The following is a 57014-nucleotide window of genomic DNA, read 5'->3' on the forward strand; positions in this document are numbered from 1 at the left end:
GGCGAGACGTCTGAGGAACGAGTCAGCACGCTCGATGCGTACCTGTGGTCGTGCTGGCGGGTCAGCCCTCCGACGGCGCCTGCGGGGCCGACGAGCCGCCCTCGACCGGGCGGCCGCCGCGGGTACGACGACGGTTGCGGTTGCGGCGGCGACGCTGCTCGCCGTCGCCCTGCTCGCCCGCACCGGACGCCGGGGCCTCGGCGCGCTCGCCGGCGCCGTCGGCCGAGCCCTGGCCGGAGCGCGAGCCCTGGCCGGAGCGCGAGCCGCCTCGGCCGCCGCGCGAGCCGCCGTCCCGGCGACCGCCGTCACGACCGCCGTCACGACCGCCACGGTGGCCGTCGCGCTGGCCGGACGAGCTGGTGCGCTTGCCCGTCTCGCCGAGGTCCTCGAGCTCCTCGGCCTCGAGGCCGCCCAGCTGCTGCTTGCTCTTGGGCAGCCGGCCCTTGGTGCCCTCGGGGATGCTCAGGTCGGAGAAGAGGTGCGGCGAGCTCGAGTACGTCTCGACCGGCTCCGGGAACCCGAGGTTCAGCGTGCGGTCGATGAGCTGCCAGCGGGGCACGTCGTCCCAGTCGACGAACGTCACCGCGGTGCCCTGCTTGCCCGCGCGACCGGTGCGGCCGATGCGGTGCAGGTAGGTGCGCTCGTCCTCGGGGCACTGGTAGTTGACGACGTGCGTGACGTCGTCGACGTCGATGCCGCGCGCCGCGACGTCCGTCGCGACGAGGACGTCGATGTGGCCGTGCCGGAACGCGCGCAGCGCCTGCTCGCGGGCGCCCTGGCCCAGGTCGCCGTGGATGGCGCCGGCCGCGAAGCCGCGGTCGCGCAGCTCGTCGGAGACCTTCGCCGCCGTGCGCTTGGTCCGGGCGAAGACGATGGTGCGCCCGCGGCCCTCGGCCTGCAGCAGGCGGGCCAGCACCTCGACCTTGTCCAGCGCGTGGGCGCGGTAGACCACCTGGCGGGTGTTCTTCACCGTCGCGCCGTCGTCGTCCGGCTCGGCCGCGCGGATGTGCGTGGGCTGCGACATGTAGCGGCGAGCCATCGAGACGACCGGACCGGGCATCGTCGCGCTGAACAGCATCGTGTGTCGCACCGCGGGAGTGCGGGCGAGGATCTTCTCGACGTCGGGCAGGAAGCCCAGGTCGAGCATCTCGTCGGCCTCGTCCAGCACGACCGTGGCCGCACGGGTGAGGTTGAGGTGGCCCTGGTTGAGCAGGTCGACCATGCGGCCCGGCGTGCCGACGACGACCTCGACGCCGTTGTTCAGCATCTCGATCTGCGGCTCGTACGCGCGACCGCCGTAGATCTGCGCGATGCGCACGGAGCGCTTCTTCGAGGCGGTGGCGAGGTCGTTGGCGACCTGGACCGCGAGCTCGCGGGTCGGCGCCACGACGATCGCCTGCGGCTTGCCGGGGGCGGGCAGCTCGTCGTAGCCGGGCTCGCCGGGCGCGACGACGCGGTGCAGCAGCGGGACGCCGAAGCCGAGCGTCTTGCCCGTGCCGGTCTTGGCCTGGCCGATGATGTCGTGCCCCTGGAGCGCCACCGGCAGCGTCATCGCCTGGATGGGGAAGGGGTGGGTGATGCCGGACTCGCGCAGGGCCTCGACGATCTCGGGGCGCACGCCGAAGTCGGCGAAGGAGACGTCCTGCGCCTGGATGGCTGCGGGGGTGGAGTAGTCGGGCTCGCCGGTGGCGGGAGCCGTGGGGGCCGCGGTGGCGGCGGGTTCGGTCGTGGTCACGGGTACCTTCGTCTGCTCGTCGGCGCGCGCGAACCGAGGGGCTCCCGAACGGGCCGGGTCCGTCGACGGGCCGCACCGTTCAGGTCACACTCGTCGGGTCGCAAGGAGCGCCGAGGTGGTCGGCAGCCGATCGCGGAAGAACGTCGCTCAGGCTCGGCGGGGATCCCGCCGGGCCGCTGCGGTCGAGTCAGTGGATTGAGACCCATGGCGTGACGACCGGGCAACCGAAGTACACGTCCATGGTACGCGACGGGCGCCCGGTCGGGGTGTGACGTCGACGGTCGCCTCTATCCTGAGGCGCGTGAGCCAGCAGCAGAGCACCCCGGACCCGGCCCTGACGACGCTCGTGGGGCTCGCGGCCTACACGGAGCTGGCGGCGTTCGGCCTGCTCTCGGCCCGGTCGGTGGACGCGCCCGACCTCGCCGTCCGCCAGACCCTGGCGACGGCGGCGGGGGAGTCGCTCGGCCGCCAGGAGCGGCTGCTCGCCCTCACCGCCGCACCCGGGGCCGACGGCGCGGCCGCGGCGATGGCGCCCTTCGACGGGGTGCTCGCCGACTTCGACGCGCGCACGCCCCCGTCCGGCTGGGCGGAGGGGCTGCTCAAGAGCGTCGTGGGGCTCGGCGTCGCGCAGGACCTGTGCCGCGAGCTCGCCGCCGGGCTGCCCGGCGGTGCGGGGGACTTCGTGGCCGCCGTGGGCGAGCCTCGCACCGACGACCCCGCGACCGCCGCGCTGGCGGGGGCCGCCGCGGCGGACGGCGTGCTCGCCGCCCGCCTGGCGCTGTGGGGGCGGCGCGTCGTGGGCGAGGCGCTGGGCCTCGTGCCCGTGCTGCTCGCGGCGCACCCGCCGCTGGCCGCGCTGGCCGCCCGCGCGCGGGAGGCCGTCGACGACGGCGGCGCGTCCACGCAGGCGTGGCTCGTCTCGCGGCTCACCGCCGAGCACACGCGCCGGATGGACCGCCTGGGCCTCGCCGCCTGACGGGCGTCAGAGGGCGCCGAAGCCCACCCTGGCCTGCTCGGTGGCGCCCACCTCGACGTACCCGATCGTGGCGGTCGGCACGAGGATGGTGCGCCCCCGCGAGTCGGTGAGCTCGAGCAGCCCCCCGTCGGTGATGGCGCCGCGCACCGCGGCGGTCACCTCCTCCGCCGTCTGGTCGGTCTCGACGACCAGCTCGCGGGCCAGGTTCTGCACACCGATCGTGATCTCCACGTTGTCTCCTTCGCGAGCCGCGCCGGTCGTGCCGGCGCGCGTCTGTCGGCCGTCTCCCGGCCGTCGGTCGATCCCGGTTCCCCGGACGTCTGCACGATCCTAGCCACGCCCGCGCGCGGGGAAGGGCCCGCGACGCGTTTGTCAGCGGAGGGTGAAACCGGCGCGTCGCGCGCCGGGGACCGGGGCCGTCGCTGGGGCTGTCGGTGGGGCTGTCGGTGGGGCATGGTCGAATCGGTCCCGTGACGTCAGCACCCCTCACCGCCGTGCGCCTCGTGGTGCCGGAGCCTGCCGGCGTCGCGAGCGACGACGTCGTGCTCGACGCGACGCAGGAGGCCGCGGTCGCGGCCGCCCTCGGGGGCGACGTCACGCTCGTGGTCGGCGCCCCGGGCACGGGGCGCACGACGGTCGCGACGACGGTGGCGGTGCGGGCCATGCGCGGCCCGGGGGACGCGCCGGGCGTCGACCCGTCGCGCGTGCTGGTGCTCGCGGCGTCGCGCCGGTCGGCCGCGAGGCTGCGGGACGAGGTGACCGCGCGCGCGGGGCGCACCGTGGGGGCCCCGATGGTGCGCACGCCCGCGTCCGCGGCGTTCGCGGTGCTGCGGGCGCGGGCAGCCGCGCACGGCGACGCGGCGCCCACGCTGGTCTCCGGGCCGGAGCAGGACCTGGTGCTGGCGGAGCTGCTCGAGGGGCACCTGTCGGGAGAGGGCACCGACCTCGTGCTCCCGCCGGGGCTGCCGGAGGAGTCGCTCGGACTGCGCGGGCTGCGCCAGGAGCTGCGCGACCTCCTGATGCGTGCGGCGGAGCGCGGGCTGGGGCCCGTGGACCTCGACGAGCTCGGCCGCCGGCACGACCGGCCCGAGTGGGTGCTCGCCGCGCAGCTCTACGAGGAGTACCTGGACGTCACGACGCTGCGCCTCGGCACCCCGGACGCGGGTGCCCGGTACGACCCGGCCGGCGTGATCGACGAGGCGGCGCACGCCCTCGCGGGCTGGGACGACGAGCTGCCGGACGTGCCGAGGCCGTCGTGGGACCTCGTCGTCGTGGACGACTACCAGGAGGCCACGGTCGCCACGGCACGGCTGCTGCACGTGCTGCACGACGCGGGCGCGCGGCTCGTGCTGCTGGCCGACCCGGACTCCGCGGTGCAGGGCTTCCGCGGCGCGTCCCCCGGACTGGTCGGGCGCGCTGCGGCCCCCGCGCGCGCCGGCGTCGTGGGGGCGTTCGACGCGCGCACCGTCGTGCTGGGCACGGCCTGGCGGCAGCCGGAGGGGCTGCGCGCGGTGACGCGGGCCGTGACGTCGCGCATCGCGACCGTCTCCGGCGCGCTGCACCGCGGCGCCGGTCCGCGGCCGGGCGTCCGCCCGGTGGAGGACGGCGAGGACGCAGAGAACGGAGCCACCGGTCACGGCTCCGACGCCGCGCCGTCGTCGGACGGGACGTCGTCGGACAGGACGGCGGGGGAGGAACCCGCTGGCGCGGAACCGTCGGGCGTGCAGGTCGCGGTGCTCGCCGGGCCGGCACAGGAGGCCGCGTTCGTGGCGCGCGAGCTGCGCGCCGAGCACCTGCTGCACGGCACGCCGTGGGAGCGGATGGCGGTCGTGGCGCGCAGCGGTGACCGGCTGGCCTCGCTGCGCCGCGACCTGGTCGCCGCGTCGGTGCCCGTGGCGCTGCTCGGCTCGGACCTCCCGCTGCGCGACGAGCCCGCCGCGGCACCCCTCCTGGCGGCGCTGCGCGTGTGCGCGGCCGGCGGCGGCGTCGACCGGCTGATCGCGGACGAGCTCGGGGAACCCGGGCCCGGCGCGGGCTCCGCCCTCGACGCCGAGACGGCGGCGCTGCTGCTCACCTCGCCGGTGGGCGGTCTCGACGCCGTGGCGCTGCGGCGCCTGCGCCGCGCCCTGCGGGCGGAGGAGCTGTCGGGCGGGGGCGGGCGGTCGTCGGACGCGCTGCTGGTGGAGGTGCTGGCCGACCCGGCGCGCGCGGAGACCCTGCCGACGCCGGTGCGGCGCGGCCCCGTCGCCGTCGCGCGCGTGCTGGCCGCGGGGAGGGCCGCGGCCGCCGAGCCGGGCGCCACCGCGCAGACCGTGCTGTGGGCGGTGTGGGCGGCCACCGGGCTCGCCGACCGGTGGCGGGACGCGGCGCTCGCGGGCGGACCCGCCGGGGCGCGCGCCGACCGCGACCTCGACGCCGTCCTCGCGCTGTTCCGTGCGGCCGAGACGTACGTGGACCGCATGCCCGGCGCCCCCGTCGCGGCGTTCGTGGACTACCTCGCGTCGCAGGACCTGCCCGCCGACTCGCTCGCGGCGTCCGCGGTGGGCGCGCACGCGGTCGAGGCGCTCACCCCGGCCGGTGCGGCAGGACGCGAGTGGGACGTGGTCGTCGTGGTGGGCGTGCAGGACGGCGTGTGGCCCGACCTGCGGCTGCGTGACTCGCTGCTGGGGTCGCAGGCGCTGGTGGAGCTGCTCGCCGGGCGCTCGGACGACGCGCACGGCATGGGCCCGGAGGCTCGGCGCCAGGTGCTGGCGGACGAGCTCCGGGCGTTCGCGGTCGCCACGTCGCGGGCACGGCGCCGGCTGGTCGTGACGGCCGTGGAGGACGCCGAGGACGCGCCGTCCGTGTTCCTCGACCTCGTGGAACCGCCCGACGGCGACCGTGCGGGGGCCGAGGGGCCGGACCCGCGGCGGGTGACCGTCGGCCCGCCGCTCGACCTGCGCGGCGTGGTCGCCGAGGTGCGCGCGACCCTCGTCAGGGCGGCCGGGCACGGGGACGACGACGGCCCGGTCGGCGTCGCCGCCGCCCTGCTCGCCGACCTGGCCGACGCGGGGATCGCGGAGGCCGACCCGCGCACCTGGTACGGCGTGGCCGCGACGTCCAGCGACGTGCCGCTGTGGGGGCCCCACGACGTGGTGACGGTCTCGCCGTCCAAGGTGGAGACGGTGAGCACGTGCGCCCTGAAGTGGGCGTTCGAGTCGGCGGGCGCCACGGCACCCGACGCCACGCACCAGACGCTCGGCACGCTGGTCCACGCGATCGCGGAGGACCTGCCGAAGGCGTCGCTGTCCGAGCTGCGCGCCGAGCTCGACCGCCGCTGGCCCGAGCTCGCGCTCCCCGACGGCTGGCCGTCGCGCCAGCTGCGCCGCCGCGCCGAGCAGATGATCGAGCGCCTCGCCGCCTACTACACGGAGGCGGGCGACCCGTTGCTGGTGGAGCCGGCGTTCGAGCTGACCGTGGGCCGTGCGCGCCTGCGCGGCAAGATCGACCGCGTCGAGGACGCGGGCGACGAGGGCGTGACCGTGGCCGACCTCAAGACCGGCCGCAGCGCGCCCGCCCGCGCGAAGGCCACCGAGCACCCGCAGCTCGGCGCGTACCAGCTCGCGGTGTCCGAGGGCGCGCTCGACCTCCCGCCGGGCACGCCCAGCGCGGGCGCTCGGCTCGTGTACGTCGGGACGCCGACCGTGGCGCCGACGCTGCGCGACCAGCCCGCGCTGCAGGTCGGCGAGGACGGGTCGAGCTGGGCGCGGGCGCTGGTGGAGAGCGCCGCCGACACGATGGCGGCGGGCCGCTTCACGGCGCACGAGAACGACCTGTGCCCCATGTGCCCCGTGCGCCGGTCGTGCCCCGTGCAGCCCGAGGGAAGGAACGTGATCGAGTGACCGGCGACGGCACCACCGGCACCGACGGCGCTGCCACGCCGGAGCCCGGGGACGACCGTCCCCACGGCGGCCGCGACGACCTCGCCGCCGCGTTCGCGGACGAGACGTGGGCCGCGCTCGGCGAGCCCGGCCGCGAGGCCGACCTCGGGTTCCCCGAGCTCGCCGGCGTCGGCCCGGCCTCGCCGGACGCGGTCCTGTTCGACGACGCGGCGCTCTTCGGCGACTCCGCGCTGGTGGGCGGCCCGGCGGCCGACGGCGGCCCCGGCGCGACGGCGCGCCCCGCGCCCGCGGAGCCGCGGCTGTCCGCCCGCGACATCGCCGAGCTGCTCGGGCGGCCGTCGCCCACGGACGAGCAGGTCGCCGTCATCGAGGCGCCGCTCGAGCCCGTGCTCGTGGTGGCCGGGGCCGGGTCGGGCAAGACGGAGACGATGGCGGCACGCGTGGTGTGGCTGATCGCCAACGAGCTGGTCGCCCCCGAGGAGGTGCTCGGGCTGACCTTCACGCGCAAGGCGGCGGCCGAGCTCACCCAGCGCGTGCAGTCCCGCCTCGCGCAGCTCGCCCGGGCGCAGGGGCGCGCGACGTCGGGCCTGGACCTGCTCGCCCGGCCCACGGTCGCGACCTACAACGCGTACGCGGCCGCGCTGGTCGCCGACCACGGGCTGCGGCTCGGCATCGAACCCGGCTCCCGGCTGCTGGGCGAGGCGAACCAGTGGCAGCTCGCGGCGCAGGTCGTCGAGTCGTGGGCCGACGACCTCGGCACCGACAAGGCGGTGAGCACGGTCGTCGGCGCGGTGCTGGCGCTGTCGGGCGAGCTCGGCGAGCACCTGCTCCCCGTGGACGAGGCGCGCGACGCGCTGGCCGACGTCGTCGCCCGCCTCGACGCGCTGCCGCTCGGCCCCCGGCAGAAGAAGCGGACCAAGGAGGTCCAGGGGCTGATCGACTCGGTCGCGGAGCGGGCCCGCCTGCTCGACCTCGTCGCGGAGTACCGCCGCCGCAAGCGGGTCGCGGACTCGCTGGACTTCGGCGACCAGATCGCGTTCGCCGCCGAGCTCGCCAGGTCGGTCCCGGCGGTCGGCGCGACGGAGCGCTCCCGCTTCCCCGTGGTGCTGCTCGACGAGTACCAGGACACGTCGTACGCGCAGGTGGAGCTGCTCGCCGGGCTGTTCGGCGGCGGGCACGCCGTGACCGCGGTGGGCGACCCGCACCAGTCGATCTACGGCTGGCGGGGCGCTTCGGCGTCGGGGCTGGCCCGCTTCGGCGAGCGGTTCCGGACGCGCGCCGGCGCGCCGGCGGCCGTGCGCTACCTCAGCACGTCGTGGCGCAACGACGCGGCCGTGCTGGCGGCCGCGAACGTCGCCGCGGCCCCGCTGCGCGAGCGCGCACGGCACACCGGCACCGGCGTGGACGTGCCGCCGCTCGACCTGCGCCCCGGCGCGGGCACGGGCGTCGTGCGCGCGCACGTCGCCGCGACGAGCGAGGAGGAGGCGGAGGCGGCCGCGGAGTTCGTCGCGGCGCGCTGGCACCGCGCGACCCGCCGGGACGGCTCCGACCGGGTGACGGCCGCCGTGCTGTGCCGGGCGCGGTCGCAGTTCGCCGCCGTCGAGGTGGCGCTGCGGCGCCGCGGGCTGCCGGTGGAGGTCGTGGGCCTGGGCGGGCTGCTGTCCACGCCGGAGGTGGTGGACGTGGTCGCGCTGCTCGAGGCGGTGCACGACCCCTCGCGCGGCGACTCGCTGCTGCGGCTGCTCACGGGTCCCCGGGTCAACCTCGGTGCCTCCGACCTGCACGCCCTCGGCTCGTGGGCGTCGGACGTGGCCCGCGCCGACGGCGTCCGACCGGGCGACCGTGCGGCCGCGCCGGGCGAGGGCCCGGAGGAGGACGGCGACGCCCCCGTCGTCGTCGAGGGCGACGTCGTGGACCACCGCTCGATCGTCGACGCGCTGGACGACCTGCCGGCCCCGGGCCGCCCCGCCCGCGACGGTCGCGTGCTGTCCGCCGCGGGCCACGGCCGGCTGACGGCGCTGGCCCGGCTGCTGCGCGAGCTGCGGGGCCTCACGTACCTCTCGCTGCCGGAGCTCGTGGTGGTGGCCGAGCGCGCGCTCGGCCTCGACGTCGAGGTCGCCACGGCGCAGGTGCTCGCGGACACGCTCACCCCGGCCACCGGCCCCGGAGGCGGTGCTGCCGCCGGCGTGAGCCTGCGCGGCCGGGAGCACCTCGACGCGTTCCGCGACGTCGCCGCGAGCTTCGCGCAGTCGGCCGACGTCGCGACGCTGGGCGCGTTCCTCGCGTGGCTCGGCGTCGCGGGCGACCAGGAGCGCGGCCTCGACATGCCCGTCCGCGAGCCCGACCCCGACGCCGTGCAGGTCATCACCGCGCACGCCGCGAAGGGGCTGGAGTGGGACGTGGTGGCGGTGCCCGGGCTGGTCGACGGCGTGTTCCCCAGCCAGGCGGAGTCGGCGCAGGGGCGGCTGGACAGCGGGTGGCTCACCGACGTCTCCGCGCTGCCGTACCACCTGCGCGGCGACGCGCCCGACCTGCCCGAGTTCACCTGGGCGGAGGCCGCCGACACCAAGGACCTCGCCGCCCGGCGCGACCGGTTCCGCGCGGACAGCGGCGCGCACCGCCTCGCCGAGGAGCGCCGCCTGGCCTACGTCGCGTTCACGCGCGCCCGCCGGGAGCTGTTCCTCACGGCGCACTGGTGGGGCACGGGCAGCACGCCGCGCCGCGTCTCGCCCTTCCTCGCGGAGCTCGTGGAGGGCGGGGTGGTCGACGCGGGCGGCTGGGCCGAGCAGCCCGACCCGGCGGCGGGCAACCCCCGTGACGACGTCGAGCACGCCGCGCCGTGGCCCCCGCCCGAGCAGTCCGCGGGGGCCGGACGCGCGGACGACCCCGAGCCCGGGACCGACACCGGGCCGGGCGAGGCCCCGACGCCGCGCGACGTCCTGCGGGCGTCGGCAGCCCGGGTCGAGGCGGCGCGCGCCGACCGTGCGCGCAGGGACCCCGCGAGGCCGGAGGGCGGCGCCGCGACCGGTGTGCTGCGCGACGCGGCGGGCCGCGACCTGGTGCTGCTGGCCCGCACGCTGCTCACGGAGCGGGGGGAGCGGGGGTCGCGCGAGGTGGAGCTGCCGGCGCACGTGTCGGCGTCGGGCCTGGTCCGGCTCGCCGGCGACCGCGCCGGGTTCGCGCTCCAGCTGCGCCGTCCGGTGCCGCAGGAGCCCACCGTGCACGCCCGCCGCGGCACGCACTTCCACGAGTGGGTGGAGCGGTTCTTCACGTCGTCGTCGCTGGTCGACGTCGACGACCTGCCCGGCGCCGAGGACGGCGAGATCGCGCCCGACGTCGACCTGGAGACGTTGCGGCAGCGCTTCACGGAGTCCGCGTGGGCGTCCCGCACCCCGCTCGCGGTCGAGGTCGACGTCGAGACGCCGGTGGGCGGCGTCATGCTGCGCAGCCGGATCGACGCCGTGTTCCCCGACGACGACGCCCCGCCCCCCGCCGAGGGCGAGGCGCCGGCGGTCGTCGTCGTGGACTGGAAGACCGGGCACGAGCCGCGCGACGCGGGCGCCCGCTCCGCCCGCGAGGTGCAGCTCGCCGTCTACCGGCTCGCGTGGTCCCGGTACACCGGGCTGCCGCTCGACAAGGTGTCCGCCGCGTTCGTCTACGTCGCGAGCGGTACCACCGTGCGCCCGCGCCGACTGCTGGACGAGGCCGAGCTGGAGGCGCTGGTGCGGGGCGAGCCGCACCAGCGGTAGGCCTCACCAGCGGTAGTCGAGGAACTTCCCGTCGAGGGTCACCACCACGCGGTCGCCGTCCGGGTGGGCGCGGCGGGCGATGTCGACCTGGAAGTTGATCGCCGACATGATGCCGTCGCCGAACTCCTCGTGGATGAGCTCCTTGAGCGCCGGCCCGTACACGGCCAGCGCCTCGGTGAACCGGTAGATGGTCGGGTCGGTGAGCACCGCCTCGTCGCGCACCCGGTACGGCTGCAGCCGCATGGCCTCGGCGACGTCCTCGCCCAGGCCGAGCAGCGTGCAGGCCGCGGACGCCTGCTCCGCGCTCATCGGGTGGTTGCCGAGCAGCGCGGCCGTCGTCCAGACGACCGGTGCGCCGACCTTGTCGGCGATCTCCTGCCAGGTGAGGCCGGAGCGGAGGCGGGCGGTGACGACCTGCTCGGCCGCGGCGGCCTTGGTCATGATCGGGTCCACGGGTGTCCTTCGGTCGGAGGGAGGTCTGGCGTCGACGTGGTGCGGCGGGTCAGCCGACCGGCGCGGCCACGCGGTCCTCGGCGACGGGCTCGGCCGGCGCGGGACGACGGCGCTCGGGCCGGGTGCGGTAGTGCGTGAGGTAGAGCGGCAGGCCGACGAAGGTCAGGCCGCCGACGAGGTTGCCGAGCACGGTCGGGATCTCGTTCCACACGAGGTAGTCCATGACGGTGAAGTCACCGCCGAGCAGCAGGCCGGACGGGAACAGGAACATGTTCACGACGGAGTGCTCGAAGCCCATGTAGAAGAACAGGAACACCGGCATCCACATCACGACGGCCTTGCTGATCGTGTCCTTCGACATGAGGAAGGCGACGACGCCGGTGGAGACCATCCAGTTGCACAGCACGCCGCGGACGAACAGCGTGAGCATGCCGGCCGCACCGTGGTCGGCGTACCCGACGGTGCGCCCCTCGCCGATGTGCCCGAGGGCCTGCCCGATCTCGTTGGGCGGTGTGGAGAACCCGTAGGTGAAGGTGATCGCCATGAGCACGGCCACCGTGAACGCGCCGGCGAAGTTGCCGCAGAACACGAGGCCCCAGTTGCGCCACATGCCGGCCCAGGTGGCGCCGGGGCGGCGGGCGATGACCGCGAACGGCACCAGCGTGAAGACGCCGGTGAGCAGGTCGAAGCCCATCAGGTACAGCATGATGAAGCCGATCGGGAAGAAGGCCGCACCCAGCAGCGGGTTCCCGGTGTTCGTCGAGATGGTCACCGCCATCGCGGCGGCCAGCGCGAGGATGGCCCCGCCCATGAACGAGCGGATGAGGGTGTCCCGGGTGGACATGAACAGCTTCTTCTCGCCGGTGGCGATCATCTGCGAGACGAAGTCCTGCGGCATCACGTACGACATGGCGGACCCTTCGGCGGGAGTGGAGGCGCTGGTGTGCCGCCGAGTCTCGTCGTCGCAGGTTGTGGCCACGTCGCCACGACGTTGAGGTCGTGTTTCGGTACCTCCCGAAGCCGTGAGCCCGGGGTTTCGCCGACCTCGCAGGCCGGGTCGAAGGGCTGTGAGACCGGCGGCTGCGAGACCGCCCCCTCGCCCTGGTCAGGCGGGGGCGTCCTCGCGGGTGGCCTCGTCCAGGTCGGCCAGCATCGCCTCGGCGTCGGCGACGACGTCGTCGAGCCCGCGGCGGACGCCGTGCAGCAGCCAGCGGGCCAGCGCGAGCTCGCCCACGAGCAGCGCGCGGTCCACGAGGCGCGCGTCGTGCAGCTCGGTGCGGCGCAGCTGGTAGGCCTCCATGATCGAGTCCACCGCGTCCGGCGGGGCGGCGACGAGGAGCCAGGCGAGGTCGTCGGCCGGGTCGGCCACGCGGGCGTCGGACCAGCCGCTGATCGCGGTGACCCGTCCGCCCGTGACGAGCATCTGGTCGGTGGCGAGGTCCCCGTGCACGACGACGGGCTGGAAGCGCCACAGGGCGACGTCCTCCAGGGCGGCCTCCCAACGGCGCAGCAGGGTGGGCGGCACCTTGCCGGTCGCGGCCGCCTCGTCGAGCTCGACCAGGCGGCGCTCGCGGTACTCGGCCGCGGTGTACGACGGCAGGCCGCACGACTCGACCACGGACGCGGGCAGCTCGTGCACCGCGGCGAGGGTGCGGCCGAGGTCGGCGGCGAGGCCGGGCCCGGGGCGCAGGGCCTCGAGGTCGAGGGCCGTGCCGGTCACGTGCCGGTGCACGACGGCGCGCCCACCCTCGGGCAGCAGGGCGAAGCCGGCCACCTGCGGGACGGTGAAGGGCAGCACGCCGGCGTCCACGTACAGGTGCAGCGCGTCGAGAAGCTCGGTCTCGGCCTCGAGGGCGGCCCCGGCCATCGTGGTGCGGGGGGCGCGCACGAGCCAGTCGACGCCGTCGTCGGCGGTGACGACGGCGACGTCGTAGTCGCCCGGGAGCTCCTCGGGGCGGACCGAGCGGGCGTCGAGGCCCGGGACGGCGGCCGTCGCGAGGGCGGCGAGGGCGAGCGGACTGCGTGGCACCCGCCCACCGTAGACGGTGCCGGGTCCCGCCCGGGAGCACCGCCGCGCGCGTGTCCGCCGACGTCCCGCGCGCCGTCCCGCCCGGCGCGCGCCCGTCGTCAGGGCGGGCACCCGAGGGCCGCCGCCGCGGGTACGGTCGAGGCGTGACGGCCCCCTTCGCGATCCCCGACCTCTCCTACACGCACGCCACCCACGACCGGGCGGCCGAGCGCCGCGCCGACCCGGGGCTGCTCCCGCGCCTGCTGGCCGACCCCACGACCCGCGTCGTGCTGGTGCTGCGCGGCCGCGTCGCCGTCGACGCCGCGGGAGACCTGCTCCTGGTCGGTGCGGCGGAGGCGGACGGCCTCCCGGCCGAGCCCGAGCGGGCCGACCGCCCCGACGCGCACGTGCCCGGGCACCGGTGGCTGTTCCTCGGCGAGGAGGACGGTGCGGGGCTGCTCGCCCTCGTGCTGCCCGACGAGGCCGACGCCGACGCGGTCGGGATCGAGGGCGTCTCCCCGGCCGCGCCCGCGTCGCGGCTGGCGCGCGAGCACGCCTGGGCGGGGCTGCGCGAGGTGGGCGGACGTCGCGGCGACGCGCTCGCCGCGGAGGCCGTGGCCCTCGCCGCGTGGCACGCGTCGCACGAGCGCTGCCCGCGGTGCGGCGAGCCGACCGTCGTCGAGCAGGCGGGCTGGGTGCGGCGGTGCCCGGTGCAGGACGTCGAGGTGTACCCGCGCACCGACCCGGCGGTGATCATGGCGGTGGTCGACGACGAGGACCGGCTGCTGCTGGGGCACGCCGCGCACTGGCCGGAGGGCCGGTACTCCACGCTCGCCGGCTACGTCGAGCCGGGGGAGGGGCTGGAGCAGGCGGTGCGCCGCGAGGTCGCCGAGGAGACGTCGGTCGTGATCGGCGACGCGCCCGGCGACGTCGTCTACCGCGGCAGCCAGCCGTGGCCGTTCCCGGCGTCGCTCATGCTCGGCTTCCGCGCGCGCGCCGTGGCGACGGACGTCGAGGTGGACGGCGCCGAGGTGACAGCGGCGCGCTGGTTCACCCGCGACGAGCTCGCCGCGGGGGTCCGTGCCGGCGAGGTGGGCCTGCCGGGGCGGCCCTCGATCGCCCGTGCCCTCGTGGAGGAGTGGTACGGGGAGGAGCTGCCCGGCTGACCGGTCGGCCGACCGGTCCCGTCAGGCGGTCAGGCGTGCCTTCACGTCGAGCAGCGACGGGTTCGTCGCCGCGGTGCCGTCGGGGAAGACGACGGTCGGGACGGTCTGGTTGCCGCCGTTGACCTGCTCCACGAACGCGGCCGTCCCCGGCTGCTCCTCGATGTCGATCACCGTGTACCCGATGCCCTCGGAGTCGAGCTGGGTGCGCAGCCGCCGGCAGTACCCGCACCACGCGGTCGAGTACATGGTGACGGTGCCCGGGGCGGGGAGCTGCGGCGTGACGACGGTCATCGGGATCCTCCTGTGACGGTGGCTGGGGACGACGGGAGCGGGGTGTCGGCGACGGCTGCGAGAATCGCAGACGATGTCGACCACCACCAACTCCCCGAGCGCCCCGCTTCATCCCGACGCGATCCTCGACGCCCTCGACCCCGAGCAGCGGGACGTGGCGCTGGCCCTCACCGGGCCGGTGTGCGTGCTCGCCGGTGCGGGTACGGGCAAGACGCGGGCGATCACGCACCGCATCGCCTACGGCGTGCGCACCGGCACCTACAAGCCGACGTCGGTGCTCGCGGTGACGTTCACCGCCCGCGCGGCGGGGGAGATGCGCACCCGGCTGCGTGACCTGGGCGTGGTCGGCGTGCAGGCGCGCACGTTCCACGCGGCCGCGCTGCGCCAGCTCGGCTACTTCTGGCCGCGCGTCGTCGGCGGCGCACCGCCGCGGATCCTCGAGCACAAGGCCTCCGCCGTCGCGGAGGCCGCGCGCCGTGTCGGCGTCAGCGTCGACCGGGTCGCCGTGCGCGACCTGTCGTCCGAGGTCGAGTGGGCCAAGGTGTCGCTCGTCACGGCGGAGGACTACGTGAAGGCGGCCCTCGTCGACGACCGGCCCGCGCCCTCGGGCTACGACCACCAGACGGTCGCGCGCCTCATCACCGCGTACGAGGACGTCAAGACCGAGCGCGGCGTCATCGACTTCGAGGACGTCCTGCTCATGCTCGCCGACATGCTCAACTCCCACCGGCAGGTGGCCGACGAGGTCCGCTCGCAGTACCGCCACTTCGTCGTCGACGAGTACCAGGACGTCTCGCCGCTGCAGCAGTTCCTGCTCGACCAGTGGCTGGGCGACCGCAAGGAGCTGTGCGTCGTGGGCGACCCGTCGCAGACCATCTACTCCTTCACGGGCGCGACCCCGCACTACCTGCTCGACTTCACGCGGACCTACTCCGACGCCCAGGTGGTGCGGCTGGTCCGCGACTACCGGTCCACGCCGCAGGTCGTGCACCTCGCGAACCAGGTGCTGCGCCGCGGCCGGGTCCCCGGGGCGCTGGAGCTGGTGGCGCAGCGCCCCGCGGGCCCGCCCGCGAGCTTCACGGCGTACGACGACGACGACGCGGAGGCCTCGGGCATCGCCGCCCGGGCGGGTCGGCTGATCGCGTCGGGCGTGCGGCCCAGCGAGATCGCGGTGCTCTACCGCACCAACGCGCAGTCGGCGGCGTTCGAGTCGGCGCTCGCGGACGCCGGGATCAGCTATCTCGTCCGCGGGGGCGAGCGGTTCTTCCAGCGCAAGGAGGTGCGCGACGCGATCGTCCTGCTGCGCGGCGCGGCGCGGTCCGCCGACCCGGACCAGCCCATGCCCGAGCAGGTGCGCGACGTGCTCGTCACCGCCGGGTGGACCGAGCAGCCGCCTGCCGCCCGGGGCGCCGCCCGCGAGCGGTGGGAGGCGATGCAGGCGCTCGTCGGGCTGGCCGACGACGTCGCGGCCGCGGCGCCCGAGGACGCGCCGGCCACGATGGCGACCCTGGTCGGCGAGCTGGAGGAGCGGGCCTCGGCGCAGCACGCGCCCACGGTCGAGGGCGTCACGCTGGCCTCGCTGCACGCGGCGAAGGGTCTCGAGTGGGACGCCGTCTTCCTCGCGGGGGTGAGCGAGGGCCTCATGCCGATCTCGCTGGCGGAGACGGACGAGGCGGTCGCGGAGGAGCGCCGCCTCCTCTACGTGGGGATCACCCGCGCCCGCGAGCACCTGGAGCTGTCCTTCGCGCGGTCCCGCAACCCGGGCGGCCGGGCCACGCGCAAGCGCACCCGCTTCCTCGACGGGCTGTGGCCGGACGACCCCTCGGACCGGCGGGGCCGCGGACGTGCGGTGCGCGGCCAGGCGCGCCAGCAGCTCACCGGGGAGCACGACGTCGCCCTGTTCGACGCGCTGCGCGAGTGGCGGCTGTCGGTGGCCCGCGAGACGGACAAGCCGGCGTTCACGGTGCTGGGCGACGCCACGCTGGCCGCCATCGCGGAGCTCAAGCCGACGTCCGTGGCGCAGCTCGCGCGCGTGAACGGCGTCGGCCCGGCGAAGATCGACCGCTACGGGCAGACGATCCTCGCCATCGTGGCGGAGCAGGCCGGCTGAGCACGTACGGCAAAACCCGTATTTGTGAGCGGACCTGACGAAGACTCTTGTCGGGCCGACCGCCGGAGTGCCAGATTGTCGAGGTCCGTCCCCGACGAGAGGTGTCCTCCATGGTCCCGCCCGGGCGTTCCCGCCCCACCGCCCCAGCCGGTCGCCGCGCCCGCAGGGCGCCGGCCGCGGGCGCCGGCCTCGTCCTCGCCGTCCTGCTGGCGGCCTGCTCCGCCGGCGGCACCGGCCCCGGCGACGGCAACGGCCCGCGCAGCGGCGGACACGGTGAGCACGGCGGATCCCCCGGGGCCGCCGGGGCCGGCGGCCACGCCGCGCACGACCTGCCCGCGGGTTTCACCGAGGCCCTCGAGAGGGTCACGACCGACCGCGGCACGGAGATCCTCGAGGACGGGCTGATCACCAGGGCCGAGGTGCAGGACCTGCAGCAGGTCCAGGTGGACTGCCTCGTCGGCGAGGGGTTCGACGCGAGCCGCGGCGACGGCGGGCTGCAGGTCCGGGCGGTCCCGGACGGCCTCGACGACGCGGGTGTGGCAGCCGCGGTGGAGGGCTGCCTGGGCGACCTGGTGGTCATCGGGCCGCTGGAGGCGGCGGCGTCCTCGGGGCCCTGAACGGGTGCCCGAAAAAACTCGTCGAAGAAATCTCGAAAAAAGATGTGGCGGCCTGGGCGAGGCCGTCTATGCTCGGAGAGTCCCAGACGGAGTGGCGTCTGCCGAGAGGCGGAGGTCCGAGAGCAGTGAGGAGGTGGGTGCACAAGATGGACACGATGACTCAGATCGTGATGGCGACCGCGTCTGCTGGCGCGCCCGGGTACACGTCTGCCCGTGGCGAGCTCGACGCCGTCCGTCCGTTCCGCGCGCGTCAGCACGGAGCAGGCAACGCCGATCTCCACATCGCACCCGACTCCGCCTCCTGGAGACATCCGGTCTAGAACCGGATCCAGGCCGCGGAGTCCCCCCGGGACCCGCGGCCTTCGTCTTTCCGCTCAGGGAAGAAGACCTCACCAGGTCGTTCGAGCCGGACCTCTGACTCCAGAGGTCCACCCGCAGGTCCTGAACACCGACGTTCACATCAATACCCAGGACCTGACGGAGGAACTCGTGCGCCTCGCACAGCTGTTGGACGAGCGGCTGCTCGACACGATCCCCCAGGGCGGAAACGGCCCTTGGACCCCGCATCAACCCCTCACCCAGAGCCCGGCCGAGGTGGCCGAGCTCGACCGCCAGTTCGCGGCGCTGCTGCCGTGCCGTACCAACGACCCGGAGCTCTGGTTCGCCGAGCACACCACCCAGGTCGAGGAGGCCAAGGCGCTGTGCCGCGGCTGCCCGCTGCAGGCCGGCTGCCTCGCCGGTGCCCTCGAGCGGCAGGAGCCCTGGGGCGTCTGGGGTGGTGAGGTCTTCGTCGACGGCAAGGTCGTGGCCCGCAAGCGCGGTCGCGGCCGGCCCCGGAAGTCGGAGACCGTCGCAGCATGACCGCGCAGTGCGCCCGGGATGCCCGGCGTGCTGAACAGGCAGGACCCACGACAGGCCTCCGGCGAGACCCCGGAGAGCGCGCCCGCATCACGTGCGGCCGGCTCTTCGCCGTCTCGCCGGGGGCCTGTCCTCATGTCGGCAGCCGGGCCGGCAGCCGGGTCGGCAGCCGGACGCACCCGCACGCCGGGTGCGGCGCGACGTCCCGCACGCGCGGCACCGCCTCGGGCAGCGCGACCTCCAGACGCCGCCCCACGGTCGCGGGCGTCGCGCCGTCGAGCAGCGCGAGCACCTGCCCGGCCGCCAGCGCGGCGGCCGTCGCCGCGAGCATGGTCTCGTGGGCGACGTCGTCGGCCGGGCGGAGCGCGAGGTCCGCCGCGACGAACGGCCACCCCCGGTCCGCGTCGGCGGCGTGACGGTCGCAGCACCCCACGCACGGCGAACGGCCCGGCAGCACGAACGGTCCGACGACGACGTCGGCCTCCCGCACCACCACGGGGAGGTGGGGGACCCCGGCCCCGAGCAGCCGCTCGTAGCGCTCCGCGCGCGCGGCGTGCGCTTCCACCACCACGACGGCGTCCGGCAGGCGTGGCCCGCCCGTCTCCGCGACCGCCAGTGCGCTGCCGACCCGGAGCCGCGGGTGGGCGGACGCGAGCCGCGCGGCGGCGGACTGCTCCCGCGGACGGCCGACGTCGCCGGGTCCGTGGCCGCCGAGCCCGAGGTCGCCCACCTGGACGGGGTCGCGGTCGTCGAGCACGAGGGCGCCGACGCTTGCACCGGCGAGGAGGCCGGCCAGGGCCGTGCCGGTCCGGCCGAGGCCCCGCACCCCGACGACGCCGGCGTCGCGGCGGGCGAGCGTGGCCGCGCCGGCGCCGTCGGGGCGCAGGGCACCCAGCACGGTGGCGTCCGGCGTCCAGGGCGGCGCGGCATCGGCGACCGCGGCCGGCCGGTCCGTGGCGGTGCGGACGAGGAACCCGCCGTCGGCCAGCACGCGCTCGATCCGCTCCTGACGCTCGGGGCTCACGCCCCACTGCCGGGCGCCACGATCCAGGGAGCGGTGCCGCCGTGTCCCGGCGTCGCGCAGCCATCGCGCCTCGTGGTCGTCCAGGCCGGACAGGACGAGGCTCCAGCGGGGGTCCGTGCCGAGCTGGACCTCGCCGTCGCCGTGGTCGAGGACGGGGGTCGCCGGGCGCAGCGTGAGGAGGTGACCCGTCGCGGCGGTCAGGTCGTCGGCGTCTGCCATGCGGCCACCCTGGCACGCGGGTCAGGGACGGTCGGGGCGTCGTCCACAGGTCCCTCGGGCGGATTCCCGGGGCGCCCGGTTCGTGAGTTCTGACACACAAAGTTCACGATTCCCCGGTACCGTCGTGCCGTGGCCCACGACACGATGATGACGTCGGTGGAGGTCCGGCGCAGCCGTCGGCGGACCGCCACGGTCAGCGCGTACCGCGACGGGGAGCGTACCGTCGTGGCCATTCCCGCGCGCTTCTCGCGTGCCCAGGAGCGCGAGTGGGTGGCGAAGATGCTCGCGCGGCTCGAGGACAAGGAGCGGCGTCGGCGCCCGTCCGACGCCCAGCTCGTCGAGCGCGCCAAGGAGCTCTCCGAGCGGTACCTGGACGGTCGTGCCCACCCGACGAGCGTGGCCTGGTCCCCCCACCAGGGCCGGCGCTGGGGGTCGTGCACGCTGGTCGACGGCTCGATCCGGATCTCCACGCGCGTGCAGGGGATGCCCGAGTGGGTGCTCGACTACGTGCTGCTGCACGAGCTGGCGCACCTGCTGCACGCAGGGCACGGCCCCGCGTTCTGGCAGCTCCTCGAGGCCTACCCGCGCACGGACCGGGCGCGCGGGTTCCTCGAGGGCGTCTCGTTCGTCCAGGACGACGGCGGAGCGTCGCCCGGCCCGGCCGACGACAAGCCCGCCGGCTGAGCCGGCCGGTGTCGGCGGCGCGGGCCGAGGCGACGGGCCGGGTCAGGACGAGGGCGTGTCCCCGTCGCCGGTGCCGTCGTCCTTCCCCGAGCGGTCCGCCGCGTCCAGGATCTGCGCCAGCGCGGCGTCGACGTCGGACTGTTCCTCCGCCTGCTCCTGGCGTCGCGTGAAGTAGCCGGCGGGGTCGTCGAGGTCCGCGGTGCCGGGCAGCAGGTCGGGGTGCTCCCAGACGGCGTCGCGCGCCTGGGGGCCGCCCTCGGCGAGGACGTGTGCGAAGAGTGCGGTGGCGTCGCGGGAGCGCCGCGGGCGCAGCTCGAGCCCGACCAGCGTGGCGAAGGTGTGCTCCGCGGGCCCGCCGGCCGCACGGCGGCGCCGGATCATCTCGCGCAGCGGGTAGGTGTGCGGCAGGTGGGGGAGCGCCGCGGTGGCCGCGACCTCGGTGACCCAGCCCTCGACGAGCGCCAGCGCGGTCTCGAGGCGCAGCAGGGTGGCCTCCTGCTCGGGGGTGTGCTGCAGCCCGAAGACGCCGCCGGTCAGGGCGCCGCGCAGCGCCTCGGGGTCGCTGGGGTCGATCTCGCGCACCTGCTGCTCGAGCACGTCCAGGTCGATGGTGATGCCGCGCGCGTACTGCTCGACGAGGCCGTGCAGGTGCGCCGTGAGCCAGGGGACGTGCGTGAACAGCCGGGCGTGCGCGGCCTCGCGCAGCGCGAGGAAGTGGCGCACCTCCTCCAGCGGCGCGTCGAGCCCGTCGGCGAACGCGGTGACGTTGGTCGGCAGCAGCACGGTGGCGGGCTCGGACAGCAGCGGGACGCCGACGTCGGTGGCGCCGAACACCTCCCGCGACAGGGTGCCGGCGGCCTGCCCCACCTGCATGCCGAACACGGCCGACCCGAGGCGGCGCATCATCTGCGCGGGATCGAACCCGCCGCCGAGCTCGCCGCCCAGGGCGCCGGCAGGCAGCCCCGCGAGACCCGGCACGCCCAGCGCGTCGGTGTCGCCGAGGTCCCCGGGGAGCTGGTCGCGCAGCACGGTGGCGAGGGCGTCGGCGACGGACGTCGCGACCGGCGCCACCAGGCGGTGCCAGGCGGGCAGCGTGGCCTCCACCCACTCCGACCGGCTCCACGCGTGCGCGCGGCCGCCGGCGGGCGGCAGGTCGGTCACCGCGTCGAGCCACAGCTCCGCGACCCCGAGCGCGTCGGTCGCGGCCTTCGCCTGGCCGCCCGTGAGCGACGGGTCGCCCTCGGCGACGGCGACCTGCCGGGCGATGTCGTGGGCGACGTCGGTGTTCACCGGGCCGTCCCCGGACGCGGACAGGAGCCGCTGCACCTGGGCCAGGACGTGCTGCATGGTCGCCGGGTCGGGCGTGCCGGCGCCGGGCATGCCCGCGAGCGCGGCCGGGTCGATGCCCTGCGCGCGCATCTGGGCGAGGACCTCGTCGGTGCGGTCCCCGAAGAAGCCCTCCAGCATCGAGCGCAGCATGCGCTCGCGCTCCTCGGCACCCTCGGGGTCGTCGGGAAGGTTGCTCATGCGCGGGGCTCCTCGGCTGTGCGGTGGAGGGACGTCGGACGACGGCGGCCGTCTTCCGACTGGTTCACCGTAACCACCGACGACGTCCGGCCGGGCCGTGGAGTTCCGGCGGTTCGCTCTGGGCGCAGATCTCCCGGAGACCCTGAGGGGCGGGCCGGTGACCGGGCTGGTGACCGAGCTGGTGAGCGGGCGCCACGTCCAGGAACGTCGGCGATGATGTGCCGGTGACCTTCGACCGCGACATCCTCGCGCCCGACGACCCGTCGTCGCCCGACGAGGACACGCTCCCCGCCTCGCGCGCGTCGCGACGCAGCGTGACGCTCGGCGTCTCCCTGCTGGTGACGGCGCTCCTCGCCGCCGTCCTCCTGGTGCTCCCGACGCCCTACGCGATCCGTGCGCCGGGGCCGACCGAGGACACGCTCGGGCTGCAGGGCGCGGACGTGCAGGGCGGCGCGGGCGAGACGTCGAGCGGGGGCAAGAGCGCCACCGCGAAGCCGGTCGTGGAGATCGAGGGCGCGAAGACCTACGACGTCACGGGCGAGCTGCGTCTCACCACCGTGTCGGTGTACGGCGGGCCGGGCGGCGACGTCCTGCTGGGGGACGTGCTCTGGGGCTGGGGATCGCGCGAGCGCTCGGTGCAGCCGGTCGAGGCGATCTTCCCGCAGCAGACCACGCGGGAGCAGCAGCAGGAGGTCGGTCAGGCGCAGATGGCGGGGTCGGAGTCGGCCGCGACCGTGGCGGCGCTGACGGAGCTGGGGTACGAGGTGCCCGCGACGCTCACGGTGGCCGGCACGGTGCCCGACTCCGGCGCCGACGGCGTCGTCGAGCCGGGGGACGTGGTGCGCAGCATCGACGGGCAGGAGGTCACGACGCACCAGGACCTGCTCGCCGCTCTCGACGACGTGCCGGCGGGCGACGACGTGACGCTGGGCGTCGAGCGCGACGGCGAGGCGGAGGACCTCACGGTGACGACGTCGGAGGGGGACGGGCGCGCGGCGCTCGGCGTGCTCCTCGACCCGACGTACGACTATCCGGTCGACGTGACCATCCGGCCGGGCGACATCGGTGGGCCGAGCGCCGGCACGATGTTCGCGCTGGCGATCATCACGAAGATGACGCCCGACGACGAGCTGGACGGCGCCCACGTGGCGGGCACGGGCACGATGAGCGTCGACGGTCTCGTCGGGCCGATCGGCGGCATCCAGCAGAAGCTCTTCGGCGCGGTCGACGCCGGTGCGGACTGGTTCCTCGCCCCGGCGGGCAACTGCGACGAGGTCGTCGGGCACGTCCCGGACGGGCTGCAGGTGGTCCGGGTGGCCACCCTCGAGGACGCGCGGACGGCGATCGAGGCGATCGGCGCGGGGGAGGGCGCGGGCCTGCCGACGTGCTCGTGACCGGCCTGTGAAGGGCCGGTCGCCCACCCGCGGGCGAAGCGTGGGAACCTGAGGGATGACAGGGACGTTCCACACCAGAACGTCCGTCCGTCCCGAGCACGAGTGAGGTGCCCGCACCGTGTCCTTCGCTGCCCCACCCCGTCGACGACCAGGCGGCCCGCCCGCCAAGCGTCGCCGCAGCCCTCTGGCGATCACGCTGGTCGTGATCGCCGCGGTCGTCGTCGCGCTGCTGCTCCTCGCGCAGTTCTGGACCGAGATCATGTGGTTCGACGCGCTCGGCTTCGGCAACGTGATCTGGACGGAGTGGATCACCCGCGGCATCCTCTTCGTCGTCGGCTTCCTCGTGATGGCGGCCGCCGTCTTCTCGTCGTTCGCCGTCGCGTACCGGGTGCGCCCCGTCTACGCGCCGTCGACGCCCGAGCAGGCGACCCTGGACCAGTACCGGGAGGCCATCGAGCCCCTGCGTCGCGTCGTCACCATCGCCGGACCGGTCGTCGTCGGGTTCTTCGCCGGTGTCGCGGCGTCCGCGCAGTGGCGCAGCGTGCTCCTGGCGATCAACCCCTCCTCGTTCGGCGAGAAGGACCCCCAGTTCGGGATCGACCTCGGGTTCTACGTCTTCTCGCTGCCCGCGCTGCGGTTCGCGGTGAGCTTCCTCATGGCGGTCGTGATCATCGCCGGCATCGCCGCGCTGGTGACGCACTACCTGTACGGCGGGCTGCGTCTCGGGCCCGTGCCGGCGGGGACCCCGCGCACCACCCGCGCGTCCCGCGTGCACCTCGCCGTGCTGGGCTCCACGCTCATGCTGGTGATCGGTGCGAACTACTGGCTCGACCGGTACTCGCTGCTGACGGCGACGAACGGCGGCAGCACGGCGGCCACCTACAACGGGGCGTCCTACTCGGACGTGCACGCCGTCATCCCGTCGAAGGAGATCCTCACGGGTGTCGCGGTGCTCGTGGCGCTGCTGTTCGTCGTGGCGGCGGTCCGCGGCACGTGGCGCCTGCCGGCCATCGGTGTCGGCCTCATGGTCGTGTCGGCGATCGCGATCGGCGGCATCTACCCGGCCGTCGTGCAGCGCTTCCAGGTGAACCCCAACGCCCAGGAGCTCGAGGCCGACTACATCCAGCGCAACATCGACGCCACGCACGCGGCGTACGGGCTGGACGACATCGAGACCCAGCCCTACGACGCCACCACGGAGGCGGAGCAGGGCGCGCTGCGCGAGGACGCGGACACCACCGCGTCGGTGCGCCTGCTCGACCCGCAGATCGTCAGCCCGTCGTTCCGCCAGCTGCAGCAGAACAAGCAGTACTACAACTTCGCCGACAACCTGTCGGTGGACCGGTACGACATCGACGGCGAGTCCCGCGACACCGTGATCGCGGTGCGCGAGCTCAACCTCGACGGCCTGGGCGACGGCCAGCGCAACTGGGTGAACGACCACACGGTGTTCACCCACGGGTACGGCGTCGTCGCCGCGTACGGCAACCAGCCCGGACCGGACGGCCAGCCGGCCTTCTACGAGGGCGGCATCCCGACGCAGGGCGCGCTCACCGACAAGGGGTACGAGCCCCGCATCTACTTCAGCCCGTCCACGTCGGAGTACTCCATCGTGGGCGCGCCGGAGGACGCGACGCCGTGGGAGCTCGACTACCAGGCCGACGACGAGGAAGGCGGCCAGCAGGTCAACACCACCTTCCCCACCGAGGACGTGACCGCGGGCCCGTCGGTCGGCTCGTTCGGCAGCAAGCTCCTGTACGCGCTGAAGTTCGGCTCCCAGGAGATGCTCTTCTCCGAGCGGGTGAACGACGAGTCGCAGATCCTCTACGACCGCGACCCGATGACCCGCGTGCAGAAGGTCGCCCCGTGGCTGACCCTCGACCAGGGCATGTACCCGGCCGTCGTCGACGGGCGCGTCAAGTGGATCGTCGACGGGTACACCACGTCCGACGCGTACCCGTACTCGACCAGCCGTCCGATGCAGGAGGCGACGGCGGACTCTCTGACGCTCGCCGCCCAGGGCGTGCCGGTGGAGATGCCGCCGGAGGTCAACTACATCCGCAACTCGGTGAAGGCGACCGTCGACGCCTACGACGGCTCGGTGGACCTGTACGCCTGGGACACCGAGGACCCCGTCCTGAAGGCCTGGTCCGACGTGTTCCCGACGTCCGTCAAGCCGATGTCGGAGATCTCCGGCGACCTGATGAGCCACATCCGCTACCCCGAGGACATGTTCAAGGTCCAGCGCACGCTGCTGACGCAGTACCACGTCGAGGACGCGGGGCAGTTCTTCTCCGGCCAGGACTTCTGGGCGAACCCGGCGGACCCGGTGGCCAGCGGCGGCGCGAACGGCGCGAACGCCGCGAAGCAGCCCCCGTACTACATGTCGCTGCAGATGCCGGGGCAGCAGAGCTCGGCGTTCTCGTTGACCAGCACGTTCATCCCGGGCGGTAACACCGACCGCGAGATCCTCACGGGGTACCTGGCCGCCGACGGCAACGCCGGGTCGACCGCGGGCGAGGTGGCGGAAGGCTACGGGAAGCTACGGATGCTGGAGCTGCCCCGTGACTCGACGGTGCCCGGCCCGGGTCAGGTGCAGAACAACTTCGACTCGAACCCGACGATCTCCGAGCAGCTGAACATCCTGGAGCGCGGCTCCTCGAACGTCGTGCGCGGCAACCAGCTGACGTTGCCCGTCGGTGGTGGCCTGCTCTACGTGCAGCCGGTGTACATCCAGTCCGCCGGGGGCACGGCGTACCCGCTGCTGCGCCGCGTGCTCGTCGCGTTCGGCGACCAGACCGGGTACGCGGAGACCCTCGACGAGGCCCTGGACCAGGTGTTCGGCGGCGACTCGGGCGCGACGGCCGGCGACGCCGACGGCGAGGTCGAGTCCGAGGTGCCCACCGCGCCGGTCGACGGCGGGGACGGGGCCACGGAGCCGTCCACGGAGCCGAGCGCGGAGCCGAGCACGGAACCGAGCACGGAACCGAGCACGGAACCGAGCGGTGGCACCACGCCGTCGGGTGACGCGCAGTCGCGACTGAACGCCGCCCTCCAGGAGGCGAACGACGCGATGACCGCCAGCGACGAGGCGCTGAAGGCCGGCGACTTCACCGCGTACGGCGAGGCGCAGGACCGCCTGCAGCAGGCGATCGAGGACGCCGTCGCGGCGGAGAAGGAGATCGAGTCCGCCGGCTGACCGGCGGGTGGTGCGAGGCGCGGGGTCGTCGGTCCGTCGGGACCGGCGGCCCCGCCGTCGTCGGACGGGCGTCGTCGCAGGCCGGAGGCGGTCGCGGGTGTGACCTCGGTCCCATTCGCCCGATGCGATTTGATTCGTGCCCGGTGACGCCGTAATGTTCAGGGAGTCGACGCGGGGTGGAGCAGCTCGGTAGCTCGCTGGGCTCATAACCCAGAGGTCGCAGGTTCAAATCCTGCCCCCGCTACCACGGGATGTCGTCGACATCCACGAAGGCCCCGACCGGGATCCGGTCGGGGCCTTCGTCATGTCCGGGCCACGCCCCCCGGCACCATGCCCCCCGGTTCGTCGCCCTCGGGATGCGACCGAGCGAGGTCGTGGCCACGGTGGAGTCGCCGCGTGGAGACGACGCGCGGCGCCATGACCCGACGGACGGGTGTGATCGGGAGGAGCCGCAGGATGCCGCGACGAGACGCAGGGCCGAGCGTCAAGGACAAGGAGCTCTACGAGGAGCTGCGCGACGAGGGCAACAGCAAGGAGAAGTCGGCGCGGATCGCGAACGCCGCCGCGGCGCGCGGCCGGAAGAAGGTCGGTGCCAAGGGCGGGAAGTCCGGCTCCTACGACGACTGGACGGTCACCGACCTGCGCAAGCGGGCGGCGGAGATCGGCATCGAGGGACGGTCGTCGATGCGCAAGGCCGAGCTCGTCGAGGCGCTGCGCTCGCACTGACCGCGCCGTGCCAGGGGCCCGTGCCGGGCGCATGATGGAAGGAGCCACCGCCGGGACGGCGGGCACCCGACGACGACGCGAGGAGGCGGCGATGAGAGCGACGGTGGGCGACCGGATCGTGGTGGCGTCCGGGGTGGTCGGCGGGGCGGTGCGCGACGGCGTCGTCGTCGGCTGCCCGCACGAGGACGGCTCGCCGCCCTATCAGGTGCGCTGGTCGGACACGGGCGAGGAGACGCTGGTCTTCCCCGGCGCCGACACCCTGGTGCAGCACGACGGCGGCGGGACGGAGCCGCCGCCGCCACGGCGGTCGCCCGCCCGGGCGCTCACGTGGGACGTGCGGGTCTCGCTCGTGGAGTCGGCCGGGAGCACGACGGCGGAGGCGATGCTGACGCCCGGCCCGGACGTCGGCTCGTTGCGCGGCGTCGGGCACGCGCGCAAGGACCCGGGCGACCTGCAGGTCCCGGTCATCGGGGACGAGGTCGCCGCGGCGCGGGCCCTGCGACGGCTCGCGGACGCGTTGCTCGAGCAGGCGGAGCAGGACATCTCCGCGCAGACGGGGCACCAGGCGCACGTGCACCCGTGACCGCCCCGCCCGGGTCGGTCAGGCGAGCTGCGCGCGACGGCGGCGCAGGTGGTCGCGCTCGGCGCCGTGCCCGCACAGGGCCAGCGCCGCGTCGTAGGCCCGGCGGGCGCCGTCCGGGTCGCCCGCGCGGCGCAGGAGCTCCGCCCGCAGGGCGGGCAGCCGGTGCCCGGGCAGTGCCACCCCGGTGAGGGCGTCGAGGCCGGCGTGCGGCCCGGAGACCTCCGCCACGGCGACCGCGCGGTTGAGTCGCACGACCGGGGTGTCGGTCAGCGTCAGGAGCTCGTCGTAGCGGGCGAGGATGCGGTCCCAGGCGGTCGCGTCCGGGGTGCGGGCGATCGCGTGCTCGGCGGCCACGAGGGCCTGGAGCAGGTACGGCGTCGGGGGAGCGGTGGCGAGGGGCGTGAGCAGGTCGAGAGCCTCGGCGATCTCGCCCTGGTGCCACCGGGAGCGGTCCTGGTCCGGCAGCAGCACCAGGGCTCCGTCGCGCACCCGGGCGTCGCGGCGCGAGTGCTGGAGCAGCACGAGCGCGAGGAGGGCGTCGAGCTCGCGTGCCGCCACGCCGTCGTCTCCGGCGCCGTCGTCTCCGGCGCCGTCGTCCTGCGCGCCCCGCCCGCCCGCGGCGCTGCCCGGCGCGGGGAGGACGTCGCGCAGCACGCGGACGAGCCGCACCGCCTCGCCGGCGAGCTCGCCCCGCACGACGTCGTCCCCGCTGGTGGGCGCGTAGCCCGCGGTGAACGCGAGGTACGCGACGTCGGCCGCGACGCCGAGGCGGTCGGTGAGCTCCCGGGCGGACGGCAGCGCGAACCGCTCGCCCGCGAGCCTCTTGCGCGCCCGGGTCAGGCGTGCCGCCATCGTCGGCGTCGACTGGAGGAACAGGCGGGCGACGTCGGGGGTGGGCACGCCCAGCACCAGGCGCAGCGAGAGCGCCGCGGCCGCCTCGCGCGACAGCCGCGGGTGGGCGCACAGGAGCACCAGGCGCAGCCGCTCGTCGGTCAGGGGCTCGCCCGCGTCCGCCATCACCCGCTGCGCGCGGCTGGCCAGGTCGGCCTCCACCTCCAGCAGCGGCATCGATCGCGCCAGCACCCGTTCGGACCGGAGCCGGTCGAGCACCCGGCGCCGGGCGGCGGTGAGGAGCCAGGCGGGGCCGTTCGCCGGCACGCCGTCGCGCGGCCAGGTACGGGCCGCCGCCTCGAACGCGTCCGCGAGCCCGTCCTCCGCCAGGTCGAGGCGACGGAACCGCGCGACGAGCAGGGCCAGCAGCCGGCCCCACTCGTCGCGCATCAGGTCCTCGAGGGCTACCACGGGCGTCCTTCCGGGGCCGGTCTACCCGGCCAGGGCCGGCCGCAGCTCGACCGTGAGCTCGTCCGGGAGCAGCCGCGCGAGCTCGATGGCGGTGTCCAGGTCGGGCACGTCGACGACGTAGAAGCCGCCGAGCTGCTCGGCCGCCTCGGCGAAGGGGCCGTCGGTGACGGCGCGGTCGCCGCCCGCGCCCGGCCCGAGCGTGCGGGCGGCGGCGGGGTGGCCGAGGCCCTCGCCCGCGACGACCGCGCCCCGCTCGGCGACCGCGGAGTCGAACGCCTCCAACCGGGCGTAGAAGCGCTCGCGGTGCGCGTCGTCGGCGGCGCCCCAGATCTCGTAGTGGTCCGGTTGCGTGAGCAGGACGACGACCTTCATGCGCTGCGCTCCTCGTGGTCCACGGCGGCGCGCACCTCGACGACGCCGTCGGCGTCGCCGGACGACCCGGCGAGCGTCGCGCTGATCTGGAGCAGGTCGTCGAGGTCGTCCGACTCGACCAGGTAGAACCCGGACAGCTGCTCCGCCGTCTCGGCGAACGGCCCGTCGGTGACGACGACCCGCCCCGCGGCGTCGCGGCGCACCTGCTTGGTGGTGCGGGAGTGCGTGAGCTCGGCACCTCCGGTGACGCGGTGCCCGCGCTCGGCCAGCAGCCGGGCGAACTCCTCGTGCCTCGCGTACACGGCGGCGCGCTCCTCGGCACTCGCGCGTTCCCAGACGTCCTCGACGCCGGGCAGCAGTACGACGTACGTGGTCATGGTTTCATCGTCCTTCCTCGTGGCGGGTCGTACACCTGCTCGTGCACCTGGATGACGCGCGAGGACCGTGCAGTTCGACAACCCGGGGAAGATCGACAACCGCGACGAGGTTGCCCTGTGACGACCGCCATGCCGCACGGACCCGTGGTCGGCATAGGCTCATCGGCGGCGTGACCCCCTCCGTCTTCGTCGGTCCCCCTCGTCGGAAAGGCTCCCACCCGTGCGCACCTCCCGTCCTGTCCTCGCGGTCGCTCTCGCGTCGGCCGCCACGCTCGCGTTCGCCGGCTGCTCGTCGTCGGACGACGGCGGCGACGGTGCCCCCGCCGCGTCCGGCAGCGCCACCGACTGCACGCCCGAGGGCATGCAGACCCTCACCGACGGCACCCTGACCGTGGGCGCGAGCGACCCGTTCGAGCCCTGGTACGTGGGCGAGCCGAGCACCGGGGAGGGCTTCGAGTCCGCGCTCGTGTACGCCGTCGCGGACGAGCTCGGGTTCGCGAAGGAGGACGTCGAGTGGACGTCCGTGACCTTCGAGCAGATCATCAGCCCGGCCGTGAAGCCGTTCGACGTCGCCGCCTACCAGACGACGATCACCGACGAGCGCAAGAACGCCGTGGACTTCTCCAGCCCGTACCTCACCAGCCGGCAGGGCGTCATCGTGGCCGACGAGGGCGAGTTCTCCGAGGCGGCCAGCCTGGCGGACCTCAAGGGCGCGAAGATCGGCGTCACCGCCTCGCAGACGTCGCTCGCCGTCGCCGACGCCGCGTGGGGCGACGACGTCGAGGTGACACCGTTCAACGCCGCCGGCGACGGCATGACCGCCCTGAGCTCGGGCACCATCGACGCCATGGTGATGGACGTCGACCAGGGCGTCGCCGCCTCGACCGTCTACTTCCCCGACACGCACGTGATCGGCACGCTGCCGCCCGTGGGCGAGCCGGAGCAGCTCGGGCTCGTGCTCGACAAGGGATCGTCGCTCACGGCGTGCGTCTCGGCCGCCGTCGACACGCTCGAGGAGAACGGCACGCTCGACGAGCTGCGCACCACCTGGCTCAAGTCGGACGACGTCCCCGAGCTGTCCTGACGCCCGTGACCGGACCCGCGACGACGCCGACCGGCGGCTGGCAGCCGTCGGAGCGGGCACGCGCCCGCACGGCGTACCGGCGGGCGCAGCACCGCCGCGCGCTGCTGGTGGCCGGCGTCGCCACGGCCCTCGTGCTGGCCGCCGTCGTGTACGTGGTGACGACGGCGCCCGGCTGGGAGCGGGCGCGCGAGGCGTTCTTCTCCCCGGAGCGCGCCTGGGAGGTGCTGCCCGAGGTCGCGGCGGGGCTGTGGCTCAACCTGCGGGTGTGGGTCGTGGCGAGCGTGGTCGCGCTCGTCGTCGGGCTGCTGCTGGCCGTCGTGCGGACCTCGCGGGTGCCGGCGCTGTTCCCGCTGCGGATCTTCGCCGTCGCGTACGTGGACGTGTTCCGCGGCGTGCCGCTGCTGCTCGTGCTGCTGCTGGTGGGTTTCGGCCTGCCCGCCCTGCGCCTGCCGTGGCTGCCGGTGAGCGCCGCCTTCCTCGGCGGCCTGTCGATCGTCGTCTGCTACACGGCGTACCTCGCGGAGATCTTCCGCGCGGGCATCGAGGCGGTGCACCCGTCGCAGGTGGCGGCCGCCCGGTCGCTGGGCCTGACCCGCGGGCAGGCGGTGCGGCGCGTCGTGCTGCCGCAGGCGGTCCGCAACGTCACCGCGCCCGTGGCCAGCATGCTCGTGTCGCTGCAGAAGGACTCCGGCCTCATCTCGATCCTCGGCGCCGTCGACGCGATCCGCGCCGCGCAGATCGCGACCACCGGCGACTACAACTTCACGCCGTACGTGGTGGCGGGCCTGCTGTTCCTGGCGATCTCGATCCCGCTCACCCGGCTGGTCGACGCGTGGTCCGCCCGCCAGGGCTGGCGCGGCGAGCTGCGCGGCGTCGCCGGTGCGGGGGTGGTGCGATGAGCGACATCGTCCCCGGGGCGCCGCTCCTGTCGCTGCGCGGCGTCCGCAAGTCCTTCGGCACCGGTGCCGACCGCAAGGTCGTGCTCGACGGCGTCGACCTCGACGTCGCCGCGGGGTCGTGCGTCGTCGTGGTCGGGTCGTCCGGGTCCGGCAAGTCCACGCTGCTGCGCGTCGTCGACCTGCTGGAGGAGGTCGACGACGGCCAGGTGCTGCTGGACGGCGAGGACGTCGCCGACCCCTGGGTGGACGCCGACGCCGTGCGCGCCCGCCTCGCGATGGTCTTCCAGCAGTACAACCTCTTCCCGCACCTGCGCGTGCTCGACAACGTGGCCCTGGCGCCGCGGGTCGTGCACAAGGCGCCGCGGGCCGAGGCCGAGGCGGCCGCGCTGGCGATGCTCGAGCGCGTCGGCCTCGCGGACAAGGCGCGCGCGTACCCCGACCAGCTCTCGGGCGGGCAGCAGCAGCGCGCCGCCATCGCGCGTGCGCTCGTGAACGGGCCCGAGCTGCTCCTGCTCGACGAGGTGACGTCCGCCCTCGACCCCGAGCTGGTGGGGGAGGTGCTCGACCTCCTGCTCTCCCTGCGCAGCGAGGGCGTCGCCGGGCGGCCGACGACGATGCTCGTCGCCACGCACGAGATGGGCTTCGCCCGCGAGGTCGCCGACGAGGTCGTCTTCTTGCACGCCGGGCGCGTGCACGAGCGCGGAACGCCCGAGCAGGTGCTCCGGGAACCGCGGGAGGAGCGCACGCGCGAGTTCCTGCGGCGGCTGCGCTGACGGCCCGTCGGACCAGCCCGTCGGGTTCCCGTCAGGGGGCGGTGCTCGGAGCCGTCGCGCCGGCCCGGTCGACGAGCACCGCGAGCTGTTCGCGCGAGTCGAGCCCGAGCTTCGCCATCGCCCGCCCCAGGTGTGCCTTGACGGTCGACTCCGAGAGGTAGATCCGCTCGCCGATCGCCCGGTTCGACAGGCCGAGCGGCAGGTGGGAAGCGATCTCAACCTCGCGGGCGGTGAGCTTCTCCAGCCGGCGCAGGGCGTCGGCGACCCGCGAGTCGACCTGCCGGGAGCCGGCCATGTGGCGGATCACGGCTGCGGCGGCCACGGGGTCGAGCGCTCCGGCGCCCTCGGCCACCTCGCGCACGTGCTGGGCGATGTGGGCCGGGTCGTCGTCCTTGCTGAGGAAGCCCTGCGCCCCGGCGGCGAGCGCGTCGACGACCGTCTCGTCGGTGCCGAACGAGGTGAGCGCGATGACGGCGGGGGGCGAGGGCGTGCGGCGCAGCTGGCGGATGGCGTCGAGACCGCCCGTCCGGCGCATGTGCAGGTCCATCAGCACGACGTCGGGAGCATGCTCCGCGACGGCGGACACCACCTCGTCGCCGTCCGTGGCCTCGCCCACGACGTCGATCCCCTGGCCGACCAGCACCGTCGCGAGGAGCCGGCGGACCAGCGGGTCGTCGTCCACGAGCAGGACCCGGGTCACGGTCCGGAGCGTAGCGCCCCGGGGGATCAGTCGCCCGGTGACACCGTCTCAGCCGCGGTGTCGTCGGCGCCGACGTCGCGCCCCAGCCACGGCAGGTGCACCCGCACCTCGAACCGCCCGTCGCGGTGCCCGGCGTCGAAGGTGCCGCCCAGGGCCGCGGCGCGCTCCCGCATCCCGAGCATCCCGTTGCCGGTACCAGGGGCGGTCGAAGAAGGACCGCCCGTCGGGGTGGCGTTCACGACCCGGATGTCCACGCCAGCGTCCGGCCCACCCTGCACGGCGACGTCCACGGGCGCGCCGGGAGCGTGCTTGGCCGCGTTCGTGACCGCCTCCTGCACGATCCGGAGGGTGGCCCGGGCGAGCGCGGTCGTCGCACCCGCGGCTCCACGCACCTCGACCGCGGCGACGAGGTGCGCACCGTCCGCCCGCAGCTGATCGAGCAACGGCCCCAGGTCGTCCAGGCTCACGCCGGGACCGCCCGGACCGTCGACGCCACCGGACCGCAGCGTGGACAGCAGGGAGCGCAGCTCGGTCATCGCCTGCTGGGCGGACCCGCGCACCTCGCGGGCGGTGCGGACGGCTCCCGGGTCCGCGCCGTGCGTCACCTCGAGGGCGGACGCCTGCAGCGAGATCGCGGCGACGTGGTGGGCGATGGTGTCGTGCACCTCGCGCGCGATCGACTCGCGCTCCGTCTGCCGTGCCATCTGGTCGCGCAGGACTGCGGTCGCGGCGGCCTGCGCACGCTGTTCCTCGCGTGCCTGGGCCGCCGTCGCCAGCGCCCGGCGGACGAGGCCCGCGGCCACGGACAGGGCCAGCAGCCCGAGGCCCACGACGACGAAGACCGCGGCGGTGGGCTCGGACGCAAGGACGTGCGACTCCCGATCGATCGTGAACAGGACGCGCGCCTCGTGGTCGCGCAGCGCGTCCCGGACGAGCGCCGCCGTCGTGGCCGCCGTCGTCGCACCCACGGCGACGAGGCAGGAGCGGACCGCACTGGTGGCGAGCACCCAGGGCAGGGCGAGGAGCGCGGCCGACGAGTCCAGCGGGAGCAGGACCGAGCACGCCGACGCGCCGAGGCACAGCGCGAGCGGGTACCGCTGCCGGAGCACGAGCAGGCCCGCGAGGACGAGTCCGACCAGGGCGCTCGCGGCGTACAGAGCCGGTTGCTGGGCGCTCTGCGGGGCCGCGGCGTGCGAGGCGAAGCCCACCGCCAGGAGGGAGCTCCCCGCCGACACCGCGACCGCGACCACGGTCCCGGCGACCGACGCCCAGCGCAGGGCGGCGGCTCGGCCGACCTTGGGTGTCGACCCAGATCCCGGGTCGTCCGTCGCTCGAGCGAACATGCGTCGACAGTACGGCCGAGCGCAGCGCCACGCGCCCGTCGACGAGGCCCCGAGCGCAGGTGTACCCGATCGGGCACATCGGGTCTGCCCGATCGGGCGATGTGGCGGACACCGGCCACGACGCACCGTGGAATACGGCAGATCGTCCGGTGCCCGAAGTCGGCAACGGGCACACGAACCTTCACCGCGTCGCACCGAGGAGTATTCCCATGTCCCAGACCCTCCCGCCGAGCCAGGGCATCCCCGTCCCGCCGACGCCTGCCCCGCCGGCGCCGCAGCGTGGTAACGCCATGGCGATCACCGGGTTCGTCGTCGCCGTCGTGGCGCTCGTGCTGTGCTTCGTCCCGATCATCAACACCTTCGCGTTCTTCCTGGCTCTCGTCGGGCTCGTGTTCGGGATTATCGGCCTCGTGCGGACTCGGAAGGGCGCGGCACGCAAGGGTCTGGCCGTCGCCGCGATCATCGTCTCGGTGGTCGCCGGCGCAGGCGTGCTGATCTCTCAGGCGGTCTACGGTGCGATGGCGGACTCTGTCTCCGAATCGTTCGACGACGTGTCGGCAGACCTGGACAAGATGAGCGGTGACGCCACGGAGCAGGTCCTCGCCGACGAGGTGAGCGTCGAGATCGGCGACTTCTCGGCCGACGAGGACGAGTACGGCCTGGTCACCTCGGCGCTGCCGGTCACGCTGACCAACACCTCGGACGAGACCCAGTCCTTCGACGTGACCGTCGAGGCGGTCGACGAGTCCGGGAACCGGATCTCCAACGACGTCGCATACGTCTCGGAGCTCCGTGCGGGCCAGTCGGACGAGGTCGACCTGTTCCAGTTCGTCGAGGAGGGCGACCTCGACGAGATGAAGGGTGCGACGTTCGAGGTCGTCGAGGCCAGCGCGTACTGAGCGCCGAGAACTCGACGTACGGTCCGGATCGCGGTGGGTCGCCGCGGTCCGGACCTGTCCTTGGCACGGACACGTCGGTGCGCCCGACGGCCTCCCGGCTAGCCTGGGTCGGCCCGGGGCCGCCGTCGTCCCGGGTGCCAAGGACGGCGATCGTGACGACGGCGCGGAGGTCAGAGATGCAGGGCACGTCGATCGGGTTCGTCGGCACGGGACCGATGGGGGCGCCGATGGCGCGGAACCTGCTGGCGGCGGGGTTCGACGTCGCGCTGTGGAACCGGACCGCCGCCAAGGCGGAGGCGGTCGCCGAGGGCGAGCCACGCGCGACGGTCGCGGCGACGCCGGCTGAGACGGCTCGGCCGGTGGTCGTCGTGATGCTGCCGGACCTGCCGCAGGTGCGGGACGTCGTCGACCGCCCGGACGGGCTGCGGGCGGGGTGGCGCGCGGCCGGGGTGGCGGACCCGGTACTGGTCGTGATGAGCACGGTGAGCCCGGTCGCGATCCTCGCGTGGGCGGAGCAGCTCGCGGCCGACGGGATCCGCCTGGTGGACGCGCCCGTGAGCGGCGGCGTCGAGGGCGCGGTGGCGGGCAGCCTGAGCATCATGGCGGGCGGCGCGGACGGCGACCTCGCCGCGGTCCGGCCGGTGCTGGACGCGATGGGCTCGACGGTGCGCCACCTCGGCCCGGTGGGCGCGGGCTCGCTCACCAAGACGTGCAACCAGATCGTCGTGGGCGGCACGCTCAACGCCCTGGCCGAGGCGGTCGCCATCGCCCAGGCCGGTGGCCTGGACCTCGCCACCGTGCTGGAGGTGCTGGGCGCCGGGCTGGCGGGCTCGCAGGTGCTCACGGACAAGTCGCGGCGCTACCTCTCGGGCGACTACGCGGACGGCGCCGCGTGCCGCACCCAGCTCAAGGACCTCGAGTTCGGCCTCGCGGTGGGGCAGCAGCTCGGCGTCGACACGTCGCTGACGGCGGTCGCCCGCGACCGGTACCAGCGGATGGTCGACCGCGGCGACGCGGAGCTGGACCACAGCGCCGTCATCCGCGTCGTCGTCTGAGCCTGCCCACGACGCCGCCGGTCGGGGACCTTGCACGACGGCGTGAACGCTCGTCGTATCAGCGCCGCGCTGGCACCCTCCGAGGTACATGGAGGGGACGACCATGAAGCGACTGGTGCTGTGCTGCGACGGGACGTGGAACCACGCCGTGAACTCGCAGGTGTCCAACATCGAGAAGATCGCGCGCTCCGTGCTGCGCTCCGGCGGGAGCGCGGACCCGGACGTCGAGCAGGTCGTCGGGTACGTGGCGGGCGTCGGCGCCCGCGGCTACCTGGTGGACCAGCTGCTCGGCGGCGCGTTCGGGTACGGGTTCACCCGCAACGTGGTGGACGGCTACCGATTCCTGACCATGAACTACGAGCCCGGTGACGAGATCGTGGTGCTCGGCTACTCCCGCGGGGCGTACACGGCGCGCAGCGTCGTGGGGATGCTGTCGCAGGTGGGCCTGCTGACCGTGGAGGCCCAGGACGACGGGCTGCTGTGCGAGGCGGAACGCGTCTACCGCCTCAGGCCGCCGACGGCGCGCCGCGTCGCGCGAGCGAAGCGCACCGTGGCCCGCACCCGGCCCGGGTCGTGGCGCCGGCGCCGGGCGGAGGCCCTGCTGCGGCGGGGCGACGAGGTCCGCGCCGAGAAGCGGGCGTTCCGTGCGGAGCACGGGATCGAGGTCCCCGTCCGCTTCCTGGGCGTCTTCGACACGGTCGGCGCGCTCGGGGTCCCGGGCCCGTCACGCCGCAAGAACCGCTTCCACGACGTCTCCCTCTCGCCCGCGGTCCTCACCGCACGGCAGGCGCTCGCGATCGACGAGCGCCGGCTGACCTTCGCGCCGTGCCTGTGGACCGTGCCCGACGGCGACCCGCCCGACCGGGTGCAGCAGGTGTGGTTCCCCGGCACCCACGGCGACGTCGGCGGCGGTGGCGCCCGCTGCGGCCTGTCGGACGTCGCGCTGCAGTGGATGGCCGCCGAGATGCGTGGCGTGGGCGTGCAGTTCGACGAGCACCGGCTCGCACGCCAGCTCACCCCGCGCGCCGCCCTGGTCCTGGACCAGGCGCCGCCGTGGCCCTTCCGCATCCTCAACATGTTCACCCGTGTGCGGCCGCGCTACGCGACGGTCGACGGACGCCTCGTCTTCCGCCGGGGCCTGCGGGTGCTCGCGCTGCCGGCCGCGACGTCGTCCCCGGCGGAGCTCACCACCGGTGCTTCGGCCCCGGACGTCGTGACCGCGGAGGTCGTGGGAGCCTGGCGCGACGGTGTGCGCCTGGCGGACACGGTGCTGCGGCACGTGCTGCGCGACGGCTACGCCGCCCTCGCCCCCAACCTCGGCTGGTGGATCACCGAGGCCGGAGGGGTGGAACGGGTCCCCGTCGAGCAGGTGGACGCCGCCCGCGGCGACCTGCGCCCCTTCGTGCTGCCCGGCAGCGACGCCATCGCGCCGCAGCTCGCGACCTCGCAGGAGCCTCGCGCCCTGCCCGCGGGTCGCTGACGGAGCCGGCTCAGGACGGTGCGGTCACTCGTCGTAGGTGTCCTTGACGACGAGCACCGGGACGGGGGAGTCCAGCAGCACCCGCTGCGTCGTCGTCCCGACGAGGAACGTGCCCGCGTTGGAGCGCTTGCGGGAGCCGAGGACGACGAGCGTCGCGCCGGAAGCCTCGGCGGCGTCGAGGATCGCGTCCGCGGGCTCGGTGCCCGAGGGCCGGCGGGTGACCGGCTGGACCTCGACCCTCGCGGCCGCCTCGGCGAGGAGGCCGTCAAGCGGGTCGCCGTCGGCGGGGTCGTCCGACCGTGCGAGGTGGACCACGTGCAGGGGGAGACCTCGCCGGGACGCCTCCGCGACCGCGGTCCGGACGGCCGCCTCACCGTGGGGCGACGGGTTGTAGGCCACGAGCACCGTCATGCGCACACTCTCGCACACGGAGGGAACCTCGCGCCGGTCCGGGCCGTTGACCCCACCAGCCGACGAAGGAGCAGCGCATCATGCAGTGTCCGCACGACCAGACCGTCCTCGTGATGTCCGAGCGCAAGGGGATCGAGATCGACTACTGCCCGCAGTGCAGGGGCGTGTGGCTCGACCGCGGCGAGCTCGACAAGCTCATCGAGCGCTCGCTGGAGTCGGAGATCGCCGCCGAGGCGCGCGGTCCCGTCCCGCCCGCTCCGGCGTCCGCGCCTGCCGGTGCGGCCTACCCGGCGCCCGGCTACGACGACCGCCGCTACGACGACCGCCGCTACGACGACAAGCGGTACGACGAGCGCCGCTACGACGACAAGCGGTACGACGACCGCGGGTACGACCCCCGCTACCGCAAGCGCAAGAAGAAGGAGTCGTTCCTCGGGGACCTGTTCGACTTCTGACCCTCGACGACGGCCGTCAGGCGGCGGCGAGCTGCTCGCGCACCTGCCGCTTGGCGCGGGTGAGCATGCCCGCCATGCCGTTGAGGCGCAGCGGGCTGACGGCGCGGGTGAGCCCGATCATCAGCGGGAAGTCGTCGGGGACGTCCAGCACCTGCTGCGCCGAGAGCCCGGACAGCCCCTGGGCGAGGATCGACGCGAACCCGCGCGTGGTGGGCGCCTCCTGCGGGGCGGTCGCGTAGAAGTGCACGACGTCGCCGTCGACCTCCGCGAACGCGCGCACGGGGGACTGGCACTCCTCCACCGCCTCGAGCAGGCCGGGCGCGCTCTCGTACCGCGGGGGCAGGCCCGGCAGCTCGCGGGAGAACTCGAGCAGGAGCTGCAGCCGGTCGCGCTCGGGCAGGGCGAGGAACTCCTCGCGGATCTCGGCGAGCGGCTCGGGCAGGGGGGCGGCGTCGGTCATGGACCCAGTCTCTCGTAGGGGGCCGGACACCGGTCGAGCCGGTCCGGACCGCGGAAGGGTCCGGACCGGCTCGAGCTCGGCGCCGTGGCTGGTCGGTGCGTCAGGCGGCCTGCTGCTGCCTGACGCTCGAGGGGACCTCGCCGGGCTCGGCGCCCGCGACGATCGGCACGCGCACGGCGTTGCCCCACTCGGTCCAGGAACCGTCGTAGTTGCGGACGTCGTCGATGCCGAGCAGGTAGCGCAGCGCGAACCAGGTGTGGCTGGAGCGCTCGCCGATGCGGCAGTAGGTGATCACCGAGTCGCCGGCGGTGAGGCCGAGGCCGCCCTCCTGGTAGATCGCCTCGAGCTCCGCGCGCGGCTTGTAGGTGCCGTCCTCGGCGACCGCGGTGGCCCAGGGGACGTTGCGGGCCGACGGGATGTGGCCGCCGCGCAGCACGCCCTCCTCCGGGTAGTCCGGGATGTGCAGACGCTCGCCGGAGAACTCCTGCGGGGAGCGGATGTCGACCAGCGGGCCGTTGCCGAGGTGGGCGAGGACGTCCTCCTTGAAGGCGCGGAACGTGGCGTCGTCGCGCTCGACGACGGGGTACTCGCCCCGGGCGGGGGAGGGCACGTCGGTGGTGAGCTCGCGGCCCTCGGCCACCCACAGGTTGCGGCCGCCGTCGAGCAGGCGGACGTCCTCGTGGCCGAACAGGGTGAAGACCCAGGCGGTGTAGGCGGCCCACCAGTTGTTCTTGTCGCCGTACAGCACGATCGTCGTGTCGCGGGAGATGCCGCGGCTCGCGAGCAGGTCGGCGAAGCCGGCGCCGTCGAGGTAGTCGCGCTCGACGGGCTGCAGCAGGTCGGTGTGCCAGTCGATCTTCACGGAGCCGGGGATGTGGCCGGTCTCGTAGAGGAGGACGTCCTCGTCGGACTCCACGACCACCAGGCCCGGGGTGTCGAGGTTCTCGGCGAGCCACGACGTCGTCACGAGGCGCTCGGGGTGCGCGTACTCGGCGAGGCGCGGCGTCGGGTCGGTGGGTGCGGGCATGGTTCCTCCATCTGTGCGGCGACACCGGACGCCGGCCGGCGCGGTGGGTCGTGGCCACTCGGGCCTGGGACACGCGGGTTCTGTGGACACTCTAGGAACTGCACCACCAGCAGCGACAGCCCGTGTCCATCATGTGGGACCACGATGCGAGACGGAGTTCATCGCGACGAAACACCCGCGATACGGAATTGTGATTCCAAAACGCTTGTGGCGTCGGTCACCGAGTGTTAGCGTCGCGGTTGCCTACGGCGGGCCCGGGCCGTGCGGACGTCGACGTCGACTCCCGCGCGGTGATCGACGAGATCGATCCGACACCGGCAGCTATCTACCAGGCGGCATGAAGGACAACTCGCCTGCAGCGACCCGCCGAGCGCCCGGTCTCCACCGGGTCCTCGAAGGGCCGACGGACCCGAGCACCCGGGGGCCGCTGCCCGAACCGTGGAGACTCACCATGGACCGCAATGCCGTGATCAACACCCAGGCACCCGGCACGGCCGTCGCTCCGGCCGTCCATCCGGCCGCAGCACACCTCGAGAAGGCCGTCTCCCTGGCCGTCGACAGCGTGGCGAACGCGGGCGGCCCCTTCGGAGCCGTCGTCGTCACCCGTGACGGCCGCGTCGTCGAGGGCAACAACCGCGTCACCCAGGACAACGACCCCACCGCGCACGCGGAGGTCACCGCCATCCGGCGCGCCTGCGCCGAGCTCGGCACGTTCGACCTGTCGGGGGCCGTCCTCTACTCGAGCTGCGAGCCGTGCCCCATGTGCCTCGCCTCCGCCCTGTGGGCGCGCGTGGACGCCGTCTACTTCGCCGCCGACCGCCACGACGCGGCCGCCGCGGGGTTCGACGACGCCGTGTTCTACGACTTCTTCGCCTCCCGGCTCCACGCCGCGCCCGAGACCCGGGCCGCCGGCGGGGTGATGACCGTGCGCCACGAGCGCACCGGCAGCGCCGTCGCGCCGTTCGACGCGTGGCGTGTCCTCGAGACCCGCGTCGACTACTGACGCGCGGGCCGGAAAGGACACAAGGACGTGACCATCCTGGGAACGCGGCGGGACACCGCCGAGAACGACAAGACGCCCTCCACCGGCGCCGGCCGCGGCGTGCTGGAGCGGCTGTTCAAGATCACCGAGCGAGGATCCACCACGGGACGCGAGATCCGTGGCGGGCTGGTGACCTTCTTCGCGATGGCGTACATCGTCATCCTCAACCCCCTCATCCTCGGCGGCACCAGCGCCGAGAACGCCCCCACCGACGTCGCGGGCGGCTGGCTCGCGACGGCCCAGGTGGGCGCCGTCACCGGCCTCGCCGCGGGCGTGCTGACCATCCTGTTCGGACTCGTCGCGAACCTGCCGTTCGCGCTCGCGGCCGGGCTGGGGATCAACTCGTTCCTCGCCGTGGCCGTGATCGGCGACGTGACCTGGCCCGAGGCCATGGGCCTGGTACTCATCAACGGCCTGCTGATCGTGCTGCTCGCCGTCACCGGCGCGCGGTCGGCGATCTTCAACGCCGTCCCGCGCCAGCTCAAGGCCGCGATCACCGTGGGCATCGGCCTGTTCATCGCCTTCATCGGCTTTGTCGACGCCGGCTTCGTCACCCCCACCGAGGGCGGCCCGCCGGTGCAGCTCGGCGACGGGGGGTCCATCACGACCGTCCCGACGATGATCTTCGTCCTCGGGCTGCTGCTCATGGGGATCCTCGTGGCGCGCAGGGTCAAGGGCGGCCTGCTCATCGGGCTCGTCGCGACCACGGTCGTGGCGATCGTCGTGGAGGCCGTGCTCCAGCTGGGCCCGGCCGGCGACGACAACCCGGGCGGCTGGCACCTGTCGGTGCCCGCGCTGCCCGACTCGCTGGTCTCCGTCCCGGACCTGTCCCTGCTGGGCCAGTTCAGCTTCGGCGCCTTCGACCGCATCGGGGCGCTCGCGGCCACGATGCTCGTGTTCACCCTGTTCTTCACGAACTTCTTCGACGCGATGGGCACGATGACGGGGCTCGCCAAGCAGGGCGGGCTGGCCGACAAGGACGGGAACTTCCCGAGGATCAAGTCGGCGCTGGTCGTCGAGGGCGTGGGCGCCGTCGTCGGCGGCGCGACGTCGTCGTCGTCGAACACCGTGTTCGTCGACTCGGCGGCGGGCGTCGGCGAGGGGGCCCGCACCGGCCTGGCGTCGGTCGTGACGGGCGGCCTGTTCCTGGTCGCCATGTTCCTCACGCCGCTCACCGCCGTCGTGCCGATCGAGGTCGCCAGCGGCGCCCTCGTGGTGGTCGGCGCGATGATGATGCGGGAGATCAAGGAGATCGACCTGGGCGACTTCTCCGTCGCCCTGCCGGTCTTCCTCACGGTCGTGACGATGCCGTTGACGTACTCCATCGCCAACGGGATCGGGATCGGCTTCATCACGTGGGTGCTGCTGCGGTTCGCCTGCGGCCGGGCGCGCGAGGTGCACCCGCTGCTGTGGGTGGTCGCCGCGGGCTTCCTCGTGTACTTCGTGCGCGGCCCGCTCTCGGCGGCGATCGGCGCCTGACGACGATGTCGGCCGGGCCCGCCGTGACCCGGCAGGCCCGACCGGCGGGGAGGGACCCCTGAGATGCTCACCCTGGCTGACCAGCTCGCCGAGTGGCTCGTGCCCGGCGCGGAGCCGTTCGCCGTCGCGACCGTCGTCGGCGCGTCCGGCTCGGTGCCGCGGCCGGTCGGCACCGCGATGGCCGTGCGCGCCGACGGCGCCGTGATCGGCAGCCTCTCCGGGGGCTGCGTGGAGGCGGCCGTGCACGCGGCCGCGCTCGACGCGATCGCCGTCGGCGAGTGCCACCGCGAGACCTTCGGTTACTCCGACGACGACGCGTTCGCCGTCGGGCTCACGTGCGGCGGCAGCCTCGAGGTGCACGTGCAGCCCGTGCGCCCTGGCGACGAGGGCGACCCCGCCGCCGTCGCCCTCGCCCGCCTGGCTGGCGCCGGCGGCGGCTCCGCCGCGCTCGTGCGCCGGCTCGACGTCGCGCGCCCGACCGCCGTCCTCCTGCGGGACCTGTCAGGGCCACAGGGCGGTATGCCCGGCGCCGGCCCTGACAGCTCGCTACGAGGGCTGGTCGACGACGGCGCGCTGCCGGCCGTGTCCGCCCAGGTCGCGGCCGTGCTGCGGGCGGGTGGCGCCGCGACCGTCCACGCGGCGCCCGGCGTGCCCGACGGCGCGTGCGACGACGGCGCCCCGGAGGAGCCCGTGACGCTGCTCGTCGAGACCCGGCTCCCGCCGCCGCGCTTCGTCGTCGTCGGCGCCAACGACTTCGCGGGCGCGCTCGTGCGTGCCGTGCACCTGCTCGGGTACCGCGTGACGCTCGTCGACGCCCGCGAGGTGTTCGCCGCGCCGCGCCGGTTCCCGCAGGCGGACGAGGTGGTCGTGGACTGGCCGGACCGTTACCTCGCCGCCGAGGCCGCGGCCGGGCGGCTCGACGCCCGCACCGCGGTCGCCGTCCTCACCCACGACGTGAAGTTCGACGTCCCGACCCTGCGGCTCGCGCTCGGGCTGCCGCTCGCGTACGTGGGGGCGATGGGCTCGCGCCGCTCGCACGCCCAACGGATGCAGGCCCTGCGCGACGAGGGCGTCACGCCCGACCGGCTGGCGCGGCTGCGCTCGCCGATCGGGCTCGACCTCGGCGCCGTGACGCCGGAGGAGGTGGCCGTGTCGGTCGTCGCCGAGCTCGTCGCGGTGCGCTACGGGCGGGACGCCGCCGTCCCTCTCAGCCGCACGGACGGGCCGCTGCACGCGGCCCGCGGCACCACCCCCGGCACGACCCGGAGCAAGGAGCACCCCCGGTGGACATGAACACCGTCACCGACCTGGTCCCCACCGCCGACCCCGCCGACTGGCGCGAGGGCGACGCGTGGCTGGCGGGCGGCACCGTCCTGTTCTCGTACGGCAGCCAGACGCTGCGCCGCCTGCTCGACCTCACGAGCGCCGGCTGGCCGGCGCTCACGGTGACCGACGACGGGCTGGAGATCGCCGCGACCTGCACGGTCGCCGAGCTGTACGCCTTCCCGGCGGCCGCGGCGTCGGCCCCGGTGCGCGCCGCGTGGCCCGCGCTCGCCCTCGTGCGCCCGTGCTGCGACGCGTTCGTCGCGTCGTTCAAGATCTGGAACACGTCGACGGTCGGCGGGAACGTCGTGACGTCGTTGCCCGCGGGGCCGATGACGTCGCTCACCGCGGCCCTGGACGGCCTCGCCGAGGTGTGGGGGCCGGGCGGGGCGCGGCGCGCCGAGCCCGTGGCCGAGCTGGTCACCGGCGAGATGCGCAACACCCTGGCACCGGGCGAGCTGCTGCGCGCGATCCGGCTCCCGGCCGCCGCGCTGCGCGCCCGCACCGCCTTCCGGCGGCTGTCGCTGTCGAACCTCGGCCGCTCCGGCGTGCTGCTGATCGGGCGGCTCGACGCGCCCGATGACGGCGGCGCGCTCGTCATCACCGTGACCGCGTCGACCCGCCGGCCGGTCCGGCTGCGGTTCCCCGCCGGCGCGCACCCCGACGCCGCGGGACTGGCCGCCGCGATCGACGCCGCGATCCCGTCCGACCTCTACCACGACGACATCCACGGCCTCCCGGCCTGGCGTCGTGACATGACCTACCGGCTCGCGGAGGAGATCCGCGCCGAACTGACCGACGGAGGCCGGCGATGACCGACGCGACCACCCGCCCCACGACCCTCTCCCCGGGCGCCTCGCCCGTGCTCCGGGTGGACGGCCGCGACGTGGACGCCGTGCCGCGCGCCGGCCAGTGCCTGCGCACGTTCCTGCGGGAGCAGGGCTCGCTCGGCGTGAAGAAGGGCTGCGACGGCGGCGACTGCGGCGCGTGCACCGTGCACGTCGACGGGCTGCCCGTGCACAGCTGCGTGTACCCCGCGCGGCGCGCGGCCGGGCGCGAGGTGACCACGATCGCCGGGCTCGCGGCCACGGCCGAGGAGCCCACCGCGGAGGGCCTGCACCCGGTGCAGCAGCAGTTCCACGACGCGCAGGGCTTCCAGTGCGGCTTCTGCACGGCGGGCATGATCATGACGGCCGCCACCTTCGACGACGACCAGCGCGCGAACCTGCCCCGCAACCTCAAGGGCAACCTGTGCCGGTGCACGGGCTACCGGGCGGTCGCCGACGCGGTGCTCGGCGACGACGCGTGCGGCACGGCCCACCCGGCCGGGGCCGCGCCCTGCGACCACGCCCACGACGGGTGGACGCCGCAGCGCTCCCGCGGCGTCGGGGACCGGACGGCCGGCTCCGCCGCGTCGGGCACTGCGTTCGGCACCTCGGAGCCTGCGCCCGCGAGCCGGGGCGTGGTGACCGGTCAGGTGCGCTACACGCTCGACGTCGACCCCGAGGCGTACCCGGGCCTGCTGCACCTCAAGCTGGCGCGGTCGCCGCACGCGCACGCGCGGATCCTGTCGATCGACACGGCCGACGCGCTGGCGGTGCCCGGGGTCCACGCCGTGCTCACGCACGAGGACGCGCCGTCCGCCCGGTTCAGCACGGCCCAGCACGAGCTGTGGACCGACGACCCGGACGACACCCGGGTCTTCGACGACGTCGTGCGGCACGTCGGGCAGCGGGTGGCCGCCGTCGTCGCGGACTCGGTGGCCGCGGCGGAGGAGGGCGTGCGCCGGCTGCGCGTCGAGTACGACGTGCTGCCCGCGCTGATCGACCCGGAGCAGGCGATGGCGCCCGGGGCCCCGCTCGTGCACCCGGACCTGGACGCCGCCACCGCGCGCGTGTCGCGGCCGGGCGCCAACGTCGTCGCCGAGCTGCACAGCGAGCTGGGCGACGTCGAGGCGGGCCTCGCGGAGGCCGACGTCGTGCACGAGGCGACGTACCGCACCCAGCGCGTGCAGAACGCGGCGCTCGAGACGCATGCCGCGATCGCGTCCTTCGACGACGACGGCCGCCTGGTCGTGCGGTCCTCCACCCAGGTGCCGTTCCTCGCGCGCCGCCACCTCGCGCGCGTGCTGGACCTGCCCATGGACCGCGTGCGCGTGGTGTGCGAGCGCGTGGGCGGAGGCTTCGGCGGCAAGCAGGAGGTGCTCGTCGAGGACGTCGCCGGGCTCGCGGCCCTGAAGCTCGGACGCCCCGTGCAGCTGGAGCTCACGCGCACGGACACGTTCGTCGGCACGACGACGCGGCACCCGTTCCGCATCAAGGTCCGTGCCGGCGCGCGCCGCGACGGGACGCTGACCGCGCTGCACCTGGACGTGCTGAGCAACACGGGCGCGTACGGCAACCACGGGCCGGGCGTGATGTTCCACGGCTGCGGCGAGTCGATCGCCGTCTACTCCTGCGCGAACAAGAAGGTCGACGCGTACTGCGTCTACACGCACACGCTGCCCGCAGGCGCCTTTCGTGGGTACGGGCTGAGCCAGATGATCTTCGCCGTCGAGTCGGCGATGGACGAGCTGGCCCGGCAGCTGGGCATGGACCCGCTGGAGCTGCGGCGCCGCAACGTGGTGCGCCCGGGCGTGCCGATGCTGTCCACCGCGCCCGAGCCCGAGGAGGACGTGCTGTACGGCAGCTACGGCCTCGACCAGTGCATCGAGCTGGCCGACGACGCGCTGGCCCGCGGTCGCGCGCGCGACGTCGCGGCGTACGGTGCTGACCCCGCCGACCCGGCCCGCCCGTGGCTCGGGGCGGAGTGGGGCGTCGGCGAGGGCACGGCCCTGTCGATGATCGACACCGTGCCGCCGCGCGGCCACGTGTCGCACGCCCGCGCCCGGCTGCGCCCCGACGGCGTGGTGGAGGCCGAGGTCGGCACCGCCGAGTTCGGCAACGGCACCACGACCGTGCACGCGCAGCTCGTGGCCAGCGCGCTGGGGCAGCGGGCGGCCGACGTCGTCGTCCGGCAGTCCGACACCGACCTGGTCGACCACGACACCGGCGCCTTCGGGTCCACCGGCACGGTGGTGGCGGGCAAGGCGTCGCTCGCGGCGGCGACCGAGCTCGCCGAGCGCGTGCGGGTGGTGGCGTCGTCGCTCACGGGCACGCCGTCGGCCGACTGCACGCTGGTGCCCGGCGGGGTCGAGTACGGCGGCGGCTCGGTGGTGCCGCTGGCCGAGGTGGCGCGCCATGCCCGGGCCGCGGGCGTGCGGCTCGAGGCCGAGGGGCGCTGGGGCGGCACGCCGCGGTCCGTCGCGTTCAACGTGCACGGCTTCCGCGTGGCCGTGCACCGCGGCACCGGCGAGATCCGCATCCTGCAGAGCGTGCAGGCCGCCGACGCCGGGGAGGTCGTCAACCCGCGCCAGTGCCGCGGCCAGGTGGAGGGCGGCATCGCCCAGGCGCTCGGTGCCGCGCTCTATGAGGACGTCGTGATCGACGACGCGGGCCGCGTCACGACCGACATCTTCCGCCAGTACCACCTGCCCACCTTCGCGGACGTGCCGCGCAGCGAGGTGTACTTCGCCGAGACCTCGGACTCCACCGGGCCGATGGGGGCGAAGTCCATGAGCGAGAGCCCGTTCAACCCCGTCGCCCCGGCGCTCGCGAACGCGCTGCGCGCTGCGACCGGGGTGCGGTTCACCGAGCTGCCGCTCGCGCGCGACAAGGTCTACCTGGGCATCAAGGCGGCCGCGGCGTCGTGACCGCCGGGGCCTCGTGGACGGTCAGGCGAGCAGGTCGAGGTCGGCCTCGGTGTCGACGTCGCGCCCGTCGCCGGGGTGCGTGACGACGTCGATCAGGTCGGCGTGCGCGCGCAGGAACGCGCGCGCCCCGGCGTCGCCGACGGCGCTCGCGGCGGCCGGCGCGGCGAGCGCGGCGTCGAGGACGAGCGGGTGCGACCAGCGCGGCCGGTCCCGGTCGGGAGCGTCGGCCCAGCGCGACGCGGTGACGCGGCCGGGGCGGTGCGCGGCCAGCAGGCGCGCGACGTCGTCGGGCGTCACGCCCGGCTGGTCCACGTGCGCGACGACGAGCCGCGCCAGCGGCACGCCGTCCCGCGGCTCCAGCGCGGCCGCGACGCCGGCACGCAGGGACGAGGCCATGCCCGTGGCCCAGCCGGGGTTGAGCACGACGCGGACCCCGGGGCCGTCGAGCGACGCCGCGGCACGCACGCGCTCCGCCCCCGCGCCGAGCACGACGACGACCGCGTCGCACCCGCCGGCGAGCAGGGCAGCCGTGACGTGCTCGACGAGCGGGCGGCCGCGATGGGGCAGGAGCGCCTTGGGGCCGCGTCCCAGCCGGGTCCCCGCGCCGGCCGCGAGGAGCACCGCGACGTCGGAGGTCCGGTCCGGGAGCAGGGGCGCGGCAGGCACCCGGCCAGGATAGGTCGCGGGCGGGTGCGCTCGGGCGCCGCCGGGTCGACCCGCGGCGACCTGGGGATTTTGCCGGGACTTGGCCCTGTCATCGGCGGCGGCAGACACCGCTATGCTCAGCGCGGCCCAGCGGCCGCGCGACTCGAACTTCCCCGACCCGCACGACACCGAAGGATTCCGGATGAGCTTCTTGGAGAAGCTGCGTGGACAGCTGATCGACATCGTCGAGTTCCTCGACGAGAGCCGCGACACGATCGTCTGGCGCTTCCCCCGCCAGGGCAACGAGATCAAGAACCAGGCCAGGCTGGTCGTGCGCGAGGGGCAGGCGGCGGTGTTCGTCAGCGAGGGCCGCCTCGCCGACGTCTTCGCCCCGGGCACGTACACGCTGGAGACGAAGAACCTGCCGATCCTGTCCACGCTCCAGGGCTGGAAGCACGGGTTCAGCTCGCCGTTCAAGGCGGAGGTCTACTTCGTCGCGACCCGCCAGTTCACGGACCTCACCTGGGGCACGCAGAACCCGGTGATCCTGCGCGACCCCGAGCTCGGGGCGGTCCGTGTCCGCGCCTTCGGCACCTACGCGCTGCGGGTGGTGGACCCCGCCGCGCTCCTGCGGCAGCTCGTGGGCACCGACCCGCAGTTCCGCACGGACGAGATCGGCGACTACTTCCGCAGCCTCGTCGTGGGCCGGCTCGGCCCGGCGCTGGCCGAGGCGGGCGTCGCCGTGATCGACCTCGCCGCGAACCAGCGCGAGATCGCCGGCCGCCTGGCGGACCAGCTCTCCGAGGACCTGACGGAGTACGGCGTCTCCGTGCCGCGGTTCGTCCTCGAGAACGTCTCCTTCCCGCCGGAGGTCGAGGCGGCGCTCGACAAGCGGACCCGGATGGCCGTCGTCGGTGACCTGGACCAGTACACGAAGTTCCAGGCGGCGACGGCGATCGAGACCGCCGCCGCCAACCCGGGCGGGGCCGGCGAGGGCCTCGGCTCGGGGATGGGCGTGGGGATGGGCCTGGCGATGGGGCAGCAGATGGCCCAGGCGCTGGCGCCGTCGGCGCCGCCCGCGGCGGCCGCGCCGCCGCCCGCGGGCCCGCCGCCGCTGCCGGTCGCCGAGTCCCCGTGGTTCTGGTCGGCCGCCGGGTCGCAGGCCGGCCCGGGCACCGCGGCCGACCTCGCCGCGCTCGTGGGTACCGGCGACCTCACGCGCGAGACCCTCGTGTGGCAGCAGGGCATGGCCGCGTGGACGCCGGCCGGGCAGGTGCCCGTGCTCGCCCCGCTCCTCGCGGCGACACCGCCCCCGCTGCCGCCGCAGGCGGGGCCGTCGAGCGGGACCGGGGGCCGGTCGTGAGCGACGTGCGGGACGACCTCGTGCGCACGCGCTGCGACGCGTGCGGTTCCCAGCTCGCCTACGTGCCCGGCACGCAGCACCTGCGGTGCGGGGCGTGCGGCGGTGAGGTGGAGATCGTCCACGCGGCGGGCGACGCCGTCGACGAGCACTCGTTCGACGCGTGGGCCGCCGCGCAGGAGGGGTCGCGCGCGGGCCTCCTGGAGGACCGCCTGCTCACGTGCGACGGGTGCGGCGCGACGACGCGCGGCACGGACCTGTCCGCGGCCTGCCGCTTCTGCGGCGGCCACCTCGTCGCGGTCGCGGAGGCGGACGGGCACGTGCAGCCGGAAGCGGTCGTCCCGTTCGGCGTGGAGCAGGCGCGGGCACGCGAGGCGTTCCGCCGGTGGGTGCGCTCGCGACCGTTCGCGCCGAGCGAGCTCAAGAAGGTCGGCGACACGGAGTCGCTGCACGGCTCGTACGTGCCCCACTGGACCTTCGACGCCGAGACGTCGTCGTCGTACACGGGTCAGCGCGGCGACGAGTACCACGTCACCGTGAAGGACGGCGACGAGGAGCGCCAGGAGCGGCGGGTGAGCTGGACGCCGGTCTCGGGCCGGGTCGAGCGGTCCTTCGACGACGTCCTGGTCCCGGCCTCGTCCCAGGTGTCCGAGACCGATCTGCGCCGGCTCGGGCCGTGGGCGCTGGAGGACGCCGTGCCGTTCCGGGCGGAGTACCTGGCCGGGTACTCCGCGGCGCGGTACGAGGTGGAGCCCGCCGCCGGCCTCGAGCGGGCCAAGGCGACGATGGCGAAGGCCATCACGGCCGACGTCCGGCGGGACATCGGTGGCGACGAGCAGCGGGTCGGCTCGGTGGCGACGGCGTACACCGACGTGATGTTCAAGCTGGTCCTGCTCCCGCTGTGGATCGCGACCTACGTGTACGCGGGCCGGCAGTGGCAGGTCATGGTCAACGCGAACACGGGGCAGGTGGTCGGGAGGCGGCCGTTCAGCGCGGTGAAGATCACGGTCGCCGTGCTCGTCGTGCTCCTCGTCGTCGTCGCGCTGGTGCTCTGGTACGTGACCTCGCGGACGTGAGGCTCAGGCGTCCCGGCGCGCGTCGTACGCCCGCTGGGCCGCGCTGACCTCGTCGACCGAGCCCTCGAGGACGTCGAGGAGCCCGACGAGCCGGTCGGCGACGCGGCGGCCGAGGTCGGTGAGCGAGTACTCGACGTGCGGGGGGATGGTCGTGCGGACCTCCCGGGCGACCATGCCGTCGCGCTCGAGCGTCTGCAGCGTCTGGGCCAGCATCTTCTCGCTCACACCGTCGATCCGGCGGCGCAGCGCGTTGAAGCGCACGGCGCCGTCGCGCAGCCCGGCCACGGTCAGGACGCCCCAGCGGCCGGTGACCGCCTCGAGCGCCTGGCGCGAGGTGCAGCCGCGGGAGAACACGTCGGCGATCATCGCGTCGGTCGGGCCCGGGGCGACGTCGTCGCTGCGGACGCCGTCGAGAGCGGCTGCGGGGGAGTCGGTGGTCACCCGCCCAGGATACGGCGCGGCGCGGAGGCGGGCACTGTGACGATCACCGCACCTGCCGCGGGTTGGCACTTACGAAAAGTAAGTGCATGCTGGCGGGGTCGGCCCGGCACGGGCCGGCCGCGATCCCGACCTGAGCCTGCCTCCGAAGGAGCATCACCATGACCATCGCCGTCACCGGTACCAGCGGCCACCTGGGCCGCCTCGTCGTCGAGTCCCTCCTCGCCCGGGGCGCCGCGCCCGCCGACGTCGTGGCCCTCGCCCGCTCGACGGCGAAGGTCGCCGACCTCGCGGGGCCGGACGGGCCCGGCGTCGTGGTCCGCGAGGCCGACTACGACCGCCCCGAGACCCTGGTCCCCGCACTCGACGGCGTCGAGGTGCTGGTGCTCGTCTCCGGCTCCGAGGTCGGCCGCCGGGTGCCGCAGCACCAGGCCGTGATCGAGGCGGCCAAGGGCGCCGGCGTCCGCCGCGTCGTCTACACGAGCGCCCCGCACGCCGACACCTCGCCCCTGATCCTCGCCCCCGAGCACAAGGCGACCGAGGAGCTGCTCGCGGCCTCGGGCCTGTCCACCACGGTGCTCCGCAACGGCTGGTACACCGAGAACTACCTCGGCGACGTGCAGCAGGCGCGCGAGACGGGCGAGATCGCGCGCAGCGTCGGGGACGGCCGCGTCGCCAGCGCGAGCCGCGCGGACTACGCCGAGGCCGCGGCCGTCGTCGCCCTCGACGCGCGCCGTGACGGCGCCCACGACGGCGCCGTCTACGAGCTGTCCGGGGACGTGGCCTGGGACTTCGACGAGCTCGCCGCCGCGGCCGCCGAGATCGTCGGCCGGCCCGTGACGTACCGGCGGCTCACCGCCGACGAGCACCGCGAGCAGCTGCTCGCGGCAGGCCTGGACGAGGGCACCGCCGGGTTCGTCGTCGCCCTCGACGGCGACACGCGCGCGGGCCTGCTCGCCGAGACGTCGGGCGACCTCGCCCGTCTGATCGGTCGCCCCACCACGCCGCTCCTCGACGGGCTGCGCCAGGGCCTGGAGGCCTGACCCGGCGGTCGGCGACCGGGGCGCGGCACCCGCACCCCGCGGACGTGTCCGTGCCCCGGGCGCGAGACTCCCTACACTCGCCCGGTGCGTCGTGTGCTGAGCCGTTGGGTGGACCCGTTCGTCGTCACGCTGGTCGTGGTGATGGTGCTGGGGCTGGTGGTGCCCGTCGGCCCGGGCGTGCAGCAGGTCGTCGACGTCGCGGCCGACGTCGCGGTGACGATCCTGTTCCTCGTCTACGGCGCGCGCCTCTCGACCCGTGAGGTGTGGGCGGGCCTGCGCAACTGGCGCCTGCAGGGCGGCATCCTCGTCGCCACGTACGTGCTCTTCCCGGTGCTCGGGCTCGTCGTCGCGTGGGCGATCACCCCGCTGGTCGGCGCTCCGCTCGCCGCCGGGATGCTCTACCTGTCCCTGCTGCCGTCCACGGTGCAGTCGTCGGTGGCGTTCACGTCCGTGGCGCGCGGCAACGTGGCGGGCGCGATCTGCGGGGCCACGGTGTCGAACGTGCTCGGCATGGTGCTCACGCCGCTGCTGGTGCTGTGGCTCATGACCGACGCGGAGGGCCGGAGCGCCACCGCCGGCCACGGCCTCGACGGGCTGCAGACGGTGCTGCTCCAGCTGCTGCTCCCGTTCGTCGTGGGCCAGCTGCTGCAGCCCTGCGTGGGCGACCGGGTCCGCGCGCGGCGCTGGCTCACCCTGTCGGTCGACCGCGGCACCATCCTCGTCGTGGTGTTCTCCGCCGTGGCGGCGGCGAGCTCCGCGGGCGTGTGGGCCGGCATCTCCGGCTGGGCGATCGTGGCGCTGCTGGTGGTCAGCGGCGTGTTCCTCGCGATCATGCTGGGCCTCACGTGGTGGGGCGGGGCGGCCCTCAAGCTGCCCGCCGAGGACCGGATCGCGCTGCTCATGTGCGGGTCCAAGAAGTCCCTCGCCACCGGCCTGCCCATGGCCAGCGTGCTGTTCCCCGTCGCCGCGGCGGGCGTGATCGCGGTCCCGGTGATCATCTTCCACCAGCTCCAGCTCGTGGTGTGCGCCGTGCTCGCGCGCCGTCTCGCGCTGCGCGACTGAGCGGCGCCGGCGGGGCTGCGAGCATCCTGGCCCCGCGTCTAGCGTCGAGGGCATGACGAAGGGCGACGACGGCGAGCGGTGGTCGCAGGACGTGACCGAGCGCTCCGACGCGCTCGACCTCGAGGACGACGTCTTCACCTGGGACGACCCGGCGCGCATCGCGGCATCCCTGAAGCGGTCGGCCGAGGCGAGCGACCGGCGCAAGGGCTCGGCGTACCGCTCGGCCATGTCGATGCTGACGTTCTACGTCAACCGCGCCGGGAAGAACCTCCCCGCCGCGCAGCGCGACGTCCTCGAGCGCGCGAAGGACGAGCTGCGCAAGGCGTTCGGGCGCGCCTGACCCCGCCTCGGCCGAACGCGACCCCGGTGAGCTCCTCGGCATCGCCCACGGCCACCTTGGTCGGGGTGAGGTCGTGCGCGCTGTGTGCCATGGGCACCACGCTGCCCACGGCTCGGGGGTGATCCAGGGTCCGGCGATCCGTGGCCGGGCCGTCCGCCCCCTAGACTGGCGGCGCCCGGACGACGACGTCGGGAGGTCGCGATGCACGGGGACAGCTTCTCCGCGGGGCACGGCCCGCGCGGGGTCGGGGTGCGTCGTGACCCGCGCACCGTGCGCGCCGCGTACGAACGCTTCCTCGGCACGGGAGAGCCGCCCGGCGGCATCGACCCCGTCGTCGCCGACTCCTGGCGCCGCTCCCTGCGCAACGGCGTCGACCCGGACACCCCGCACCCGCAGGTCGCGCTGGCCGACGCCGAGCTGGCCGCCTACCGCGCCGCCCACCCGCTCGCCGCCGTCATGCCGGTCGTGCGGGAGCTCGTCGTCGACGGCGCGGCGGACGACGGCCTGGTCGTCGCCGTCTCCGACGAGATCGGCCGCCTGCTCTGGGTGGAGGGGAACCGTCGCCTCCGCGGCGCGGTCGACCGCGTGGGCTTCGTCGAGGGCGCCGTGTGGGGCGAGGAGAGCGTGGGCACCAACGCGCCGGGCACGGCGCTCGCGACCCGCAGGGCGGTCCAGGTGATCGGCGCCGAGCACTTCTCCCGACCCGTGCAGGAGCTCAGCTGCGCCGCCGCGCCCATCCGCGACCCCGCCACGGGCCGGGTGCTCGGCGTCCTCGACGTCACGGGGCGGCGGGCCGCGGCGACGCACGTCGTGCTGTCGCTCGTGCGGGCCACCGTCGCGACCGTGGAGCGCGAGCTCGCGACCCGCGCCGCCGCGGCCGCGCACCCGGCAGGCGTCGGCCCCGTCGACCTCCGCGTGCTCGGGCGGCCCGTGCTGCGGACGCCCGCAGGGGAGCGGTCGTTGTCGCTGCGGCACGCCGAGATCCTGCTGCTGCTCGCGGAGCACCCGTCGGGCCTCGCCGCCGACGAGCTCGCCGTGCTGCTGCACCCCGGGGAGCTCTCCGACGTCACCGTGCGGGCCGAGGTCTCCCGGCTGCGGCACGTCGTCGGCGCGCTGCTGGCCGGGTCGCGGCCGTACCGGCTCGCCCGCCCCCTGCGCACCGACGCGGGCGACGTGCGCGCGGCCCTCGCCGACGGCGACGCGCGCGCCGCCGTCGACGCCTACGCGCCGCTGCTGCCGCGGTCCGTGGCCCCGGGCGTCGAGCAGCTGCGCGCCGAGCTCGCGGCCGAGGTCCGTGCCGCCGTCCTGGCCGCCGGCGACCCGGACGCCCTGGACGCGTGGGTGCGCGGTGCCGACGGCGCCGACGACCACGCCGCCTGGACCCGCCTGCTCGACGTCGCCCCGGCCGGCAGCCCGCAGGCCGTGCGCGCCCGCGCCCGTGCCGGGCTGCTCGACGCCGAGCTGGGCTGAGGGTCAGCAGCGCTCGAGCGCGCCCTTGAGGTCGTCGCCGGGGCAGACGCTGCGGCTCCAGGTGCCCGACCCGTAGGTGTCGCCTGTCGTGTCGCGGAAGATCTCGAGGCCGCCGCCCCCGACGCGGTAGTAGGTGAACGTCGGGTCGCCCTCGGTGGTCGGAGACATCACCGTGAGCTCGGCCCCGGACTCCCACGCCGCGTCGAGGCAGTCACGCGCGTCGGCAGGGATCCCGCCACCCTGCGCGCCGTGCTCGACCTCGCCGCAGGAGGTGCGCTGCTCCCGGAGGACGAACAGGGATCGGGCGAGCGGGCCCGGCGTGAGCACGAAGGCGCCCACCACCACGGCGAGCACCACTCCCGCGCCGATCAGCAACCGCGACCTGCCGCGCATCGACGCCTCCCGTCCCGTCGCGGGCCGGCTCCTGGCCCTCCGGCGATCCTGCGGTCCGCTCGGGCCAGGGTCCAGCCCGGACCGTCGTGCGAACCGCACTGCAACGGAACTGCAACCCTGCGCCTCCTACCGTCGCGTCCATCGCGGCGCGACGAGGCGCCGCACGTGCGAGGAGGCAGCATGACCGTCTACGCAGCCCCCGGTCAGCCCGGGGCGATCGCCGAGTACCGCGCCCGGTACGACCACTGGATCGGCGGGGAGTATGTCCCGCCGGCGAGCGGGCAGTACTTCGAGAACCCCAGCCCGGTCACGGGGCAGACCTTCACCGAGGTGGCGCGCGGGAACGCCGAGGACATCGAGCGCGCGCTCGACGCCGCCCACGGAGCGGCGCCCGCGTGGGGGCGCACGTCCGTCACGGAGCGGGCGAACGTCCTCAACAGGATCGCCGACCGCATGGAGGCGCACCTCGAGGAGATCGCGGTCGCCGAGACCTGGGAGAACGGCAAGCCCGTCCGCGAGACCCTCGCCGCCGACATCCCGCTCGCCATCGACCACTTCCGCTACTTCGCGGGCGCCATCCGCGCGCAGGAGGGGTCGATCTCGGAGATCGACGAGGACACCGTCGCGTACCACTTCCACGAGCCGCTCGGCGTGGTCGGGCAGATCATCCCGTGGAACTTCCCGATCCTCATGGCCACGTGGAAGCTGGCCCCGGCGCTCGCGGCGGGCAACGCCGTCGTGCTCAAGCCGGCCGAGCAGACCCCGGCGTCGATCCTGTTCCTCATGGACCTCATCGGCGACCTGCTGCCGCCCGGCGTGGTCAACGTCGTCAACGGGTTCGGCGTCGAGGCGGGCAAGCCGCTCGCGTCGAGCTCGCGCATCCGCAAGATCGCGTTCACCGGCGAGACGACGACCGGCCGCCTGATCATGCAGTACGCGTCGCAGAACATCATCCCGGTGACGCTGGAGCTCGGCGGCAAGAGCCCGAACATCTTCTTCTCGGACGTCGCGTCGGCGAAGGACGACTACTACGACAAGGCCCTCGAGGGGTTCACGATGTTCGCCCTCAACCAGGGGGAGGTGTGCACCTGCCCGTCGCGCGCGCTGATCCAGGCCGACATCTACGACCAGTTCCTCGGCGACGCCCTGGAGCGCACGAAGGCCGTGAAGCAGGGCAACCCGCTGGACACCGACACGATGATCGGCGCGCAGGCGAGCAACGACCAGCTCGAGAAGATCCTGTCGTACATCGACATCGGCAAGGCGGAGGGCGCCAAGGTCCTCACGGGCGGGGGTCGCGCGGAGATGGACGGCGACCTGGCGGGCGGCTACTACGTGACGCCCACCGTCTTCGAGGGCAAGAACTCGATGCGGATCTTCCAGGAGGAGATCTTCGGGCCGGTCGTGTCGGTGACGGAGTTCGCGGACTTCGACGACGCCATGAAGATCGCCAACGACACCCTCTACGGGCTCGGCGCCGGCGTCTGGTCCCGGCAGGGCGAGACGGCGTACCGCGCCGGGCGCACCATCGAGGCCGGGCGCGTGTGGACGAACTGCTACCACGCGTACCCGGCGGCCGCGGCGTTCGGCGGGTACAAGGGCTCCGGCGTCGGGCGCGAGAACCACAAGATGATGCTCGACCACTACCAGCAGACGAAGAACCTCCTGGTCAGCTACTCGGGCCAGAAGCTCGGGTTCTTCTAGACCGATGACCGACGACACGATCTCCCGTGTCGCCGTGACGGACGCCGCAGC

At 74.9% G+C, this 57014-nt stretch carries 50 protein-coding genes and 1 tRNA gene; 32 read left to right on the forward strand and 19 right to left on the reverse strand.

What is annotated here, in order from left to right; all coding sequences use genetic code 11:
- Positions 1-61: 61 nt before the first annotated feature.
- Positions 62-1735, reverse strand: a complete 1674-nt coding sequence (locus ACFQ80_RS12530; RefSeq protein ID WP_430549546.1) for a DEAD/DEAH box helicase — start codon at positions 1733-1735, stop codon at positions 62-64.
- Between the two features lie 301 nt (positions 1736-2036).
- Between ACFQ80_RS12530 and ACFQ80_RS12535 the strand changes: the two genes are divergently transcribed.
- The gene (locus tag ACFQ80_RS12535) at positions 2037-2711 is read left to right on the forward strand and encodes a ferritin-like fold-containing protein (protein ID WP_430549547.1); all 675 of its coding nucleotides are present in this window, start codon (positions 2037-2039) and stop codon (positions 2709-2711) included.
- 6 nt (positions 2712-2717) lie between these two features.
- On the opposite strand, the gene ACFQ80_RS12540 is transcribed toward ACFQ80_RS12535, so the two are convergent.
- Entirely contained in the window at positions 2718-2942 is a 225-nt protein-coding gene (locus tag ACFQ80_RS12540) for a DUF3107 domain-containing protein (RefSeq protein ID WP_430549548.1), read from the reverse strand.
- Between the two features lie 239 nt (positions 2943-3181).
- Here ACFQ80_RS12540 and ACFQ80_RS12545 point away from each other — a divergent pair, with 239 nt between their 5' ends.
- Together ACFQ80_RS12545 and ACFQ80_RS12550 are read left to right on the forward strand one after the other, a co-directional pair.
- Complete coding sequence (locus ACFQ80_RS12545; protein ID WP_430563877.1) at positions 3182-6592, forward strand: PD-(D/E)XK nuclease family protein; 3411 nt, start codon at positions 3182-3184, stop codon at positions 6590-6592.
- A complete protein-coding gene (locus tag ACFQ80_RS12550) occupies positions 6589-10341 on the forward strand; it encodes a UvrD-helicase domain-containing protein (RefSeq protein ID WP_430563878.1) in 3753 nt (1250 codons plus the stop codon). Before ACFQ80_RS12545 ends, ACFQ80_RS12550 begins: the two co-directional genes overlap by 4 nt.
- Before the next feature lie 3 nt (positions 10342-10344).
- Here the strand turns inward: ACFQ80_RS12550 and cynS are convergent, their stop codons facing one another.
- The 3 genes from cynS to ACFQ80_RS12565 form a co-directional block, all read right to left on the reverse strand.
- Complete coding sequence (gene cynS / locus ACFQ80_RS12555; RefSeq protein WP_430563879.1) at positions 10345-10794, reverse strand: cyanase; 450 nt, start codon at positions 10792-10794, stop codon at positions 10345-10347.
- 49 nt (positions 10795-10843) lie between these two features.
- On the reverse strand, positions 10844-11704 hold the full coding sequence (locus tag ACFQ80_RS12560) for a formate/nitrite transporter family protein (protein WP_430549552.1): 861 nt from the start codon (positions 11702-11704) through the stop codon (positions 10844-10846).
- Between the two features lie 195 nt (positions 11705-11899).
- The gene (locus ACFQ80_RS12565) at positions 11900-12823 is read right to left on the reverse strand and encodes a macrolide 2'-phosphotransferase (protein ID WP_430549553.1); all 924 of its coding nucleotides are present in this window, start codon (positions 12821-12823) and stop codon (positions 11900-11902) included.
- A 143-nt stretch (positions 12824-12966) separates the two neighbouring features.
- Between ACFQ80_RS12565 and nudC the strand changes: the two genes are divergently transcribed.
- Positions 12967-13968: an NAD(+) diphosphatase gene (gene nudC, locus ACFQ80_RS12570; RefSeq protein ID WP_430563880.1), complete on the forward strand. Its 1002-nt coding sequence runs from the start codon at positions 12967-12969 to the stop codon at positions 13966-13968.
- A 21-nt stretch (positions 13969-13989) separates the two neighbouring features.
- Here the strand turns inward: nudC and ACFQ80_RS12575 are convergent, their stop codons facing one another.
- A complete protein-coding gene (locus tag ACFQ80_RS12575; protein WP_430549555.1) occupies positions 13990-14259 on the reverse strand; it encodes a mycoredoxin in 270 nt (89 codons plus the stop codon).
- Between the two features lie 73 nt (positions 14260-14332).
- On the opposite strand from ACFQ80_RS12575, the gene ACFQ80_RS12580 reads away from it, so the two are divergent.
- The 3 genes from ACFQ80_RS12580 to ACFQ80_RS12590 all read left to right on the forward strand — a co-directional run bounded on the left by ACFQ80_RS12580 (position 14333) and on the right by ACFQ80_RS12590 (position 17847).
- A complete protein-coding gene (locus ACFQ80_RS12580) occupies positions 14333-16369 on the forward strand; it encodes an ATP-dependent DNA helicase UvrD2 (RefSeq protein ID WP_430563881.1) in 2037 nt (678 codons plus the stop codon).
- Between the two features lie 110 nt (positions 16370-16479).
- A complete protein-coding gene (locus ACFQ80_RS12585) occupies positions 16480-16986 on the forward strand; it encodes a hypothetical protein (RefSeq protein WP_430563882.1) in 507 nt (168 codons plus the stop codon).
- 489 nt (positions 16987-17475) lie between these two features.
- Positions 17476-17847 carry a WhiB family transcriptional regulator gene (locus ACFQ80_RS12590; protein ID WP_429762635.1) on the forward strand — a complete coding sequence of 124 codons (372 nt, stop codon included), beginning with the start codon at positions 17476-17478 and terminating at the stop codon, positions 17845-17847.
- Positions 17848-17977: 130 nt separating this feature from the next.
- On the opposite strand, the gene ACFQ80_RS12595 is transcribed toward ACFQ80_RS12590, so the two are convergent.
- Positions 17978-19087 (reverse strand): ThiF family adenylyltransferase, encoded by a 1110-nt coding sequence (locus ACFQ80_RS12595; protein ID WP_430563883.1) that lies wholly within the window; start codon positions 19085-19087, stop codon positions 17978-17980.
- Between the two features lie 144 nt (positions 19088-19231).
- On the opposite strand from ACFQ80_RS12595, the gene ACFQ80_RS12600 reads away from it, so the two are divergent.
- Complete coding sequence (locus ACFQ80_RS12600; protein WP_430549937.1) at positions 19232-19771, forward strand: SprT-like domain-containing protein; 540 nt, start codon at positions 19232-19234, stop codon at positions 19769-19771.
- Between the two features lie 42 nt (positions 19772-19813).
- Here the strand turns inward: ACFQ80_RS12600 and ACFQ80_RS12605 are convergent, their stop codons facing one another.
- Positions 19814-21298, reverse strand: a complete 1485-nt coding sequence (locus tag ACFQ80_RS12605; protein ID WP_430549559.1) for a zinc-dependent metalloprotease — start codon at positions 21296-21298, stop codon at positions 19814-19816.
- 224 nt (positions 21299-21522) lie between these two features.
- On the opposite strand from ACFQ80_RS12605, the gene ACFQ80_RS12610 reads away from it, so the two are divergent.
- From ACFQ80_RS12610 to ACFQ80_RS12630, 5 genes are all read left to right on the forward strand, one after another.
- Positions 21523-22692 (forward strand): PDZ domain-containing protein, encoded by a 1170-nt coding sequence (locus tag ACFQ80_RS12610; protein WP_430563884.1) that lies wholly within the window; start codon positions 21523-21525, stop codon positions 22690-22692.
- A 118-nt stretch (positions 22693-22810) separates the two neighbouring features.
- A complete protein-coding gene (locus ACFQ80_RS12615; RefSeq protein WP_430563885.1) occupies positions 22811-25891 on the forward strand; it encodes a UPF0182 family protein in 3081 nt (1026 codons plus the stop codon).
- 170 nt (positions 25892-26061) lie between these two features.
- Positions 26062-26138: transfer RNA gene (locus tag ACFQ80_RS12620), tRNA-Met, on the forward strand.
- Between the two features lie 209 nt (positions 26139-26347).
- Positions 26348-26617: a Rho termination factor N-terminal domain-containing protein gene (locus ACFQ80_RS12625; RefSeq protein ID WP_430549562.1), complete on the forward strand. Its 270-nt coding sequence runs from the start codon at positions 26348-26350 to the stop codon at positions 26615-26617.
- Between the two features lie 91 nt (positions 26618-26708).
- Positions 26709-27200, forward strand: coding sequence for a dsRBD fold-containing protein (locus ACFQ80_RS12630; protein WP_430563886.1), 492 nt, complete (start codon positions 26709-26711; stop codon positions 27198-27200).
- Between the two features lie 18 nt (positions 27201-27218).
- On the opposite strand, the gene ACFQ80_RS12635 is transcribed toward ACFQ80_RS12630, so the two are convergent.
- Genes ACFQ80_RS12635 through ACFQ80_RS12645 form a run of 3 tightly spaced genes read right to left on the reverse strand, consistent with a single transcriptional unit; the run spans position 27219 to position 29251 of the window.
- Positions 27219-28502 (reverse strand): RNA polymerase sigma factor, encoded by a 1284-nt coding sequence (locus ACFQ80_RS12635; RefSeq protein WP_430563887.1) that lies wholly within the window; start codon positions 28500-28502, stop codon positions 27219-27221.
- Positions 28503-28523: 21 nt separating this feature from the next.
- Positions 28524-28874 carry a YciI family protein gene (locus tag ACFQ80_RS12640; RefSeq protein ID WP_430563888.1) on the reverse strand — a complete coding sequence of 117 codons (351 nt, stop codon included), beginning with the start codon at positions 28872-28874 and terminating at the stop codon, positions 28524-28526.
- Positions 28871-29251: a YciI family protein gene (locus ACFQ80_RS12645; RefSeq protein WP_430563889.1), complete on the reverse strand. Its 381-nt coding sequence runs from the start codon at positions 29249-29251 to the stop codon at positions 28871-28873. Before ACFQ80_RS12645 ends, ACFQ80_RS12640 begins: the two co-directional genes overlap by 4 nt.
- A gap of 220 nt (positions 29252-29471) precedes the next feature.
- On the opposite strand from ACFQ80_RS12645, the gene ACFQ80_RS12650 reads away from it, so the two are divergent.
- Genes ACFQ80_RS12650 through ACFQ80_RS12660 form a run of 3 tightly spaced genes read left to right on the forward strand, consistent with a single transcriptional unit; the run spans position 29472 to position 32007 of the window.
- Complete coding sequence (locus ACFQ80_RS12650; protein ID WP_430563890.1) at positions 29472-30335, forward strand: ABC transporter substrate-binding protein; 864 nt, start codon at positions 29472-29474, stop codon at positions 30333-30335.
- Between the two features lie 5 nt (positions 30336-30340).
- Complete coding sequence (locus tag ACFQ80_RS12655; RefSeq protein WP_430563891.1) at positions 30341-31234, forward strand: amino acid ABC transporter permease; 894 nt, start codon at positions 30341-30343, stop codon at positions 31232-31234.
- Positions 31231-32007, forward strand: a complete 777-nt coding sequence (locus tag ACFQ80_RS12660; RefSeq protein ID WP_430563892.1) for an amino acid ABC transporter ATP-binding protein — start codon at positions 31231-31233, stop codon at positions 32005-32007. Before ACFQ80_RS12655 ends, ACFQ80_RS12660 begins: the two co-directional genes overlap by 4 nt.
- A 31-nt stretch (positions 32008-32038) precedes the next feature.
- Here ACFQ80_RS12660 and ACFQ80_RS12665 read toward each other — a convergent pair whose 3' ends face one another.
- Both ACFQ80_RS12665 and ACFQ80_RS12670 read right to left on the reverse strand, forming a co-directional pair.
- On the reverse strand, positions 32039-32707 hold the full coding sequence (locus tag ACFQ80_RS12665; protein WP_430563893.1) for a response regulator: 669 nt from the start codon (positions 32705-32707) through the stop codon (positions 32039-32041).
- A 26-nt stretch (positions 32708-32733) separates the two neighbouring features.
- Positions 32734-34050: a sensor histidine kinase gene (locus tag ACFQ80_RS12670; protein ID WP_430563894.1), complete on the reverse strand. Its 1317-nt coding sequence runs from the start codon at positions 34048-34050 to the stop codon at positions 32734-32736.
- 209 nt (positions 34051-34259) lie between these two features.
- On the opposite strand from ACFQ80_RS12670, the gene ACFQ80_RS12675 reads away from it, so the two are divergent.
- The 3 genes from ACFQ80_RS12675 to ACFQ80_RS12685 all read left to right on the forward strand — a co-directional run bounded on the left by ACFQ80_RS12675 (position 34260) and on the right by ACFQ80_RS12685 (position 37484).
- Entirely contained in the window at positions 34260-34949 is a 690-nt protein-coding gene (locus ACFQ80_RS12675) for an FxLYD domain-containing protein (protein ID WP_430563895.1), read from the forward strand.
- A 176-nt stretch (positions 34950-35125) separates the two neighbouring features.
- Positions 35126-36004 carry an NAD(P)-dependent oxidoreductase gene (locus tag ACFQ80_RS12680; RefSeq protein ID WP_430563896.1) on the forward strand — a complete coding sequence of 293 codons (879 nt, stop codon included), beginning with the start codon at positions 35126-35128 and terminating at the stop codon, positions 36002-36004.
- 103 nt (positions 36005-36107) lie between these two features.
- A complete protein-coding gene (locus tag ACFQ80_RS12685; protein ID WP_430563897.1) occupies positions 36108-37484 on the forward strand; it encodes a DUF2235 domain-containing protein in 1377 nt (458 codons plus the stop codon).
- Positions 37485-37508: 24 nt separating this feature from the next.
- On the opposite strand, the gene ACFQ80_RS12690 is transcribed toward ACFQ80_RS12685, so the two are convergent.
- Positions 37509-37895 carry a universal stress protein gene (locus ACFQ80_RS12690; protein WP_430549576.1) on the reverse strand — a complete coding sequence of 129 codons (387 nt, stop codon included), beginning with the start codon at positions 37893-37895 and terminating at the stop codon, positions 37509-37511.
- Positions 37896-37975: 80 nt separating this feature from the next.
- Between ACFQ80_RS12690 and ACFQ80_RS12695 the strand changes: the two genes are divergently transcribed.
- Complete coding sequence (locus ACFQ80_RS12695; RefSeq protein ID WP_430549577.1) at positions 37976-38350, forward strand: zf-TFIIB domain-containing protein; 375 nt, start codon at positions 37976-37978, stop codon at positions 38348-38350.
- Positions 38351-38366: 16 nt separating this feature from the next.
- On the opposite strand, the gene ACFQ80_RS12700 is transcribed toward ACFQ80_RS12695, so the two are convergent.
- Together ACFQ80_RS12700 and ACFQ80_RS12705 are read right to left on the reverse strand one after the other, a co-directional pair.
- Positions 38367-38810 carry a SufE family protein gene (locus tag ACFQ80_RS12700; protein ID WP_430549578.1) on the reverse strand — a complete coding sequence of 148 codons (444 nt, stop codon included), beginning with the start codon at positions 38808-38810 and terminating at the stop codon, positions 38367-38369.
- Between the two features lie 100 nt (positions 38811-38910).
- Positions 38911-39837, reverse strand: coding sequence for a sulfurtransferase (locus ACFQ80_RS12705; RefSeq protein WP_430563898.1), 927 nt, complete (start codon positions 39835-39837; stop codon positions 38911-38913).
- 451 nt (positions 39838-40288) lie between these two features.
- Here ACFQ80_RS12705 and ACFQ80_RS12710 point away from each other — a divergent pair, with 451 nt between their 5' ends.
- From ACFQ80_RS12710 to ACFQ80_RS12730, 5 genes are all read left to right on the forward strand, one after another.
- Complete coding sequence (locus ACFQ80_RS12710; protein ID WP_430549580.1) at positions 40289-40840, forward strand: nucleoside deaminase; 552 nt, start codon at positions 40289-40291, stop codon at positions 40838-40840.
- Positions 40841-40867: 27 nt separating this feature from the next.
- Positions 40868-42358 (forward strand): NCS2 family permease, encoded by a 1491-nt coding sequence (locus ACFQ80_RS12715; protein ID WP_430563899.1) that lies wholly within the window; start codon positions 40868-40870, stop codon positions 42356-42358.
- A 63-nt stretch (positions 42359-42421) separates the two neighbouring features.
- Entirely contained in the window at positions 42422-43651 is a 1230-nt protein-coding gene (locus tag ACFQ80_RS12720) for an XdhC family protein (protein ID WP_430563900.1), read from the forward strand.
- Complete coding sequence (locus ACFQ80_RS12725; protein WP_430563901.1) at positions 43642-44496, forward strand: FAD binding domain-containing protein; 855 nt, start codon at positions 43642-43644, stop codon at positions 44494-44496. The genes ACFQ80_RS12720 and ACFQ80_RS12725 overlap by 10 nt, the downstream gene beginning before the upstream one ends.
- Positions 44493-47432, forward strand: a complete 2940-nt coding sequence (locus ACFQ80_RS12730) for a molybdopterin-dependent oxidoreductase (protein WP_430563902.1) — start codon at positions 44493-44495, stop codon at positions 47430-47432. Before ACFQ80_RS12725 ends, ACFQ80_RS12730 begins: the two co-directional genes overlap by 4 nt.
- A gap of 21 nt (positions 47433-47453) precedes the next feature.
- Here ACFQ80_RS12730 and ACFQ80_RS12735 read toward each other — a convergent pair whose 3' ends face one another.
- Positions 47454-48098 (reverse strand): NTP transferase domain-containing protein, encoded by a 645-nt coding sequence (locus ACFQ80_RS12735; RefSeq protein ID WP_430563903.1) that lies wholly within the window; start codon positions 48096-48098, stop codon positions 47454-47456.
- Positions 48099-48279: 181 nt separating this feature from the next.
- On the opposite strand from ACFQ80_RS12735, the gene ACFQ80_RS12740 reads away from it, so the two are divergent.
- A complete protein-coding gene (locus ACFQ80_RS12740) occupies positions 48280-49440 on the forward strand; it encodes an SPFH domain-containing protein (protein ID WP_430563904.1) in 1161 nt (386 codons plus the stop codon).
- Positions 49437-50513 (forward strand): hypothetical protein, encoded by a 1077-nt coding sequence (locus ACFQ80_RS12745; RefSeq protein ID WP_430563905.1) that lies wholly within the window; start codon positions 49437-49439, stop codon positions 50511-50513. The genes ACFQ80_RS12740 and ACFQ80_RS12745 overlap by 4 nt, the downstream gene beginning before the upstream one ends.
- Positions 50514-50516: 3 nt before the next feature.
- Here ACFQ80_RS12745 and ACFQ80_RS12750 read toward each other — a convergent pair whose 3' ends face one another.
- On the reverse strand, positions 50517-50954 hold the full coding sequence (locus ACFQ80_RS12750; RefSeq protein WP_430563906.1) for a winged helix-turn-helix transcriptional regulator: 438 nt from the start codon (positions 50952-50954) through the stop codon (positions 50517-50519).
- 158 nt (positions 50955-51112) lie between these two features.
- On the opposite strand from ACFQ80_RS12750, the gene ACFQ80_RS12755 reads away from it, so the two are divergent.
- The 4 genes from ACFQ80_RS12755 (at position 51113) to ACFQ80_RS12770 (ending at position 54866) form a co-directional block, all read left to right on the forward strand.
- Positions 51113-51994: an SDR family oxidoreductase gene (locus tag ACFQ80_RS12755; RefSeq protein WP_430563907.1), complete on the forward strand. Its 882-nt coding sequence runs from the start codon at positions 51113-51115 to the stop codon at positions 51992-51994.
- A gap of 84 nt (positions 51995-52078) precedes the next feature.
- Positions 52079-53056, forward strand: coding sequence for a bile acid:sodium symporter family protein (locus tag ACFQ80_RS12760; RefSeq protein WP_430563908.1), 978 nt, complete (start codon positions 52079-52081; stop codon positions 53054-53056).
- Between the two features lie 52 nt (positions 53057-53108).
- A complete protein-coding gene (locus ACFQ80_RS12765) occupies positions 53109-53396 on the forward strand; it encodes a DUF3175 domain-containing protein (protein ID WP_430563909.1) in 288 nt (95 codons plus the stop codon).
- 201 nt (positions 53397-53597) lie between these two features.
- Positions 53598-54866 carry a GAF domain-containing protein gene (locus ACFQ80_RS12770; protein ID WP_430563910.1) on the forward strand — a complete coding sequence of 423 codons (1269 nt, stop codon included), beginning with the start codon at positions 53598-53600 and terminating at the stop codon, positions 54864-54866.
- Positions 54867-54869: 3 nt separating this feature from the next.
- Here ACFQ80_RS12770 and ACFQ80_RS12775 read toward each other — a convergent pair whose 3' ends face one another.
- The gene (locus ACFQ80_RS12775) at positions 54870-55259 is read right to left on the reverse strand and encodes a hypothetical protein (RefSeq protein WP_430563911.1); all 390 of its coding nucleotides are present in this window, start codon (positions 55257-55259) and stop codon (positions 54870-54872) included.
- A 180-nt stretch (positions 55260-55439) separates the two neighbouring features.
- Here ACFQ80_RS12775 and ACFQ80_RS12780 point away from each other — a divergent pair, with 180 nt between their 5' ends.
- On the forward strand, positions 55440-56963 hold the full coding sequence (locus ACFQ80_RS12780) for an aldehyde dehydrogenase family protein (RefSeq protein ID WP_430549594.1): 1524 nt from the start codon (positions 55440-55442) through the stop codon (positions 56961-56963).
- The last annotated feature ends 51 nt before the right edge of the window (positions 56964-57014 follow it).

The organism is Isoptericola sp. NPDC056578 (genome assembly GCF_042793275.1).
Taxonomy (GTDB): domain Bacteria; phylum Actinomycetota; class Actinomycetes; order Actinomycetales; family Cellulomonadaceae; genus Isoptericola.

Coding starts and splice junctions, on each gene's coding strand:
- ACFQ80_RS12560 (WP_430549552.1), bottom strand. CDS start 11,704: ATGTCGTACGTGATGCCGCAGGACTTCGTCTCGCAGATGATCGCCACC.
- ACFQ80_RS12575 (WP_430549555.1), bottom strand. CDS start 14,259: ATGACCGTCGTCACGCCGCAGCTCCCCGCCCCGGGCACCGTCACCATG.
- ACFQ80_RS12580 (WP_430563881.1), top strand. CDS start 14,333: ATGTCGACCACCACCAACTCCCCGAGCGCCCCGCTTCATCCCGACGCG.
- ACFQ80_RS12585 (WP_430563882.1), top strand. CDS start 16,480: ATGGTCCCGCCCGGGCGTTCCCGCCCCACCGCCCCAGCCGGTCGCCGC.
- ACFQ80_RS12595 (WP_430563883.1), bottom strand. CDS start 19,087: ATGGCAGACGCCGACGACCTGACCGCCGCGACGGGTCACCTCCTCACG.
- ACFQ80_RS12600 (WP_430549937.1), top strand. CDS start 19,232: ATGATGACGTCGGTGGAGGTCCGGCGCAGCCGTCGGCGGACCGCCACG.
- ACFQ80_RS12605 (WP_430549559.1), bottom strand. CDS start 21,298: ATGAGCAACCTTCCCGACGACCCCGAGGGTGCCGAGGAGCGCGAGCGC.
- ACFQ80_RS12625 (WP_430549562.1), top strand. CDS start 26,348: ATGCCGCGACGAGACGCAGGGCCGAGCGTCAAGGACAAGGAGCTCTAC.
- ACFQ80_RS12630 (WP_430563886.1), top strand. CDS start 26,709: ATGAGAGCGACGGTGGGCGACCGGATCGTGGTGGCGTCCGGGGTGGTC.
- ACFQ80_RS12640 (WP_430563888.1), bottom strand. CDS start 28,874: ATGAAGGTCGTCGTCCTGCTCACGCAACCGGACCACTACGAGATCTGG.
- ACFQ80_RS12645 (WP_430563889.1), bottom strand. CDS start 29,251: ATGACCACGTACGTCGTACTGCTGCCCGGCGTCGAGGACGTCTGGGAA.
- ACFQ80_RS12660 (WP_430563892.1), top strand. CDS start 31,231: ATGAGCGACATCGTCCCCGGGGCGCCGCTCCTGTCGCTGCGCGGCGTC.
- ACFQ80_RS12670 (WP_430563894.1), bottom strand. CDS start 34,050: ATGTTCGCTCGAGCGACGGACGACCCGGGATCTGGGTCGACACCCAAG.
- ACFQ80_RS12675 (WP_430563895.1), top strand. CDS start 34,260: ATGTCCCAGACCCTCCCGCCGAGCCAGGGCATCCCCGTCCCGCCGACG.
- ACFQ80_RS12680 (WP_430563896.1), top strand. CDS start 35,126: ATGCAGGGCACGTCGATCGGGTTCGTCGGCACGGGACCGATGGGGGCG.
- ACFQ80_RS12685 (WP_430563897.1), top strand. CDS start 36,108: ATGAAGCGACTGGTGCTGTGCTGCGACGGGACGTGGAACCACGCCGTG.
- ACFQ80_RS12690 (WP_430549576.1), bottom strand. CDS start 37,895: ATGACGGTGCTCGTGGCCTACAACCCGTCGCCCCACGGTGAGGCGGCC.
- ACFQ80_RS12695 (WP_430549577.1), top strand. CDS start 37,976: ATGCAGTGTCCGCACGACCAGACCGTCCTCGTGATGTCCGAGCGCAAG.
- ACFQ80_RS12700 (WP_430549578.1), bottom strand. CDS start 38,810: ATGACCGACGCCGCCCCCCTGCCCGAGCCGCTCGCCGAGATCCGCGAG.
- ACFQ80_RS12705 (WP_430563898.1), bottom strand. CDS start 39,837: ATGCCCGCACCCACCGACCCGACGCCGCGCCTCGCCGAGTACGCGCAC.
- ACFQ80_RS12710 (WP_430549580.1), top strand. CDS start 40,289: ATGGACCGCAATGCCGTGATCAACACCCAGGCACCCGGCACGGCCGTC.
- ACFQ80_RS12720 (WP_430563900.1), top strand. CDS start 42,422: ATGCTCACCCTGGCTGACCAGCTCGCCGAGTGGCTCGTGCCCGGCGCG.
- ACFQ80_RS12730 (WP_430563902.1), top strand. CDS start 44,493: ATGACCGACGCGACCACCCGCCCCACGACCCTCTCCCCGGGCGCCTCG.
- ACFQ80_RS12740 (WP_430563904.1), top strand. CDS start 48,280: ATGAGCTTCTTGGAGAAGCTGCGTGGACAGCTGATCGACATCGTCGAG.
- ACFQ80_RS12755 (WP_430563907.1), top strand. CDS start 51,113: ATGACCATCGCCGTCACCGGTACCAGCGGCCACCTGGGCCGCCTCGTC.
- ACFQ80_RS12765 (WP_430563909.1), top strand. CDS start 53,109: ATGACGAAGGGCGACGACGGCGAGCGGTGGTCGCAGGACGTGACCGAG.
- ACFQ80_RS12770 (WP_430563910.1), top strand. CDS start 53,598: ATGCACGGGGACAGCTTCTCCGCGGGGCACGGCCCGCGCGGGGTCGGG.
- ACFQ80_RS12775 (WP_430563911.1), bottom strand. CDS start 55,259: ATGCGCGGCAGGTCGCGGTTGCTGATCGGCGCGGGAGTGGTGCTCGCC.
- ACFQ80_RS12780 (WP_430549594.1), top strand. CDS start 55,440: ATGACCGTCTACGCAGCCCCCGGTCAGCCCGGGGCGATCGCCGAGTAC.